Raw genomic sequence first — 46,892 nt, 5'->3', positions numbered from 1 at the left:
CTGTTTTTTTTATTTTTGTTCTATTTTTTACTTATTTGAATAATTCCATATCATAAAGTAGCGAAATTCATACTATTTACATTTTCATACATAGTCTATTTTTCACATAAGCAGAAAGAAATTGAAACGGCTTTAGTTTCCAGCCTGCTTTTTTTATGTATATTTGCGAATGTTCAATAACACAAAAAAGAAACTATATGAAATTCAAAAACATCTTAATCGGAATCTCTTTATCTTTTCTTGCCATGTCCTGCATTCAGGATGAAGCATTGAATGTAGAAGCAGCTATTGACGGATGCAATGGAGCCAATATTCAATTGATAAACATCAACGATATAAGCAGGGAAATCGATGTGTTTGTCTTCGACGGATCTGACATCACGGCGCAGGAGCTGAATTTCAAGCTGCCCGACGGTGCTACTATCAGCCCTGAGAAACCACAGGCAAAGGACAATCCGCCGTATTATGACTTCAGTACCGAAAAGGAACGTAAGTTCATCGTTACTTCCGAAGACGGAAGCAACAAGGTAACTTACACAATAAGTCTGTATACCATCGAACTGCCGCTGAAATATTCGTTCGAGAACCTGAGAGAAATCAACCCGTACCATGTGTTATACCTGACAGACGTCAACGGACTGATGCAGTGGGCAAGCGGGAACCAAGGATATGGATTATGCGGCATGGCAACCAATGCGACACAATATCCTACGGCGCAGGCCGACGGAGGAGTATCGGGCAAGTGTGTGAAGCTGGTAACCCAGTCGACGGGTACATTCGGCATGAACACCAATCCTAAAATGCCGATTGCAGCCGGTAACCTCTTTATCGGTTCGTTCAACATGTCGTACGCCATCATCGCTCCGCGACAGGCTACGCAATTCGGCTTCCCCTTCATACGGAAACCGGTAAAGATGTCGGGGTATTACAAATATAAACCCGGAGCCACACTTACCGACCAAAACGGAAACGTAATTCCGGACAAGACGGATACGGGAGATATTTATGCCGTACTTTACGAAGCACCCAACAGCGATTTTTCACTCGACGGTGACTTGTTTACTGCCGGCAACGAAAAAGCCAAGAACATTGTTTCGATGGCACGTATAGACAAAACGGAAACCACCAGCCAGTGGACAAAATTCGATCTGGACTTCAAGCTGCAAAACGACAAGACCATTGACGAGGAAAAACTGAAAGCCGGCAAGTATAAACTGGCTATCGTCTTCTCATCCAGCATTCAAGGCGCCTATTTCGAAGGAGCTACCGGCAGCGAGCTGTGTATTGATGAGGTAGAGATTACTTGTGAATAATATCAACTCTTTAGCAATTGAAACATAACATCATGAAAAAATATATAGTCATACTGGCTGCCATGCTTACAGCCGGAACAAGTTTACTGAAAGCACAGTCGGACGATCATAAGGGTTTGCTGTGGTCATCACTACATGGTCTGAACTATGAGTTTAAGGCAGGTGTCAACATCGGAGGTACTTCTCCGCTTCCACTCCCCAAGGAAATAAGAAGTCTGGACAGCTATTCACCCGGACTTGCCATCACACTCGAAGGAAATGCTACTAAATGGATTGATGCACGGCAGAAATGGGGAGTAAGCCTTGGCATACGCCTCGACAGCAAGGATATGAATACACGTGCCACGGTCAAGAATTACGGCATGGCTATCTTCAACGAAGTAGGCGGAAAGGTAGAAGGGCTCTGGACGGGAGGTGTCAGAACGAAGGTGAAAATGTCGTATCTCACCATCCCCGTGCTGGCCAATTACAAAATAGGCGACCGCTGGAAAGTGGTAGTCGGCCCTTATTTCTCATACCTGATGGACGGAGATTTCTCGGGAGAAGTCTACGAAGGACATCTGCGTACGCCCGATGCAACAGGAAGCCGTATCGATTTTGAAGGCGACAATTCCGCTACTTACGATTTTTCCGACAAGTTGCGCCGCTTCCAGTGGGGGCTTCAGGCAGGAGGTAGCTGGAAAGCATACAAGCATCTCACGGTACATGCCGACCTGACATGGGGACTGAATGATATTTTCCAGAAGGATTTCAATACAATTTCGTTTGCCATGTATCCTATTTATCTGAACTTTGGCTTCGGCTATGCGTTCTAATAAAAACAACGGGCACAAGCTTGGAAAAACGTGGGCATGAATTGAAAGAAACATGCCCACAAACTGAGAAAAACGTCTGCACGTTTTTTAGAATTTGTACAAATTCCAAAATTTTTTGTACAAAAGAAAAATACATTTCACGGGACATCAAAAAAGTTAAGGGCAGGCATCAACGGTTTTGTCGATGCCTGCCCTTAATTTTTGCAGAAATTCAATTTTTCTATTATTATTCGGCAACTAATTCAAAGTCGTCTACAATCAATTTGCTACCGGGAGCTCCCCAGAACTTATCACCATCCTTGCTTGCAGAACAGATAATTGCCATACGATATTTCTTATCGGCACTATATTCTTTCTTCCATTCAAGAGGCAATTCAAATTCTTTCCATTCATCCTGCTGACCACCTGTCAACTGAGCAATAGCAGCAATACGGCTGGATGTATAGATATTATTCTCAGTATCAGTAACTCCTGTCAAGCAATCAGACCATTTATCTGTATCATAAGCATCTGTTTCATATACGACAATGCTAATCATGAATTCATCGGTCTTTGTTTTATCCAATACAGCTTCATGGCAATGCTGAGCATACGGCTGTTCGTTTACTACATAAAATTCTGCACCCGGAGTATACTTATACCAGCCTTTCAAAGAAACAGCCTTTCCAGAATACGGAACACCGAACTTTGTACTATTTAGTGTATTAGCCACATCTGTAATAAAAGAGCCCAAGAACAAAGAACCTGTTGTTACCTTAGGAACTTTTGCAATCATCATATCTTTACCTTGCGTATCGATAGAAGTAATTGAAACAGCTTTTTCGCCGGAATGTGCGTCACTGGTAGACTCAACAACATAACTATCAGCCATACCAAATCCTTTTAAAAACTGAACCCCGGCATTGCTGGAACACCATCCTTCCGGATTATAGAAAGTCATCTCGGGCTCCTGTCCTTCTACACCTTCCACCCAAGTTTCAAAATCATAGAAAGAAACGTTACCTGAAATTGAAGCTACATATTCCACAGTTGTTCCATTTTCAGCAGTCACGGTATAAGTTACAGTCTTACCGTTTGAGAAATCTGCCGCAGTCCCACTTGCCGGAGTTACAGTTGCCTTGTCTGAAACTTCAATAGTAGGAGTCAAGCCAGACAGTTCTTCTGTGGTTGCAGCAGCATTTACGGTAAATTTAATAGTCTTAGATGCTTCATCAATTACCGGCTGTTCCAACACTACCGAATTGGCAGCCGCGGTCTTTTCATCAAAAACGAAAGAAAGGATCTTAGCCTCGCTGCTTTCAGTACCGGAAAGCTTGGTTCCGCTATAAGTAGCCTTCACCGTATAATCAACCGGATTTTCTACAAGTTTTACATTGTCAATATCCAAATCGAGCGTAAGAGTCTCGTTTGCAAAAGAACCTTTTGCATTGATATCAGCCGAAAGTAATCCGTTAACCTCCATCGAAGAAGTCGTTGTAAAGGTATAAGTACCGTTTCCGGCATCAGTCAACTGACATCCACTCAATTCGATATTTCCCAAACTCATCCCACTGAACGAGAAATCAGTAATCTTCAAGTTTACTACATTTTCGCCAGACTTGGTAACAGAAACCAACTGCGAAGGAACATTGCCTGCCGGTGCTTCTATACCACCTGCCATAACTAATTTAACATCCAATGCACCTTTATAATCACCAGTTACATCTACACCCACCGGAGTTGTAGTACCCGGCTGGTCGTCATCACTACAAGAAGTGAATACGCTCGTTGTACACAATGCGGCAAACAAGCATAAAAATAAATTCTTTTTCATTCGATTCATAAAGTTTAGTTATTCATTTTTGTTGGACACAAAGTAATGACCTTTTGATATATCTCGCAAGGTCTAATATTATGATTTTTGTCCTTTTCTTTAATTATTTATTTAGGCTCCATTCATAAATCACTAATTTACAAAACTTAACTTATCAATTAATTAGTGTTATTATAGTCTATATTCTAAAAAACAGTTAACTTTGCAAAAAGTTTAACAGAATGGAAAAAGAACTGCCCAAAATAGATTTACCGGAAGAATGGATTGTTGGAACAGGTATCAGCAAAGAACTGCTCAGCCTGTACACAAACTTCCCCTGCCGGATGAAATCGGAAATTTTTGTTCTCTGTATGGGAGGCGAAGTAGAAGCATCGGTCAACCTGAACAGAATCACAGTACGACAGAACGATTTTGTTTCGATCATGCCGGGAACAATTCTTCAGATACATAGCGTAAAGGGAGAACTGGAATTGTATTTCGGTGGATTTTCTTCAAAATATGTAGAACAGGCCTATTTAAACCGCTCTACCATGAAGACATTGTATATCCCACTGGGCAGACCGCTTATTACTCTTCGTCCGGAAGGCGCCGCACTGTTGAAAGATTATCTTTGTTTCCTGATTAAACTTTATGAATTCTTTAACGAAAACACGCGTAAGCGAATTACTCCTTATTTATATAATAACATTCATATAGGGATAGCTGCCATGTACAGCAACCGGGCGAACGACAACAAAAGTAATCTGTCGAAAAGCGAAATATTATGCAAAAACTTCACCCAGCTGGTCATGCAGAACTATAATAAGACGCGTAATGTGGCATGGTATGCAGAAAAGTTAGGCATTACGCATACGCATCTCTGTACTACCGTGAAGCAGGCAACCGGCAACACGTGTATGGAAATCATATCGCGCATGGTCATTATGGATGCAAAATCACAACTGAAATCGACAAATTTGTCTATTCAGGAAATATCCGACTCATTGAATTTCGCCAACATGTCTTTCTTCGGAAAGTATTTTAAGCGATATGTAGGCATGAGCCCGTTGGAATACAGGAATAACGGATAAGCATAAAAAGAACAGACAGGAAGACGAAAGAACCATTTACAAGATGTTTCTTTACAGCATCTTCCTGTCTGTTTTTCTTTTCATACAATGAAATCAAGCAATGCTGACGACACCGATTTTCTTTTTGCCGTCCATCTTGACACTCAAAGGCTTGTCGAAATGAACCCAGCGCAAGAATTTGGTTTCTTCTACTGCCGGCATGCTGTTCAGCAACTCCTGATTGTACAAGCCGTCGTTCATGTAAGCATTGATTGTAAAATACCCTACTCCGAAAGAAGTCAGGTTCTGGAAGAAGTGTGTACCCTGACTTGGATCGACACGGTAATTGGTCAATCCGGCTTCGACAATGACACGGGCCGCCGATATGTTCGGCCATTTTACGGGAATGCCCAACCATGTATCACTGCTTCCCCAGCGTCCCGGACCGACTAATATATAATGTTTACCCTCGTCGAGGAAACGCTTGTTCAGTTTCTCTATTTCATAAGCTATCAACTGGTTGTTCGAAGCCGAATAGCCGTCGGTCTTTACATAAATCACATCCTGCATATCGTCCATGATGCCCTGTCCCAGCGAATTTACGCTCTTGAGCAGAAGCTGGTCTTCGGGAATGGCATTCAAGTCTTCATTCAAGTCGGCTTTCATATCCACCATCGGACGTATCTGCAACAGATAGAATACTCCTTTCTTTTCTTTAGCATCGAGATTGACGGCAAACTCTATCTCTACAGGACGGCGCATTTCTCCTTGTCCGTACTTCTGGGCAAGCTGGAGAATACGTGCCAGCGGAAAGACATCGTGCTGAAGAATATTGGCAAAGGTTATCACCTTACGCCCGCCCGGGTAGATACCGTCGCGTATGACCATATCGTACGGATCGTATGTAGAGGCAATATAATTCAAGGCTCCGTCGTTTTCGGCTTCTTTTACCGGAAGTTTCAACAGGTTAAAGCCGTCGTCGAGTGAAAAGTTCTGTCCTAAGTTCTTCAGGTCGAGCGCATAGAAACGTGTCTGTGTTTCGCGTAAGGCCATTTCCATCTCGCTGGTCTGAAGCACTTTATCCGGATGATAAGGACATACGCGCAGAGTAAGTCCTCCGTCGACAATATACTTTCCAAGTCCCAGGGCCAGACTGACCGTTCCTTCTTCCGCCAGTTCGTCATTGATGGGATAGTAATTGATGGAGCGTGCCACTCCCGAAATAGACGGATAAAAGCGGTCGCCATACTGGGTACCTACCACTTCCTGAAGAATCACCGCCATCTTCTCCTGATCGATCACGTTGCTGGTGGCCTGCATGTATGCTTTACTGTCTTTATAATATACCGAAGCATAGACTCCCTTTATCGCGTCGCTCAACATACGTAGCATTTCGTACTTATCTGTCAGGTAAGGTATCATGTAGGTTGAGTAAATACCTGCGAACGGCTGGTAATGAGAATCTTCCAGCAGACTGGAAGAACGGATGGCTATAGGGGACTTCACAACATCGAAAAAGGCGAAGAAATCCTCGACCAGCCGGTCTGGCAGTTTGGCACGCAGGAAAGCACGCAGAATAGTTTCATCGTCGGCATCGCTCAGAGCTATCTGATACAACTGGTTCATATCCATAAACTCGTCGAAGATATCGGTACAAAGTACCACGGTCTTAGGAATAACCACCGAAGCGTTTTCGAACTCATCGAATTCGGCATGCCGTTTTACCATATTGTCGATAAACGCAAGTCCACGTCCTTTTCCTCCCAACGAACCGTCGCCGATACGGGCAAAATTAGAATAACGGTCGAAACGGTCGCGCTCGAATACGGCTACCACTCCCTGATTCTTCATCTTGCGGTACTTCACAATCGCTTCGAATATAATCTGACGGTGGGCATCGATATCTTGCAGACCTTCCCATGTAATCTGCTTCAAGAATTCGGCTACAGGAAATATAGCACGCGAATAGAGCCATCTGGAAATATGATTCCGACTGATATGATAGAGGAACGATTCTGCCGGTATGGAGAAAATAGCGTTTTGCAGTTCCTTCAGATTATGCACACGCACCACTTCTTCCATGGTATTCGGATTGCGGAAGATAAAATCGCCAAAACCGAAGTTCTCGGAAACAGCCTCCCGCAGGTCGATGTTCATTTTCTTCGAGTTCTTGTCGATAAACTGTGCTCCGCAGTTCAATGCAAATTCTTTGTTGGAAACTTCTGCCGACTGAAGAATCAGCGGTATGAACGGATCGCGGCTGCGCACTTCGGTAAGGAAGCGAATGCCTGCCTTCGGATCAATCTGACCTTCACGCGGAAAACGTGCGTCCGATATAATTCCCAGCATGTTATTCTGATACTTGTTATATAAATCCATCGCCTCCTCGTAAGAACGTGCCAGTACAATTTTCGGACGTCCACGCATACGCAAGGTACGCTGATGCTCATTCAGAGCTTCGGTAGCAAACTCCTGACTCTGACGAAGCACGAATTTATACAGGTTAGGCAGCACGGACGAATAGAAGCGTATGGAATCTTCCACCAGCAGAATCATCTGCACACCGACTTCCTTAATGTCGTGCTCCAGATTCATCTTGTCTTCTATCAGCTTGATGATGGATACCAGCAAATCGGTATTTCCCAGCCAGCAGAATACATACTCGAATATACTCAAGTCTTCGTGCTCCATACGTTCTTTGATACCGTGAGAAAAAGGAGTCAATACGACCAGCGGTATATGAGGATATTTCCCCTTAATCTGCCGGGCAATGTCGAAGGTATCACTGTTGTCCGACCCCGGCATACAGATAACCAGATCGAACATCGTATTTCCTAACTGCTTCCAGGCATCCTCCTCGGTAGATACTTGTGTAAAACGGGGCGGATACCGAAGGCTGAGGTTCATGTATTCAATAAATATCTTTTCATCGATACGCCCATCGTCTTCCAGCATGAAGGCGTCGTAAGGATTCGCAACAAGAAGCACATTAAAGATTCGTTTCGTCATCAGATTGACGAACTGTGTATCTTTAAAATAGAGTTGGTTTAATTTTAACTTACTGAGCATAGCTTCAAGGTTTAAGCTTTATTTATTTAACAAATTACGGGAATTCTATTGATTTGTGCAACTTACCAACATAGAAAAATTACTTTCGGACAGCAGCAAGCTTGTCCGGCTTTAACTTTTTATCACTTTTTGAGTACAAAAACAAGGCAAAATATTTTGCCGTTCTATACAAAATCCTATCTTTGCATTAACAAATAATTTCATTTTGTCAGACCTTAAACAAAAGAGATCATGGATATTAATCAAATTATGTCATCTCTGGAAGCTAAGCATCCGGGTGAATCAGAGTATTTACAAGCAGTAAAAGAAGTTCTCCTCTCCATCGAAGATATCTATAACCAGCATCCTGAATTCGAGAAAGTATCACTGATAGAACGTCTGGTAGAACCGGACCGTATCATTACTTTCCGTGTACCTTGGGTAGACGATAAAGGTAAAGTACAGGTAAACCTGGGTTACCGCGTTCAGTTTAACAACGCTATCGGCCCGTATAAAGGTGGTATCCGTTTCCATGCTTCAGTGAACCTTTCTATCCTGAAGTTCCTGGGATTCGAACAGACATTTAAGAATGCTCTTACTACGCTTCCTATGGGTGGTGGTAAAGGTGGTTCCGATTTCTCTCCGCGTGGAAAGAGCGATGCAGAAGTTATGCGTTTCTGCCAGGCTTTCATGCTGGAGTTGTGGCGTCATCTGGGTCCGGATATGGATGTTCCTGCCGGTGATATCGGTGTAGGTGGCCGCGAAGTAGGATATATGTTCGGTATGTACAAGAAACTGACTCACGAATTTACAGGTACCTTTACCGGTAAAGGTTTGGAATTCGGCGGTTCATTAATCCGTCCTGAAGCTACAGGATTCGGTGGCTTGTACTTCGTAAAGCACATGCTCGACAAGAAAGGTATCGACATAAAAGGCAAGACTGTTGCTATTTCCGGTTTCGGAAACGTAGCATGGGGAGCAGCTACCAAAGCTACTCAGCTGGGAGCTAAGGTTGTTACTATTTCCGGTCCTGACGGATATATCTATGATCCGGACGGAATCAGTGGCGAAAAGATTGACTACATGCTTGAGCTCCGTGCTTCGGGCAATGATATTGTTGCACCTTATGCAGAAAAATTCCCAAGCTCTACTTTCGTAGAAGGACGTCGTCCGTGGGAAGTTAAGGTAGATATCGCACTTCCATGTGCAACACAGAATGAATTGAACGGTGAAGATGCCAAACATCTGATTGACAACAACGTTCTCTGTGTAGGAGAAATTTCGAACATGGGTTGTACTCCTGAAGCAATCGATGCATTTATCGAACACAAACTGATGTATGCTCCGGGCAAGGCTGTCAACGCCGGTGGTGTAGCTACTTCAGGATTGGAAATGAGCCAGAATGCAATGCATTTAAGCTGGTCCGCTCAGGAAGTAGACGAAAAACTGCATCAGATTATGCATAACATCCACGAACAATGCGTGAAGTATGGAACCGAACCTGATGGTTACATCAACTATGTGAAAGGTGCAAACATCGCCGGTTTCATGAAAGTTGCACATGCCATGATGGCACAAGGCATTGTGTGATATATTCACTCTGTAAAAAAATAAGAATAGAAATCACATTTTTCTGTTTGCAAATTTTTATTTGTTATTTCTATTTCTTAATTTTACAATATATCTCGTTTAGTTGTATTTGTATTTTGTATTGTAGCTTGCGCTGCCTGCCTGAGAAGGTTCGGCAGCGTATTTTTTTTGTGCTTTCGGGTATACAAATTTCAAAAATGGCGTTAGTCTTATAAAAGTAAACCATAAAACTTAATGCCATGAAGTATTTGTCATCCGTTATCGTTTTTTTTCTGATGCTGACTAACTGTACGTCCGAATATCCATCCATCTCCCATTATACCCCGGTTTCCATTGTCGGAAATATAGCTACTCCGTTCTGCAACAAGATCTCCAGAAGCAGTGATAACAATTTCCTGAAAGACGGAAGCATAATCTCATTCTATAGCAAAGGAGGACTGTCTGCCGACAATCTCTTGCTGACGTACAACAGCGGACGATGGCATTCCTCTACCGAACTGCAATGGAATTCAGAGCCGACGGATGCATATGTTGCCGCCTATTATCCACAGATTTCGGAGCAGGAACCCTGTTTTTATGAAAACGACGGAAGCCTGAAGGATTTTTTATACAGTACCGCCAACATCAGCTACAGGAATCCCGTTGTTTTGCAATTCAGCCACCTGTTTTCACAACTTGTTTTTCAAGTAGCTCCCACACTGAATCGCCACTTGAAAAAAATCAGCTTCACTCCATCCATCTCGATTAACCGTATCGATTTCGGAAAGGCACAACCGATATATACTAACGAAAATACCCATACAACCACTTTTGCCAAGCAAGAAAACGGAATTTATACCCTGATTGTACCGCCTGCACCAGATATGTCGGTAGCTATCACATTAGAAACTTCAGACGGCAACTATACAGCACAACTCACCTCCTCCACTTTCCAACAAGGTTACCAATACAAATACAATCTGAAATCGGACAAGGAATGTGGAATAAGCACTGCCGAAGATTTCATCGCTTTTACCCATCTGATTAACGGCGAAAAATATGCAGACAGGACACTGGAAGAATTCGGTACCTCAGTAAATGGTATTATGGTATACTACCTGCTGAATGACATTCATTTTACCCCCGAAGACTGTTCACGTCTGCAAGCCATCGGTCACTATGACATGAAAGAGTATGATGACATGGGATTTAAAGACTGTCTGGACGGACAGCACTATACCCTATATGGCTTACAACTCTCTCCGAAAGAAAATATAAATTCGTATGCCCTGTTTTCCTTTGTCGATACAACCGGCATCGTCAAAGATCTGAATCTGGCAGACGCTTCATTCTCTAATAGCCACACCTGTAAATATGAAGCACTGCTTGTGGGCAGAAATAACGGAACAATAACCGGCTGCCACATCAAAGGCACAAACACATTCTCGGGAGTTTCGGCAGACCAGGCCGGCGGTATAGCCGGAATGAACAAAGGATATATAATCAACTGTTCGGCAGAAAACATCGACTTCATGCTTCCAAACGGTGGGGCCGCAGGAGTTTCCTTCAGCAATTTCGGAAAAATTCTGAACTGCTATACCAGCGGCTGCAATTTTCTCCATACCCCATCGGGAGCGGGTATCTGCTATACGATGGAGCCTAAGGGTGAAATGAAAAATTGCTACTCCTTTAAGGCCGCAGGATATTCACCAAAGAAAAAATTCGGTTCGCTTATCTATATGACCAACCACAGCATAATAGAATGTGGACTCTATTGCGACAACAATGTAAAAGCAATCTTCAGTGCCTATCAAACCAGCCCTAAAAAGATTTATAAATACGATGAAACAACCTTGCAAACAGATGATGGCACACCGGCTATAGACATACTCAACAACTGGATTGAAGACAATGCCTCGCTATACCCTCAGTGTACTTTCCAGAACTGGGTTACAGGAGATATGCCACCCATTATACTGCAACATCCATAGATTATGTTTTTTTTATACTCAACGACAATACGTATGCATAAAATGTTGTATTTTTGCCGCAAAATTTGTTCTCATGGAAAAAAATAAAAAATTAGTCATCGTTATAGCGGCACTGATTGTAGTTGTCGCTGGAGTTTCATTCTTAGCGTTTAACGAATTTCGCAAGAATAGAGAAATGACAGAAGTATTCGCCGTTGAAAAGGAAGAAATGGAAAACGAATATAGTACTTTTGCAACTCAATATGATGAGCTCCAGGTACAAATAAATAATGACTCCCTGCGCGAAAAACTGGAAAGTGAAAAGCTGAAGACACAGCGCTTGCTGGAGGAACTGCGACAAGTAAAAAGCAGTAACGCCGCAGAAATCATACGTCTGAAGAAAGAACTGAAAACAGTACGTGCCGTACTGAGAAGTTACGTCATGCAAATCGATTCACTGAACCGCCTGAACGCAGCTCTGATGGTAGAAAATCAGGAAGTCAAAAGTAAATATACAGCTGCTACCGCACAAATCAATACGCTTGCAGCAGAGAAAAAGAACTTGAATGAACAGGTATCATTAGCCGCACAGCTCGATGCAACGAATATCTATGCACTTCCGATGAACAAGCGAGGCAAGAAAGCCCGTAAGGTAAAAGACGTGAAGAAAATAGCTATTTCGTTTACTATTGTCAAAAACATTACTGCCAAAACTGGAAACAAAACCATTTATGTGCGTATTGCTAAGCCGAATAATGAAATCTTGTCAAAGGGTAATACGACCTTCCAGTACGAAGACCGCCAGATTACTTATTCAATAAAGAAATACATTGAATATACAGGTGAAGAACAGAGTGTTACTGTATACTGGGATGTGGAAGAATTCCTTCCTTCGGGAACATATACCGTTTATATCTTTGCCGACGGCAATATGATTGGTCAAAACTCATTTGAAATGGAATAATATTTTTATGAGAAAAAATCCGATTTATTTCATACTAAGCCTGATACTTACTACTGCATTCTTTTCATCATGCGGAGAAGACCGCTCGGGTGAGTATTATGCCTTGATTGGAAGCAAAACATGGATATACGAAACCATGCAACAGAACTACTTGTTCTATGAAGATCTCCCGGCAGAAGAGGATCTTGACTTTTTCGACAAGCCTGCCGATTTTCTGGAATCGGTTGCTTCGGATAAAGACAAGAAGAATGGTGTGACCTTCTCACATGTTGACTCCGTAAAAACGACACGTGTACAAAGCAACTATCCGACCTATGGGATTGAAGGAACGCTTGTCCGTGGTACTGATGGCGACTATTATTATACAATTTTATATGTACAGTCTGAATCACCAGCCAGTGAAGCCGGATTGCAACGTGGAGATCATATCTGTACGGTCAATGGTATAAAACTTAGCAGCAGTAATTATACCGAATACATTCAGGCTCCGACCAAGACCTATACATATCGGATTGCTCGAAAAGGCAGCAATGCTACTCCTGACACACTGGAAGTTGCAATGCCTCAACCACGTATCATTGAAGAACCGAGTGTCTTTCTTACCCGAAACCTTACGACTTCTAATGGCAAGAAAGTATTTTATATCATGTATAACAGCTTCGAGGTTACTGAAGAGGCTGACCTGATTGCAAAATTTGCAGAAGGACTTGCGACTTCGCCCAACGATATTGTTCTGGATTTGAGATACAATCCGGGAGGATATGTTTCGACGGCTCTCTTGCTAAGTACCATACTTGCTCCGTCCAATGCCATGGGACAGAATTGTTTTAATCTGATTTACAATGATAAATTGGACAAAGTGGAAAGTTATGCATTCGACCCTGCCCTACTGCAAGGAATCTCCAATGCATCGTATGACCATCTGTATATCCTGACAACAGGAAATACAGCCTCTGCTTCCGAAATTGTCATCAATTGCCTGCGCCCATACGTAGGTGAAAAACTGCTTCAGGTTGGAGAAAATACATTTGGAAAGAACGTGGCCCAAAGCCTGTTCACAAATGCTTCTTATCCACAACTGGAATTCTGGCTGACAACCGCATACATAAGTAATTCTCAAAATTATTATGATTATTATACAGACGGCTTAAAACCGGATTACGAACTAAGTGAGGACGTAGAAGGATATCTGGGAGAATTAGGTACTGAACAAGATACACTAATGAATGCCGTATTACAGCATATAGAGAACGGAACTTTCCCTTCTACAGAAACCCCGGATACGGAAACGCCTCAAGAACAACCGGCTGCCAGCCGCTGGTTCGGTATCAACCGTACTCCACAAGTGATATACAACTCGATAGCCGATAAACCTAAATGCTCTAAAATAACCAATTTTTAATCAAAATCAACCGGATAAGCTAAAAAAGCCAAAAAGGTATAAATACATTTTCCTTTTCAACCTTTTTACTTGGTGAATTGTTTATATTATAATACATTTGCAATGTTGCATAAGCAACTAAACACTAAAGTATAATCGGTAATGAAAAGAGTTTTAAGTTTCATTTTATTGTTCGGGCTGGCTCTAAGCGGTTATGCCCAACGTATCCTAAATCTGGACAGTTGTCGTGCATTAGCTCTCTCGAACAACAAAGAACTACGCATTGCGCAAGAAAAAATAAATGCTGCACACTATCAGCAAAAAGCGGCATTCACCAACTTCCTGCCCAAGATAGATGTATCGGGAAGTTACATGCGTACGCAAAAAGAAATATCCCTATTGAACGACGACCAGAAACAAGTCATCGGTAATATGGGTACCAGCGTAGGAAACGAATTACAGCAATTCGGACAGGAACTGCAACAGCTCGCCGTGCAACATCCGGAATTTCTGCCTCTTCTTACCCCGTTGAACAATGCCATGGGCAAAATACCCGGTGCACTCAACCAAGCCGGTCAAAGTATCCTCGATGCATTCCGTACCGATACCAGAAATCTATATGTAGGAGCAGCTACTCTTACCCAACCTATTTTCATGGGAGGAAAAATCATAGCATACAATAAAATAACCAAGTATGCGGAGCAACTGGCACAATCGCAACATGCTACAGGAATGCAGGATGTAATATTAAGTACCGATCAGGCTTATTGGCAAGTAATTTCGCTGGTGAACAAAAAGAAACTGGCTGAAAGTTTCCTGAAACTTGTACAAAAATTAGACTCAGATGTAAGCAAAATGGTTGCAGAAGGCGTAGCGACCACAGCCGACGAACTTAGTGTAAAGGTAAAGGTAAATGAGGCGGAAATGACTCTGACTCAAGTAGAAGACGGACTAAGTCTCTCGAAGATGGTACTCTGCCAACTCTGTGGCATTCCATTAAACACAGACATACGTCTGGCAGATGAAAGCATGGAAAACCTTACCTTGCCCGACATGTATACAGAAAGTAATGTCAACACAGCCTTCGCCAACCGGCAAGAGTTGAAATCGCTGGAACTTGCAGAAAAGATTTACCGCCAGAAAATAAATGTCACGCGTGCCGAATTTCTTCCCTCTATCGGACTGACAGCCAACTATCTGTTCACCAATCCGGCACTTGTCAACGGATTTGAAAATAAATTCAGAGGCATGTGGGGAATCGGTGTCGTAGTAAAAATACCAGTATTCCACTGGGGAGAAGGAATCTATAAGGTGAAAGCAGCCAGAGCAGAAGCCAACATAGCGCGTTACCAACTGGAGGATGTAAAGGAAAAAGTAGAACTGCAAGTCACACAAAGTTCATATAAAGTGAATGAAGCAGTCAAACGACTGAGTATGGCAGAAAAGAATATGGAAAAAGCCGAAGAAAACCTTCGATATGCAAATCTGGGCTTTAAAGAAGGAGTCATTCCAACCAGCAATGTACTCGAAGCACAAACAGCCTGGCTTTCGGCACAATCAGGAAAAATCGACGCACAAATCGATTTGAAAATGAGTGAAATATATTTGAACAAATCAATGGGAACATTAAAATAACAAACCAATATGACCGAAAAATCTCAACGCAGCAATATCATGCTGGCATTCTTTACACTTGCAGCAGTAGTTGTTATTGTAAGCATTATCGGGTTCTTTACCCTCGGAAAAGGTCCTGAAATTATTCAGGGACAAGCAGAAGCTACCGAATATCGTGTGTCAAGCAAGGTACCGGGGCGTATCCTTAAATTTCTGGTCGACGAAGGAGATAAGGTAAAAGCAGGAGATACGCTTGCCATACTTGAAGCTCCGGATGTTCAGGCCAAATTGTCACAAGCCCAGGCTGCCGAAGAGGCCGCACAAGCTCTGAACGAAAAAGCTATACGTGGTACTCGTTCCGAACAACTTCAGGCTGCCTTCGAAATGTGGCAAAAGGCAAAAGCCGGACTGGAGATAGCTGAGAAATCGTACAAGCGTGTCAACCGCCTATATGAAGAAGGTGTCATGTCGGCACAGAAACGTGACGAAGCCAAAGCACAATATGATGCAATGGCAGCAACCGAACGAGCTGCAAATGCACAATATACCATGGCCAAGAACGGTGCCCAGCGTGAAGACAAAGCAATGGCAGCCGCTCAGGTAGAACGTGCAAAGGGAGCTGTTGCCGAAGTCACATCTTATATCAATGAAACTTATCTTATAGCTTCTGCCGATGGAGAAGTAACAGAAATATTCCCGAAAGTGGGAGAACTGGTAGGTACAGGTGCTCCTATCATGAACGTTGCCCAGATGAATGATATGTGGGTTACCTTCAATGTACGAGAGGACTTTCTGAAAGACTTTACCGTAGGTGGCGAAATCAGTGCCTATGTTCCGGCTCTGGAAAAGAACGTAACATTCAAGGTCACTTATATGAAAGACTTAGGAACTTATGCTGCCTGGAAAGCTACCAAGACAACCGGACAGTTCGACCTGAAAACATTTGAAGTAAAAGCTAAACCTGTACAACCGGTAGAGAACTTACGCCCAGGTATGTCGGCAATCATCGAAAAATAACAAACTGTCATGTCAATAACTATCCATAAACGCCTGTTACAGATTGCAAAACGAGAAGTGATGCGCATTGCAACCAAACCAATGTATCTGTTCTGCATGGTTATAGCTCCGATATTCAGCTACATTTTCTTCACCACACTGATGAGCAACGGACTACCTACTAACCTGCCGGCAGGTGTAGTGGATTTAGACAACACATCGACAACCCGTACCATCATACGCAATCTGGATGCGTTTCAGCAAACTCAAATCGTTGCTCACTACAACAGCTTCAATGATGCCAGGGAAGCCATCCAGCGCGGAGAGATTTATTCGTTCTATTACATACCTCAAGGAACAACGGAAAAAGCGATTGCAGGCAGACAGCCTAAGGTTTCTTTTTATACCAACTATTCGTACCTGATAGCAGGTTCTCTACTGTATCGGGATCAACGAACCATGAGCGAACTGGCTTCGGCAGCTATCGGACAAAGTACTTTACTGGCAAAAGGAGCTACCGAAGATCAGGCTATGGCATTCCTGCAACCGATTGTAATAGATACCCATGCACTCAACAACCCGTGGCTGAACTATTCTGTTTATCTGTGTAATACTCTCTGCCCGGGAATATTGATGTTATTGATTTTTCTGGTCACCGTATACACGATAGGGACAGAGATAAAAGAGAATACAGCTAAAGAATTAATGCAGATGGCAGACAATTCCATTGTAACGGCACTGGCAGGAAAGCTATTGCCCCAAACCATTATTTTCTTCATCATCGCCGTATTTTATAACGTATACCTTTATGGATTTCTGCACTACCCATGCAACAGCGGTATATTCCCTATGCTTCTGGCAGGGCTTCTGCTTGTACTTGCCTCACAAGCTGTAGGAATATTCTTTTTCGGTTTATTCGGTTCTCTTCGTCTGGCACTCAGTGCAGCATCTCTTTGGGGAGTCATTTCATTTTCCATTTCCGGGTTCACCTATCCGGTTATGGCAATGCACCCGACGCTTCAGGCACTCTGTGTACTATTCCCTTTGAGGCATTACTTCCTGTTATATGCCAATCTTGCACTCAACGGTTATCCGCTCATTTATGCATGGCACTCCGTGGTAGCATTACTGATATTCATATTGCTTCCATTTTTCGTACTCAAAAAATTGCGTACGGTCATGTTACACTATACCTATATTCCTTAAAAGTTTGATTTATGGAAAGATATTCATTCCGACATACGATACAACAAGGACTGAACGGATTGTTCTACATCTTCAGGAAAGAGTTGAAAGCTACCATAAAAGATCAGGGAGTCCTGATTTTCTTTCTACTGGTTCCATTGGCTTATCCATTAGTATATGCCTTTATCTACACCAATGAAGTCGTCCGGGAAGTTCCTACCGCAGTAGTGGATGCAAGCAACAGCACCCTCAGCAGAAAATACATACGTATGGTAGACGGCAGCCCTGATGTACGCATACAATCTTACTGCGCCGATATGGAGGAAGCCAAACTTCTTGTAAAAGAACAAAAGGTATACGGCGTTATTTACATACCAGAAAGCTTTAGCCGCGACATAGCCGAAGGGAAGCAGACACATGTAAGCATTTACTGCGACATGAGCGGTATGCTATATTATAAAGCCATCCTAATGGCAAATACCGAAACGTCCCTGAAGATGAATAAAGCTATTCAAATAAAACGCTTAGGGAATACCACTAACCGGCAAGATGAAGTCAGCACCACTCCCATAGAGTACGAATCTGTATCTCTTTTTAATCCACAAGATGGATTTGCCAGTTTTCTGATTCCAGCCGTACTGATGCTTATCATACAACAAACCCTCTTACTGGGAATCGGACTTTCGGCTGGTACTGCACGTGAGAACAATCGTTTTCGCGATCTTGTACCTATCAGCCGGCAATATCAGGGAACTTTACGCATAGTAATGGGAAAATCATTGGCATATCTGATGATTTATGCAGTAATGTCAGCATATATTCTTTGCCTTGTTCCCAAGCTGTTCAGTCTGGTACAACTGGCCCAGCCTGCTACACTGTTCTGGTTTACATTGCCATATCTGCTGGCATGCATCTTCTTTGCCATGACATGTTCTATCTTTATCCATCACAGAGAGTCGTGCATGCTGATTTTCGTATTTACATCCGTACCACTGCTATTCATATCGGGAATATCATGGCCGGGAGCAGCCGTACCTAAGTTTTGGGAAGTCTTCTCCTGGATTTTCCCTTCCACTTTCGGAATAAACGGTTATGTACACATCAATACAATGGGAGCAACGCTACACGATACCTTACCTCAAATCAGAGCGCTATGGATACAAGCAGTTGTCTACTTCCTCACAACCTGTCTAGTATACCGGCATCAGATTATGCTAAGCCGCAAGCATGCCATAGACCGCCTGAAAACTTACAGAAAGAAAAAACGCCTGCAAGCAAATTAAGACTTAGAGGTAAGAAAAGAGCTTCTCATACAATCAGCCCTGCCCCAGCATGTCCCCAATTAATAGTCATGCAAGCTTTCTATATAGCTGTACAACTTTTTATAGAAGGCATGCTTGGTCAGTGTAGATGCATCTCCCAATATAATCAGTTTCATACGGGCACGAGTAATAGCAACATTCATACGGCGCAAGTCGTTCAGGAAACCAATCTGCCCTTCTTCGTTGGCACGAACTAAACTGATGAGAATGACATCCCGTTCCTGCCCCTGAAAGCCATCGACCGTATTGATGGTTATCGCCTGCCTGTAAGGTTTGAAGAAAGCATCATTCCGCACAAGCCGACGCAGATATTGCACCTGAGCTTTATAAGGAGAAATCAAACCAACGTCGATACGCTCACTGAGAAACCGCTCCCGACCAATCTTGGTAATATATTCCTTCAACTGAGCAATCGACAATTCCGCTTCCGGCTTATTAATACGTCCATAATTCTCACCAACAAACTCCTCATTGCAATCCATACCTTCAGTATTTATCCACTCAATCGGAGTATCAAAATCAAGAATACTACGATACTTCACCTCGGGAGCAGACTGCAACATTCCTCCGTAGAACCATTCGGACGAAAAACGCATGATGTCATCATTCATTCGATACTGAAGTTTCAAAAGAGAAACCGTTTCCGGCTTGTTTTTTACAATAGCCTGCATGAGCGTATGTCCCAATCCGGCACGAAGAGCTTCCGGTGCCTTCACCGTAGGAGGAAGCTGACAATGGTCACCCGCCAGAATAACACGGTCTGCCTTACGTATGGCAATCCAGCATGCCGGTTCCAAAGCCTGTGCAGCCTCATCAATAAACAATGTACCGAACTTCTGTCCCATCAACAGACGATTGGCACTGCCTACCAATGTACAGGCAATAACACGAGCCTCAGCAAACAATGATTCATTGATACGTATTTCCAGCTCTGTAGCACGATCTTTCAGCGAATTTATCTTTTGACGGACAGCCTCCCGGTCTGCCCCCTTCCGGCTTCGGGCATAAAGTTCACGTATAGCCTTGCGCATGCTCCACAACTGTGGATAATCCGGATGCGACTCAAACCGGCGTTCGTAAGTAAAGGAAAGCATCTTGTCGTTTACCCGACTCGGATTTCCGATACGCAATACGCTTACACCACGATCAACGAGCTTTTCACTGATCCAGTCGACTGCCATATTACTCTGGGCACACACCAGTACCTGATTTTCACGATGCAACGTTTCGTAAACAGCTTCTACCAGTGTCGTCGTCTTTCCTGTTCCGGGAGGCCCGTGTACGATTGCCACATCTTTGGCATGAAGTACTTTATTCACAGCTTCTTCCTGTGTACGGTTTAGCCACGGAAAACGTACCGGCTGAAACGAAAAAGTAGCAACAGGCTGCGTACCATGAAATATATCGCGCAGTTCCGCCAAACGACTGTTCTTAGCTGTAAGTACCTGTTTCAACGCTTCGAACATCAGACGATAACTGGTTTCATCGAAATATAACTGTACCCCCAGCACCTCCTTACTCTGCAAGGCAAGCAAGGCATCTACAGAAGGAAGAATCACTACCATACGGTCCTCATCCACATAGTTCACCGTCGCCACAAAGTTCAGGTAATTCAACTTTCCGGAAATATCCTGAGTGAAAAAGCATACCGGACGACCATATTCAAACTGATGTTCGATTTCTTTATCCTCACGTCGTTCCACCTCTACAACCAGCTGATTAAGGGCATTGTAATAATTCCGTCCCAAATTCAATGGATACCAGCACATGCCACGCTTAATCTTCCGTCCTATCCCCATCAGCTCAGTCTGCTGCTTGAACTGTTCCTTTTCATATTCATACTCCAGCTGCAACAACTCATACTGATGCTGCAAATAAAGCACCGGAGACTTAATGTTCGGATTTTCTTTCATAACCTAATACACTTATTCTTTCTCACCCTCGGCCAACATCTGAGCACGCGATTTACTTTGCGTTACAACGTATACACCGATAAATATCAATACAGCAGCCAGCGCCTTTTCCCAGCCGAATATTCCCATACCCAGAAAGACCGAAACGGCTGTTCCTACTATAGGCTGCACATAATTATACATGCTGACTACTGTCGGACGAAGCGTCTTCTGCCCTACCAGTATCAGTATATAAGCAAAGAATGTACCAAACAGAACGACATACCCCACTTCCATCCATACGGCAACAGGAAATGTCATAGTCATCATCATCGAAAAATCACGATACGAAAACGGAATAAAGCAAATAGCCGCATACGTAAACATCCATTTCATCAGAGTAAATACATTATACCGTGAAATAAGCTTCTTGAAAATAGTCAGATAGCACGCAAAACTTATCTGCGCCGTAATACATAAAGCATCTCCCAAAATACTTCCTCCACCTTCTACAGCAGCTCCACCCCGATTACTCAATATCAGCATCAATGCCCCGATAGAACCGAGAAAGATACCCGTCACCTTTTTCGGCGTAACCGGTTCCTTCAGAAAAAGCGCAGCCAGAATCATGGTTACAATAGGCATTGTAGTAGTCACAATGGAAGCATCAATCGGTGAGGTCAGCGACAAACCGAATGTGAAGCAGCCCTGATTACATACAATTCCCAGCAAACCAGCAAAGAAAAGCAACATCAAGTCGCGTGAAGACACCTTTTCCCTGGGAGCAAAAAATGAAGCTATCCAGAAACAAACTGCCCCTCCTATCATACGCATAGTGGCAAGAGAAAGACCGGTTATACCAGCCTCCATAGCCGCTTTGCCCATGGGTGACATCAATCCCCACATAGCAGCAGCTCCCAGTAAAGCTGCATGCGCCTTAACAATTCTAACATTCATACTTTCAATCTTGAAATTTTTATTTTGCAAAGGTAAGAGTTCTTCGAAAAAAGAGCGTTGAAAACATTGATTTATTCCAATATTATGCGTACTTTTGTTTAGAGGCTATAAAAATAATGCAACCATGAAGAAGCAAGCTGACTATATTAAACGTATTGAGATTAAAGGCCTATGGGGAAGAAAGAATATTTCATGGGACTTGCGTGCTGATGTGAACATCTTAAGTGGTATAAACGGTATCGGCAAAAGTACGATTCTAAACAATTCAGTGCGTTACCTCAACGAACTGGAAGGACATGCACTGACCAATGGCATACAGCCCGGCGTTTCTTTTATTTTTTCACCCGAAGATGCCAACTTCATCCGCTTTGACGTCATTCGCAGTTTCGACCGTCCGCTGATAAACTCCGGACTATTAGAAAAAATAGGAAATGCAAATGTAAAGACAGAATTAGACTGGCAGTTGTATCAGTTACAGCGCCGATATCTCGATTATCAGGTAAATATCGGAAACCGGATTATCGAACTGCTTACCAGTGGAGTCGCAGAGAATCAGGCCCGAGCAGCTGACGTTTCACGTCCCAAGACCAAATTTCAAGACTTGATTGATGACCTGTTCAGCGAAACAGGAAAAAAGATAAACCGCAAAAGCAATGAAATCTTATTCGAACAGGACGGCGATATACTGACTCCGTACCAACTTTCATCCGGAGAGAAACAAATGCTTGTTATCCTGCTGACCGTACTGGTACAAGACAACCAGCCGTTCGCCTTGTTTATGGATGAACCTGAAATTTCATTGCACGTAGAATGGCAGCAACGACTCATTTCACTGATTCGAAGCCTGAATCCAAACGTACAAATCATACTTACCACTCATTCACCTGCCCTCATCATGAACGGCTGGCTGGATGCTGTAACAGAAGTAAGTGATATAACAACTCGTTAAAATAATTACGGCTATGGGAAAAAGACTTACCGAAAACCTTTCTTCACTCTATATTGGAGCAGCCAATAGTCTGAAGCCAAAGCAAGCACGAAGAAAAATCGTTGCTTATGTAGAAAGTTATGACGATATATCTTTCTGGCGTTCCCTTCTGGCCGAATATGAAAACGAAAAACGTTACTTCGAAGTCATGCTTCCCTCACGCAGTTCCCTTGCGAAAGGGAAAAAGAGCGTTCTGATGAACGAACTGGGAAGCCGTCTGGGCGAAAATATGATAGCCTGCGTAGACAGTGATTACGATTACCTGCTTCAGGGACGAACACAAACCTCACGTTATATCATCAACAGCCCTTATGTGTTACAAACTTATGCATACGCCATCGAAAACTACCACTGTTATGCCGAAGGATTACACGAAGTATGCGTAACAGCAACACTGAACGACCATAAACTGATTGATTTTCCAGCTTTCATGAAGTTGTATTCAGAAATAGCCTATCCCCTTTTCGTCTGGTCGGTATGGTTCTACCGCCAGCATAATTTATCGGAGTTCTCACTGCTGGACTTCTGCTCTTTTGTAAAACTGGATCAGGTCAGTACCCACCATCCGGAAAGAAGCCTTGAAATCATGTCAAAAAAGGTCAACCGTAAACTCCACGAGCTGGAGAAACGTCATGCAGATGCCCTCGAAGAAATAGAAGATATGAAAAAAGAATTCCGCACATTAGGCGTTTATCCGGACAATACATACATGTTCATTCAGGGGCATCACATCATGGATAACGTAGTGTTACGATTGCTGGTTCCGGTATGCACGGTATTGCGTCGCGAACGCGAGCAACAAATACACGATCTGGCCCTACACGATGTACAGCTTCATAATGAACTTACAGCCTATCAGCGGAGCCAGATTGATGTAGAAGTGGTAATCCGTAAAAATCCCCATTACCAGTCATCTCCTCTTTACAAAAAGATTCAGCAAGATATAGAGAACTTCCTGAAACTTGCCAAATAGATTGTCTGTAATCTTTATATCTCATATCCGAATCTGAATAATCCTGCCCAAGCAAACATACGGCTGTTTTTTATCAGATGCAAGGCCGGCTGTATATACATGTTCTTCAAGCAACACATTTTACATGTCAGCTCACTGGCCCATTCGTGCCCTGTGGTATAATCTGCATAGTCGGCAAACATACCGGCTTCCAGCCTTCCGTAATGTGCAACCAGTCCCCCGCCTGCATAACTCCGGCAGCCTGTTTTTGCCGTAGGGTTAACAGAATACTGAACCAACAGATGCCAATGGTCAAACACCTTCTGTTCCGCATAGCCCCACACTACCGCATTCCACCCTTTCTTTTCTTCCGTTTCTTCTGTTCCTTCCGCATAACAAGCAGACAACCCGTTACGTAAAGCAAACCCCATATAATAACCGCTACCATTATTCTGATAATTAACCGTTGATATACCTAATATCCCATCACTTCCGGGACAGAAACGAAACACATTCTCACGCCCTGCAAACATTCTGTAACCGGTTCCATTGTAAACAGAAGCTTCAACTCCCCAATATTCACCCTGCCATTTATAATCTACTCCAACCGAAGCTACCGGATAGTTCGCTATCGGATAATCAGCCGACAGAGTAGGAAAAATACCGCAGGAACTATTGGTAAACAAAGAAATACAGGAAGAAGTAAAGTAATCTTCATTCAGATTACGTATTCCTACAAAGACTGCCGATTTTCCTGCCTGCCATCTTACCCCCAGTACAGCCAACGCCAAAGGAATATTTTCCGCCTCAACACTCGAAAATCCCTGCCAGTCGTCAAGCAACGGAGTTTCACTGGTTCCTGCCACACTGATTGAAGCAGCTTCCACTCCAATATTTTTATTTAGAGCTACAGATACATCTGCACGTAACAGATTCACCCATTTAACCTTCGTCCGAAAATCAGTCTGCAACTCCGACAAATAAGACAAGCCAACATCCTGTGCCATAATGCGATGGTTACACAAAGTAACCACCGCAACGATGACACATACAACCATTATCTTCTGCATCATTGTTTATAACCATTTTATAAATCGTTTGATATACCAGTTTTTTACAAGCTGAGTCAGTATACAATAAGAAAGCAAGATGCCAATAAGCCATGGGAAATAACTCAACGGCAAAGGCTCCAGACCGATGGAACTTCCAAAAGGCGTAAACGGAATGATGATGCCAATAGCCATAATCAGGAAAGTCAGACCGGTAACCTGCCAGGATGCACAGCTCTGTATGAACGGAATTTTCCGTGTACGAATCATGTGTACAATCAAGGTTTGCGAAAGCAGTCCTTCGATGAACCATCCCGACTGGAAGAGTGTCTGGTGTTCCAGTGAATGACAACCAAAGACATACCACATCACCAGATACGTCACAATATCGAAAACCGAACTGATCGGACCGATAAAGATCATGAACCGGCTCAAATCGGATGCATCCCACTTACGCGGCTTGCGCAGATACTCGGCATCCATACGGTCGAACGGAATGGTAGTCTGCGAAATATCATACAACAGATTCTGTATAAGCAAGTGAATAGGCAACATGGGCAGGAAGGGCAAGAAAGCACTGGCAGCCATAACACTGAACATATTTCCGAAATTGGAGCTTGCCGTCATCTTGATATACTTCGTGATATTTCCAAACGTCTTGCGGCCTTCCAGTACACCATCTTCCAGCACCATCAAATCCTTTTCCAGTAGAATAATGTCCGCACTCTCTTTTGCAATATCTACAGCCGAATCGACAGAGATACCAATATCCGACTGACGCAACGCCGATGCATCATTAATGCCGTCGCCTAAAAAGCCAACCGTATTCTGCTGATCCTGCAAGATGGAAATAATCTGCGTCTTCTGAATTGGAGTCAGCTTGGAGAAAACCGTCGTTCCACGGACAGCCTTATGCTGTTCTTCGTCACTCATTGCAGCCAGTTCCGGTCCGGTAAGCGCATTTCCCGTTTCAATGCCCACCTGACGGGCGATAGTACGTACCACGGCATCGTTGTCTCCCGACAAGATTTTTACCTCAATACCATGCTCGTGCAACTGCCGGATGGCACTTGCCGCCGACTGCTTAGGAGGATCGAGAAACGCCAGATACCCGATAAGCACCATTTCGTTCTCATCCTTCACACAGAAATTACATTCCTTGTCCAGATAACTCTTCTGCGCCACGGCAATGACCCGCATTCCCTGCTTGTTCATCTGCTCACTGATTTCCTTTGCCTTCTGTTTAAGTTCGGGCATAAAAGGCTGCACCTTCCCCTCAAATTCAGCATACGAACAAATTTCGAGCATTTCCTCTACCGCTCCCTTGGTGATAATCTGCCGTTTACCCTGTTTATCTTCCACCACAACCGACATACGCCGGCGAGTAAAATCGAACGGAATTTCATCGACTTTCTTGTAATTATCCTTCAAGTGTTCCAGATCAAGCTCCTTTACATGCGAAAGAATGGCCTTGTCCATCAGATTCTTCAAACCCGTCTGAAAGAAACTGTTAAAGTACGCGTGGCGTAGAATGCGCTTGTCGTTGTCGCTTGAGCCATCGGCGTTGATGTATTTTTCCAATACAATCTGATCGCATGTCAGCGTACCCGTCTTGTCGGTACACAGAATATTCATGGCACCGAAATTCTGAATCGCATTCAAATCCTTCACTATCGTTTTTTTCTTCGACATAGCCACCGCCCCTTTCGACAAATTGGCTGTCACAATCATCGGAAGCATCTCCGGAGTCAGTCCGACAGCCACCGATACCGCAAAGATAAAAGCCTCCAGCCAGTCGCCTTTTGTCAGTCCGTTTACCAGAAAAACAAAGGGAATCATGACCAGCATGAAACGGATCAGCAGGAAACTCACCTTACTGATGCCCTTGTCGAAAGCCGTTGCCGCCCGGTGTCCGATAATCCCTTTGGCAATCGTTCCCAGGTAAGTATTGTTTCCCGTAGCAAAGACAATTCCAGCAGCCGAACCGCTTACCACATTCGAACCCATAAAGCAAATGTTGTCCAGCTCTACCACACTGCCCTTACTATACTTATCACCTTTCGGCACCGGACACTTTTCTATGGGATCCGACTCTCCGGTAAGCGAAGACTGGCTGACAAACAAATCCTTTGCCTCAACGATACGGATATCCGCCGGAATCATGTCACCGGCAGCTATCATCACAATATCTCCGGGAACCAGTTCGGCAATGCTGATTTCTTCGTCGTGACTTCCGGCACGCTTCACGTAACACGTATTGGTCACCATCTTCAGCAACGCTTCACTCGACATATTTGCCTTCCACTCCTGACGAAAACGGAGAATAGCACTGCACACCACCATCACGGAAATGATGATGATAGCCGTCCAATCCTGTTCCCCCGGATCGGCAAGCAAAACATCCAGCACAAACGATATAATGACCAAAAGAGTCAGCACACCGATAAACGGATTAATAAACGTCTTGATAAAAGTAGAAACCGGATTTTTCTTCTTCTCATGTTCCACCTCATTTTTGCCATAAAGCGACTGTCTTTCTTCAACCTCCTCAACGCTTATTCCCATCGGAGTAGTTTGAAAATAACTGAATACAGAGCCAAGTGGCTGAGCTGCCGCCAAAAATACCTTCTCGGCATTAAAAGCGAACTGTGTCTTACTCTTCTTGTTCTTCCACATTGTCATACTTCGTTTACAAGTTACTACTATGTATCTTTTTCACGCTGCAAAAGTAGAGAAGACACAGCAACAAGACAGTTAGAAAACAATTAGAGTGGCATTAGAAAACTATTAGAATTTTTCTATGAGTTTTCTAATGCCACTCTATCTATAGCCGTACCCAAGGCCGAAAAGACCTATATATGCGGAAGTTCAATGACGAAAGTCGTTCCCTTGCCCTGCTCCGAATGTACACTGATATTTCCCTGATGCAGATGAATAATCTTCTGCGACAGCGTCATGCCGATACCATGTCCTTCCGCCATCTTTTCCTGCTCCCCTCTATAGAACAGGGTAAACAGATGCTGCTTGTCGGCTTCCGACATTCCGATGCCCGCATCCGACAAACGTACGATGGTCCACTTGTCCCAATAAGAAATCTGGATAAACGAAGACTTGTCGGCAGAATACTTACAGTTATTTTCAATCAGGTTCGAGAAAGCAATATTCAGCAGATACAGATTCCCTTTCACCGTAATCAGACGATCATCCTCCGCCTCCTCCTGTTCGAACAGCAAATCGATGTGATAATCCGGATGAGCACGCAAAATAAACTCCCGAGCGTCCAGCAACAATTCGTCCAGCCGGATTTCCTGCATCTTGATATGCTCCTTCTGATAGTCGGCTTTCGCCAGATTCAACAAGCCGTCTATCAGCTTCGTCATTCTGCGAGCATCGAGCAACACGTTCTGCATTGCCTGCCTGTACTGCTCCCCGCTCCGTTCCTTCTGCAACGACAAATCCAGCTCTGCTATCAAGGCTGCCAGCGGCGTACGCAGTTCGTGCGACACATTGCTGACAAACATCTTCTGCGAGTTGAACGATACCTCCAACCGTTCCAATAAAGCATTGAAAGCCGTACTCAGTTCTCCCAGTTCATCTTTTTCATTTTTCACAGGAAGCCGCCGGTTAATGTGCAATGCCGTAATCGTTTCTGCCTCTCTCACGATATCGCGAATCGGTTTCAGCGACGCACGGGCAAGGAAATAGCCTGCCGCAAACAATAACGACAATCCGACAACGAATAAGACAATTAAGGTTTTCTGCAACTCCAGCAAATTATCGTAGCCATACCCGTCGTAAGCAGCAGCCGTTACAATGTAGTCTTTTCCTCCGAACGAATAACGTATTCCCACAGCCTGATACTTGCCAATATAGAACTCCATATCTTTTTCCTTCAGAATACGGTCTATCATGGCACGGTCTTCCTTGATAATATCGTTCTGTACCGCATCGTGATAAAGCATCTGGAAGTCGGCCGAATAGACAGCCACTTCCACCTCGTTGATAAACTTCTTGTTGTTCAGATAAATAGACTGCATGGTCTGCGCATCGACCTGATTCTGAAGAAACAAATGTGCCTTTGTAATAGCCTCACTCTTCAGGTCATGGAAAAACGTCTTGCTGCGTGTATGTTCGCTTACCAGATAAATCAATACCATGCACAGCAGAAAAACGGCTGCCGTAACGCACGTATTCTGTAAAGTCAGTTTCGTCTTTATTTTCATAACTTATCCGTTAAAATGAAACCGATACCGGGTTTCGTATGAATGAGCTTGACATCAAACTCCTTGTCGATCTTCTTTCGCAGGTAATTGATATACACATCGATGAAATTCGTTCCGGTATCGAAATGTGTATTCCATACCTTTTCGGCAATCTCTACGCGACTGATTACTTTCTCTGCGTTTTCAACCATATACAGCAACAGGTTGTATTCTTTCGGCGACAGCTTTATCGCTTTCCCCTGTCGTTTCACTTCCCTGAGATTCAGATTGATTGTCAAGTCGGCATACTCAATCTGTTCAGGCGTATCGGCTACGACTTCCTTATTTCGTTTCAGCAGTACCCTTACACGTGCCGTCAGTTCCCGGAAATCGAACGGCTTCGTCATATAGTCATCTGCTCCCGCATCGAAACCATCCAGCTTATCATCGGTAGACCCCAAAGCGGTCAGCATCAGAATAGGCACCTTTTCGTTCAGGCGGCGAATCTCCTTGCAAAGCTCGAATCCGTCCATCTTCGGCAAGATAATGTCCGAAATAACCAACTGAAAAGAATAAGCCTGAAAAAGACGCAGCCCCATAGCCCCGTCGTATGCCACCATTGTCTGGTAACCATTTTCTTCCAGTCCGGCTTTCAGCAGGTCGGCCACTCGCTTTTCGTCTTCTACAATCAGTATCGTCTGCATATTTTCTGAATTTACCTAATGATATTATTTACCTGCGACTACAGATAACAACGCATATCCCCGCCAAATAGTTGACAGGTTTACAAATGTAATGAAATTATTTTATCTGCAAAGACATTTATTCTACACTATTGAGAGAGTCAGAAGAACCGTATGTAACCCATCGAACGCTGGTGACGTTTTTAAAAGACATGCCGACAAATGCGGAAAAACGTCCCGACGTTTTCTGAAAATTTGTACAAACGTTTTTGTTTTTTGTACAAAAAACAAAACGGTTTTGCAGGGGCTTGAAAAGGTATTTGCGGAAATAAGAATTAAAAGAAAAGCACGTTTCTGTTACAAGCAGGACGAAGACAAAAAAAGAGCCTGCCCCGATGATGAACATCAATCAGCGGGACAGGCTCTGCATATCTCAAGAATTACTTTTCAGGAGTATTTGCCAGTGTGGCAGTCAGGAAGTCGTAGAACTTGGCTACTGAAGGAATGTTGCAACGTTCCTCCGGAGTATGCGGACACTGCAAGGTAGGACCGAACGAAATCATATCGAGTCCCGGAACAACAGCTCCGATAATACCACACTCCAGTCCGGCATGAATGACCTTCACCTCCGGCAGTTCACCAAACTGAGCCTTGTACGATTCTTTCATGGCGTGCAGAATAGGAGAATTTACATTCGGTTCCCAGCCCGAATAACTGCCCGAACGTTCTACGTGCATACCCGCCATAGAGAAACAGCTTTCGATAGCCGTATTGCGGTAATCCTTCATCGACTCACGAGAACTACGGGTTAATACCTTAACGGCAGCTTTACCATTGGCTATTTCGACGATAGCAAGGTTTGAAGAAGTTTCTACTGTATCAGGAATAGTCGGGATGAAACGTTCTACTCCGTTAGGACATGCATAGATAGCATCTACCAGATTATCGCGGATTTCTTCAGGAACCATGTACTTCGGCAGTTCCACACGTTCAGCCTTGAAGCTCAGACCGTCTTCGATTGTTGCAAATTCATCGCGCCATACCTGTTCGCACTCACCTACGAATGCCAGCACATCGTCTACTTCTGTTTCGGGAACAGTAATTACAACTTCACATTCACGAGGAATGGCGTTGCGCATGTTACCGCCTTCCCACGATACCAGACAAGCCTCATCGTAAGCAATAACCTGATTCAGGAAGCGTGCCATGAGTTTATTTGCATTGGCATGTCCCCAGCCTATCTGTATGCCGGAATGACCACCACGCAGACCTTTCAAAGTAACTTTCAGGGCTACATCTTCCGGATCGGTTTCTTCTTCCTTATATTCCAGCGTAGCTGTCAAGTCTTCACCGCCGGCACAGCCGATATACAGTTCACCTTCTTCTTCCGAGTCGAGGTTCAGCAAAATATCGCCTTCAATAGTTCCCGGCTTCAAGCCGAAAGCTCCATACATGCCTGTTTCTTCATCGGCAGTAATCAGAGCAACCAGCGGACCGTGTTTCAGGGTTTTATCTTCCATAACAGCCATAATAGCAGCCACACCCATACCATCATCGGAACCCAGTGTAGTGCCTTTTGCTTTCACCCATTCACCGTCTACATAAGCCTGAATAGGATCTTTTTCGAAATCATGCTGTGTATCTTTGTTCTTTTGCGGCACCATGTCCATATGCGCCTGCAAGATTACGGTTTTACGATTCTCCATACCCGGAGTGGCAGGCTTGCGATAAATAATGTTTCCGGCCTCATCCTGAAAAGCTTCAACACCTACATTCTTACCAAACTCCAGTAAGAACGACTGAACTTTAGCCAGATGTCCTGACGGACGAGGCACTTGAGTCAACGAATAAAAATGCTTCCACACATTCTGTGGAGCCAGAGAAAGAATTTCACTCATAGGTTTTAGTTTTATTTTTATTTGTAAGCGGCAGAGCCACCAGTCCATATATTCCTAACAAAATTAATAAAAAGGTTTGAATACCATGTACCAAAAGTGCAAATATTCCTGCATCTTCCTTACTTACGCCATACATCATCATCATGGTGATGACGGCAAAATGCCACGGTCCGGCTCCGTTCGGAGTGGGAACTATGACGGCAATACTTCCTACCACGAACAATACCATTCCGGCAACCCAGCCCAGTCCGGCTGAAAAGTCGAAACAATAAAACGTCAAATAGAAGTGAAGAAAGTAGCATACCCAGATAGCTATGGTGTAAAGTATGTACAAAAGCGGATGCTTTACGTTACGGATGGACAAGCAGCCCAGCCAGACATTTTTCAGCATGCCCCGTACTTTTGCAAAAATGGCAAGATTGCGTACCAGCCAAGCCAGCAATATCAGCGCAGCAACCATGCAGACAAGAGTAATATAAAAGTTTGTCGACGAGAACAGATGTAGAAAAAAAGTTCCGTCGGTACCTGTTATACGAAAAAAGCGGGCAAAGACTCCCGACTGCAACAGCAGAGTTCCGGTCGTAATGAGCAATACACAAACAGAATCGACCAGCCTCTCGGAAACGACAGTTCCCAGCGATTTGGAAAAAGAAACACTATCGTATTTTGCCAGTACACCGCAGCGTGACACTTCTCCAACGCGCGGAAGAACCAGATTGGCTGCATAGGCTATGAATATGGCATATACACTGTTCGACAACTTGGGATGTTCTTCCAGTGGAGCCAGCGCCAGGTTCCACCTCCATCCGCGGAATAAATGTCCGAAAACGCCAAAAACAAGCGAAAAAAGCATCCACCCATAATTCATTCCTCCGTCCATAACCTCATACACGCGCCGAAAGTCGAATCCATGGTAAGTCCACAATAAAATAACTGCCCCCAGAACCAAAGGCAAAGCTACCTGAAAGACCTTATTTATGAGCTTTTTTATATCAGTTCGTTCCAAAACCTAATCATTTATTAAAGATTAATGCTTAAATTTGCACGATGCAAAGATAATATCTTGCCGGAATAAATCTTTATTTATATCGAGAAAATACATACGCGAATGAAATTAGTTAAACCGAAAAAGTTTTTAGGACAGCACTTTCTGAAAGACCTTCAAGTAGCAAAAGACATAGCCGATACAGTGGATACCTGCCCCGACCTGCCTATACTGGAAGTAGGACCGGGTATGGGAGTATTGACGCAGTTTCTTATTCCCAAGGGAAGGCCGGTGAAAGTGGTGGAACTGGACTTTGAATCGGTTGCCTACTTACGGGAAAATTTCGCGGAACTGGGAGATAATATCATCGAACAGGATTTCTTGAAAATGGACTTATCGGCATTGTTCGACGGACAACCTTTCGTCCTTACCGGGAATTATCCATATAACATTTCCAGCCAGATATTTTTCAAAATGCTCGATTACAAAGATTTGATACCCTGCTGTACGGGAATGATACAGAAGGAAGTGGCAGAACGTATCGCTGCCGGTCCGGGGAGCAAGACGTATGGCATTCTGAGTGTACTGATTCAGGCGTGGTATAAGGTGGAATATCTGTTTACAGTACATGAGCACGTATTCAATCCGCCTCCCAAGGTAAAAAGTGCTGTGATACGAATGACGCGAAATGAAACGACGGAACTGGGATGCAATGAGAAGTTGTTCAAGCAAATAGTGAAGACGACTTTCAACCAGCGCCGCAAGACATTGCGCAACTCCATTTCTCCGATTTTGGAAAAGGGTAATCCGCTTAGTGCTGATCCGATATTCAACAAGCGTCCGGAACAGCTGTCGGTAGCAGACTTCATAGAATTGACCAACCGGGTGGAACAGGCACTCGCAACCGAGTAAGGTATGGAAAACGAAGAAATCAAAAAAGTATCAGAACTCATCGAGGAAAAGAAATCGGATGAACTGAAAGAACTTCTGCAAGGATTGCATCCTGCCGATATTGCCGAATTGTGCAACGAGCTGGATGCAGAAGAGGCGCGTTCCATCTACTTGCTTCTCGACAATGAAAAGGCAGCCGATGTATTGATTGAAATGGACGAGGATGCCCGTAAGAAGTTCCTCGAGGTCCTGCCGTCGGAAACCATCGCCAAACGCTTTGTCGACTACATGGACTCGGATGATGCGGTAGACATTATCCGTGACATGGACGAGGACAAGCAGGAAGAAATTCTTTCGCACATCGAAGACATCGAACAGGCGGGTGATATCGTCGACTTGCTGAAATACGACGAAGATACTGCCGGTGGTTTGATGGGTACGGAAATGGTTATCGTAAACGAGAACTGGAGTATGCCGGAATGTCTTCGTGAAATGAGAATACAGGCAGAAGATATGGATGAGATTTACTACGTATATGTAGTGGACGACGACGAACGTCTGCGCGGCGTATTCCCGTTGAAGAAAATGATTACCAGCCCGTCGGTTTCGAAAGTAAAGCACGTGATGAAAAAAGATCCGATTTCGGTACACGTAGATACGCCGCTGGATGAAGTGGTGCAGGTCATCGAAAAGTACGACTTAGTGGCAGTGCCGGTAATCGACAGCATCGGACGTCTGGTAGGACGTATCACGGTAGACGACGTAATGGATGAGGTTCGTGAACAGGCTGAAAGAGATTATCAGTTGGCTTCCGGTTTGTCGCAGGACGTAGAATCGCACGATAATGTATTCCGCCAGACAACGGCACGTCTGCCCTGGCTGCTCATCGGTATGCTGGGAGGTATCGGAAATTCCATGATTCTGGGAAATTTCGATTCGACCTTCGCTGCACATCCGGAAATGGCTCTGTACATTCCGCTTATCGGTGGTACGGGGGGAAACGTGGGTACACAGTCATCGGCACTTGTCGTACAGGGACTTGCAAACAGCTCTCTCGATTCAAAAAATACTTTTCAGCAGGTAGTAAAAGAATCGGTAGTTGCCCTTATCAATGCAACTATCATTTCAATGTTGGTATATATTTATAACTTCATTCGTTTCGGAGCAACCGCCACAGTCAGCTATTCGGTATCCATCAGCCTGTTTGCCGTAGTCATGTTTGCTTCTATCTTCGGAACACTTGTTCCCATGACATTGGAAAAACTGAAAGTGGACCCCGCTATTGCCACCGGACCGTTTATATCGATTACCAACGATATTATCGGTATGATGATGTATATGGGAATTACCGTATTACTCTCCTAAAGAAACGTTTATAGATTTATATATATGGAGGCTCGCACATTTTTATTCTTTTGTAGTCTCCATGTATTCTATTCTTCTAAGAAATCCATAAAATTCTTCTCTATTGCAAAAAAAATTTAGAAAAATATAGTAAAAATCAGATTTTATTCTTTTAATTTGTAACTACGGACTAAGATAAGCCGACATAATTCTTAAAAATCTAAATACGATGGAAGTAAATGAAACAACCCGCCCATTAACTGAAATTCCGGAAGAAAATACTCCCGAGACTTCGGTTCCTACTGTTGAAAATGATGGAAAAACGCAGTATCCTCCCAAACAGACCCAGGAAGAAGTGATAGAGCGTTTGACAGAAATCAACAACAATGCCTGCGAGGCAGACAAACAAGAAATAGACTACCTGAAACAAACGTTTTACAAATTGCATAAAACCGAGCAAGATACAGCACGCAAAAACTTTATTGAGCAAGGCGGAAACCCAGATGATTTTACTCCCACCCCTAACCCGCTGGAAGCAAAGTTTAAGGAAATAATGAGTTCCATCAAAGAGAAACGTAGCGTTATGGCAGCGGAACTCGAACAGGAAAAAGAAGAAAACCTGAAAAAGAAACTGGATATACTCGATAAGATGAAATCTCTGATCGACAATACAGAAGATACAGGGAAAATCTATAATGAATTCAAACAGCTTCAACAACAATGGAATGACATCAAACAGGTTCCTGTAGGAAAAGTCAATGAGTTGTGGAAAACTTACCAGCTCTATACGGAGAAGTTTTACGATATGGTAAAGCTGAACAATGAATTCCGTGAATATGATTTTAAAAAGAATCTGGAACAGAAAACTTATTTGTGCGAAGCTGCTGAAAAGCTGGCTGAAGAACCGGATGTCGTATCTGCTTTCCATCAATTACAGAAACTGCATCAGGAGTTCCGTAGTATCGGTCCTGTTGCAAAAGAACTTCGTGAAAGTATCTGGGCACGCTTTAAAGCTGCTTCCTCGGTCGTAAACCGTCGTCATCAGCAACACTTCGAAGCACTGAAGGAAAAGGAACAAAATAACCTTGACCAAAAGACTGTCATCTGCGAAATTGTGGAATCAATGGAGTATGATACATTCAAGACTTTCGCCGACTGGGAGGATAAAACGCAAGAAATTCTTGCCTTACAGGCTAAATGGAAGACTATCGGATATGCTCCGCAGAAAATGAATGTAAAGATTTTCGAGCGTTTCCGTGCAGCATGTGATGAATTCTTTAAACGTAAAGCAGCCTTCTTCAAATCGGTAAAGGAAAGCATGGCCGAAAATCTTGAAAAGAAAAAAGCATTGTGCGAAAAGGCTGAAGCCTTGAAAGATAGTACCGACTGGAAAGGAACTGCAGAAATACTGACCAAACTGCAAAAAGAATGGAAAACCATTGGACCGGTTGCCAAAAAGCATTCCGATGCGGTATGGAAACGTTTCATCGGGGCATGCGACTATTTCTTTGCTCAAAAGAACAAAGCAACTTCTTCGCAGCGTTCTGTCGAACAGGAAAATATGGCAAAGAAAGAGGAAATCATCAAGCAACTGGCTGTACTGAATGCTTCTGGTGCTACAGATGATGCTACCTCTGAACAAGTTCGCTCCTTAATGAAGGAATGGAATAGTATAGGCCATGTCCCATTTAAAGAAAAAGATCGTTTGTATAACGAATTTCATGGCTTGATAGACAAGTTGTTCGACCGACTGAATATTTCGGTTTCCGAAAAGAAACTCAGCAATTTCAAATCGGGACTGAGCAAGGGTGATAACTTATATCGTGACCGTGAAAAGCTTGTCCGTACATACGAAGGCCTGAAAAATGATATCCAAACCTACGAAAATAATTTAGGTTTCTTGTCGTCTGCTTCTAAAAAGGGTAATACTTTGGTTACCGAAATCACTCGTAAGATAGAACGCCTGAAAGGTGAAATGGAGCTTGTCCTGAAAAAGATAGAAGCTATTGATGAAAAGATGAAAGAGGAATAAATTGTATTTCAAACTATAAGAGAGTACCCTGCTACACACTTACTGATATATATAAACAAATATATTCATGCAGTTGTAGCAGGGTATTTTCATATCTTGCCCATTCTTATCGGATGAATCATACATTCATCTTTCAACAAGCATTTAGTGATAGATAAGTTTATCAGAGCATGATGGCCCTTTGTCGTCCAAGCGTTTAATATCTCTCATGGCTCTTTTTCGACAAAATTCCGTATCTTTGCAACGTCTAATTTAATCCAACAAACTATGCTCGACAATAATGAAGAAATGTTTCCCATCGTGGACGAAGAAGGTAATATAACCGGAGCTACTACCCGGAAAGAATGTCACAGCGGCAGTAAGCTACTTCATCCGGTAGTACACCTGCATGTTTTCAATTCGAAAGGAGAATTATACTTGCAGAAACGACCGGCATGGAAAGATATTCAACCAGGAAAATGGGACACCTCGGTAGGAGGACATGTCGACTTGGGCGAAAGTGTAGAAATAGCTTTAAAACGTGAAGCAAGAGAAGAGCTTGGCATCACCGATTTTACAGCAAAGTTACTGACTCATTATGTATTCGAATCAGACAGAGAAAAAGAACTGGTATTCAGTCACCGTACAACTTATGATGGAGAAATTTTACCAAGTGAAGAATTAGATGGAGGCCGATTTTGGTCTTTGGCTGAAATCAAAAATAATTTAGGGAAAGGTATATTCACTCCTAACTTTGAAAGTGAATTTCTTCGACTGAAGTTCTAACTGAATTTTCAAACATTTCTTAAAGGTGTATATAAATCTAAATTGATTTACATCAAGAATTAAACAGAACAATTATATTTTTCTGCTTTACAACATAACAACATATCTCTAAAACGCCTAATTTTGTGTTGCAAAACATAAAAACAAGACAACTAGAGATGATTAAAAAACTAAAAAGAATATTCGTAAAGAGTTTCCTGACAATGGAAGAAAACCATTTGAAACCTTGGGAAACCATGACACGATAACAGCACTGATCAATCAGCACACCGGAAAAGCAAATGAAAATGTAATTTACAAGCAAATAAAAAATTTAATAAGCTGTGTGTCAAAAAAAGCACCACAGATTACATTGTAATCAATAATTCAATCAATGTAATCGGTGGTGCTTTCATTTTTTAAGTAGATTAATACTCTACCTTATCCGTTTTATTCTCCCACTCCTGAAAAGCTTTAATAGCCTCTTCTGGCAGCAATACTTCCGATTTCAGTCTGCGGTCCTCTGGTTTCAAGTCAAGTTCTTTATAAATAAATGCATCGTCGAACCCGATTTTTGCCGCATCTTTTTTACTATTTCCATAATACATCCTATCCAAATGAGCCCAATAAATAGCTCCCAAGCACATCGGACAAGGCTCACACGATGTATAAATCTCACAACCACTTAAATCGAAAGTACCTAATATCTTAGCCGCTGTACGAATAGCGCTTACTTCAGCATGTGCTGTCGGGTCACAATCGGGAGTCACCCGGTTCACACCCATTGCTATAATCTCCCCATTTCTGGCTATTACAGCCCCAAACGGTCCACCACCTTCGGCAACATTCTGTACCGAAAGGTCTATTGCTTTACGCATCAATTCTTCTTTTGTCATAATAAATTTCCTCGCTACTTTATTTTCACTATGGGAAAGTTATAAAAAAAATCAGATATACAAAACAGTTTATACATCTAATTCATATCAGCAAAAATTGAGGGGCTCGAAATACAGTTACCACACCAACCTGTAGATACGCCCAAACAATAAGTCACATACTTAAGTATAATAAAAAAAGAAACCTCCCACCCTGAATTAAATTCAGGATGAGAGGTTCTTACTCTATATGGAAAGGGGAAGATTACATCATACCACCCATGCCGCCCATTCCTGGAGCGCTCATAGGCATATCAGCTTTTTCTTCTTTCTTTTCTACAATAACACATTCTGTAGTCAGGAACATACCTGCGATAGAAGCTGCATTCTCAAGAGCTACACGAGTAACCTTGGCAGGATCTACAACACCCGCTGCATGCAAGTGTTCGTAAACATCAGTACGTGCATTGTATCCGAAGTCGCCTTTACCTTCACGAACTTTCTGAACAACTACTGCACCTTCCTTACCAGCGTTGGCAACAATCTGGCGAAGAGGTTCTTCGATAGCACGCTTGATGATTTCGATACCTGTAGTTTCATCTGCATTATCACCCTTCAAGCCTTCCAGAGCATCGATTGCACGGATGTAAGCAACGCCACCACCCGGAACGATACCTTCTTCGATAGCTGCACGAGTTGCGCACAATGCATCGTCTACACGGTCTTTCTTTTCCTTCATTTCTACTTCGCTGGCAGCACCTACGTAAAGAACAGCTACACCACCTGACAATTTAGCCAGACGTTCTTGCAGTTTTTCTTTATCGTAATCAGAAGTAGAATTCTTCATTTCAGCCTTAATCTGGTTGATACGTTCCTGAATCAATTCCTTCTGACCACCACCGTTTACGATAGTAGTATTTTCTTTTGTAATAGTTACTTTATCGCAAGTACCCAACATTTCCAAAGTAGCCTGTTCCAGTTTCAAGCCCTTTTCTTCGCTGATAACGACACCACCTGTCAATACGGCGATATCTTCCAGCATGGCTTTACGACGATCGCCGAAGCCCGGAGCCTTCACAGCACAGATCTTCAACTGGCTACGCAGACGGTTTACAACCAATGTTGTCAATGCTTCGCTATCTACATCTTCTGCGATAACCAGCAACGGACGTCCACTCTGAACAGCCGGTTCCAAGATAGGCAAGAAATCTTTCAAGTTAGAAATCTTCTTATCGTAAATCAAGATGTAAGGATGTTCCATTACACACTCCATCTTCTCTGTATCAGTTACGAAGTATGCTGACAAATAACCACGGTCGAACTGCATACCTTCTACTACACCGATAGTAGTATCTGTACCCTTAGCCTCTTCGATAGTGATAACACCATCTTTAGAAACCTTACGCATAGCATCAGCAATCAGCTTACCGATAACCGGATCGTTGTTTGCAGAAATGCTGGCAACCTGTTCAATCTTATCATAGTTGTCGCCTACAGTTTCAGCCTGTGACTTGATTGATTCTACAACCTTAGCAACTGCCTTGTCGATACCACGTTTCAAGTCCATCGGGTTTGCACCGGCTGTAACGTTTTTCAAGCCTACGCCTACGATAGCCTGAGCCAATACGGTAGCAGTTGTTGTACCATCGCCCGCATCGTCTCCAGTTTTCGAAGCCACCGACTTCACCAGCTGCGCACCTGTGTTCTGGAAAGGATCGCTCAGTTCTACTTCCTTAGCCACTGTTACACCATCCTTTGTAATATGAGGAGCACCGAATTTCTTTTCGATGATAACGTTACGTCCTTTCGGACCCAGTGTCACTTTCACGGCGTTAGCCAGTTCGTCTACACCTTTTTTCAACTGATCGCGAGCATCAATGTTGAAGAGAATATCTTTTGCCATAATAATCTTAAATGTTTTAAAAGTTCAACTAATGAATTATCCCAAAATTGCGAGAACGTCACTCTGACGCATCATCAGATATTTAACGCCATCGTGTTCGATTTCTGTACCAGCATATTTACCATATAATACAGTATCGCCCACTTTCAATATCATTTCTTCGTCTTTTGTGCCATTTCCTACTGCCACAATTTCACCCTGCAACGGTTTTTCTTTCGCTGTATCAGGAATAATAATACCGCCGATTGTTTTTTCTTCTGCAGGAGCCGGAAGAATCAGAACTCTGTCTGCTAATGGTTTAATGTTCATAGTCTTTATATTTTTACTTGTTATATATACATTTTATTATGCCCTTTAACGGACACCCTACTACTTACTAAAAACGTGCCACAAGATTTATTGTGACAATCTGTCACATTTTTTCTGACAATAGTCCTGATTAATCTGACACTTCTGCCAAAGGATAAGACTTATTCGCCAGTAAAAATATAAATGTAAGTCACTTTCCCGTTAAAAGTTTAGCAGTATCTTTACGCTGAAAATAATCATAGTACAACAAAAACATGGAAATACTTTACCTTATTCTTACGTTTATAATAGGAGGAGTGCTGGGGTATCTGGCAGCTTCCCGCCAATTGAATGCACTGAAAACGCAACTGCACTTGCAGGTAACTCATCAGGAAGAACTGCTACAAGCAGAAAAACGTCAGACGGCAACAACACTGGAACAGCTCAAGGAAGAGAATCTGCGCATACAACATCAGGTAGAAAACACAACCCGACAATATGTAGAGGCAAGCCGTCAGGTGGCTTCGCTGCAGGCCGAAAAGCGTGCACTCGAAGATAAACTCGAACATCAGAAAGAGGAAATGAGTGACCTCCACAAACAATTCAATCTGGAATTTGAGAACATTGCCAATAAAATATTCCAGCAGAAAACCGAAACTTTCAACAAACTTAGCTCCGAAAGTCTTTCCAGTCTGCTGAAACCCTTCGGAGAAAACCTGAACGAGTTCAAGCATCAGGTAGCGGAGGTGTACGATAAAGAATCGAAACAGCGTTTCTCGCTGGAAGACAAGATAAAAGAACTGGTACAACTGAACAAACAAATCAGCGACGAAGCCAATAACCTGACGCGTGCGTTGAAAGGAGATTCCAAGACACAAGGTAACTGGGGAGAAATGATTCTGGAGTCAATTCTCGAAAACTCCGGTCTGAGAGAAGGTGAAGAATACTTCCGTCAGGAATTTCTGAAAGATGAACACGGAAATCCTCTGCGCAACGAAAACGGACAGCGCCTACAGCCTGACGTATTAGTGAAATACCCTGACAACCGACAAGTAATCATTGACTCTAAAGTATCGCTTACCGCCTATACCAATTATATAGGAAGTACAGAACGCAGTGAACAGGAACAATATCTAAAAGCTCATCTTTCATCAGTAAAAGCACACATCGATGAGCTCAGTCAAAAAGATTACTCCAAATATAATTTGTCGTCACTGGATTTTGTCATGATGTTCATTCCCAATGAACCAGCTTACGTACTTGCGCTTCAGACAGATCCCAACCTATGGAACTATGCCTACAAGAAAAAAGTTATCCTGATGAGTCCTACCAACCTGATAGCCGCCTTGCGTCTGGCTCTCGATTTATGGAAACGGGAATATCAGGAAAAGAATACACGAGAAATCGTAAAGAGAGGAACTGCCCTTTACGAAAAGCTGGTAAGCTTCACTGAAACTTTCGAGCGGATAGGTGAAAGCCTACGAGCTACGTCCAATGCCTACGATACGGCTCTGAACCAGTTCTCTACAGGAAAAGGAAATGTTATCCGCCAAGCCGAAATGCTTAGGGAACTTGGCATCACTCCCAAGAAAAAAATTTCTTCACGCCTGTTGAGTCAAGACGAAAAAATGGAAGAAGGCGAATAAAGTCATTACGAAAGACATAACTTCACTGTCAAAGTAACCACGTCAAACTCTGCAAGACAACCAATCAGCATATATACAAAAAGAGAGGCTATCTCATTTTTTTTCAACTTGAGATAGCCTCCGTAAAAAGCAGAAGTTTGTATGCCTTATCAAAAACACTTTCACAGTGTCCATCCAGATGTCCAGTCTTCACCGCTCTTCACAGCACCTTTATAATCAGTTTTAGTAAAGAAGCTATCGGCCGACAAATCTTTTCCACCATCAAGTGTACCTACATAGTTGTTGCTCCATGTAAATGTCTGATTGTCCAAATTACCTGTTGCCTGAGCAAAATCCGCATTTGTATAAATTCCTTGTTTAGAAGAAAGCTCACCAGCGATTGCAACATACTCCAGTTTCGAAGTACCATTTTTCAAAGCATTTTCTGTTTCATCAGTTTCAACACTCAGTGCTTTCCCCTTACCTGTTATAATTGTGTTATAAAGTTCAACTTCCGTTCCGGCGCGCAAACGTACACCTTGAGCATCTCCTCCATTACCAATCAGCGTAGCATTCGCTATAACTGGATGAGCAACGGGAGTAGCCGCAAAGTTAGTTCCATTATTATCACATTCCATCAAGCAGTCACAATCATATCCCAGTGAAGTCGGCTCTTCCTGATAAGCGACCAAGAACTGTGCCTTACCATTCCAACCTTCAGTCCAGTCAAAAGAATCATCGCTGCAACTAGTAGAAACCATATATTTTACATTTACAGAACCACCAAAAAATTCAAAGCCATCGTCCGAACCTTTATAAGCCTGCAAATGTTCTACTGTTGTTCCATTACCTACGCCATAGAAAGAAACACCATTGGCCTCGTGCTCTTCATCGAAAGCATATCCTGTATACTCCAAGCGTATATATTTCAAAGTACCCGAGTTATCAGCATCATTATTGCCACCATAAGGTGCATTTCCTATTTCAGAACTACCTGAACCATTATTCGTATGAGCATATCCACAAATATGCAAACCACCCCATGCACCAGCTTCCTTCTTTTCAGAAGTCATGACTATTGGCTGAGATGCAGTACCTTGTGCATCAATCTTGGCACCTTGTTCTACAAGAATATAGTCAACTGTCTCATCATGTTTAGCAGTAATAGTCACACCCGGCTGAATAGTCAGAGTTGCTCCCGGCTTAACATGAATACCTCCGTTGAGCGTATAATTTTTACCCGTTTCCAATGTCACATTTTCTGTAATATCTTTGTCGAGCACATAAGCATCGTCAGTATCACCACCGATTCCTGTATTTTCAGCAGGATCATCATCACTACAAGATGTTGTAAAAAGAGTCATACCTGCAACCAATGCCATTGTTGCCAATTTCCAATTTTTTCTCATAATCAAATGCTTTAAATTAATTATTAAAATCTATTCTATTGATTTATTTATAGATTATATGTAATACCTATCTCAAAGTTAGTACCACGTTTGAAACGTTCCACTTCCACCTTTTCACCTGTAGATGGAACTTCCTGTTTAAAGACGACCGGCTGATTCAACAAATCATTGATTTGCAACTTTACCGCAACTTTTTCATTAAACTTAAAATTTCCGACAAAATTCATTGTATGCACGGGCTGCTGCTTCACATCGCCCAAACCGGAAATACCTACCGACTGAATGCGAGGTCCCTGTAAGTTATATACCAATGCAGCACTCAATTGCTTCACTTCTCCCAGACTCGGGCTATAAGTAACATCCGCATTCACCAAATAAGGAGATGCTCCCTGCAATGCACGTTGTGTATTGGTATAAGCCCCACCCTCAGGAAGCTTCACATCGGTATACATAAATGAAGCATTAGCTCCCAGACGAAAATCTTTCAATAACTCTTTTCGAAACTCTACTTCCACACCTGTTGCCATACCATTGCTGGCATTCTGGAACGAATGAATAGTAGCTCCTCCCGATAACTGCTGTATCTGCTCAATAGGATCTTCCAGATGCTTGTAGTAAGCTGTAGCCGAGAACATATCGCCCCCCTCACCGAAATATTCATAACGCAAGTCAAGATTATAGTTATAGCCGTTCTGCAAATCAGCATTACCTCGGATTTGCGCCGAACCATATGACTCCTGATAGAGGAAGGGAGCCATCTCAATAAACGAAGGACGAGTTACCGTACGGGAAAATGAAAGACGAAGGCTGTTTTTCTTATTGAGCAGGTAACGAAGATTCATGGCTGGGAACAAATCATTGCAGTTCAAATCCCTGCGCTGCATCTTGCCACCATCTTCGGCATAATTTACCCACTGCCTGCTGTTCTCATAGCGTAACCCCACATTTACAAGCAATGCTTCCATCGGATAAACGTCTGCCGAAATATAACCAGCATAAATTTTGTTTCCAGCCGTATAGCTGTCTTTGGGTTGCTGAGAACGCGTTATAGACACTTGCCCATTTTCAATCACTCCCTGATTCAGGAAATCAGAAGGAGTATAAACGGCATCTTCACTCCCGATTACAGGATTAAGCTTATTCAAGTTATAGTAAAATCTTGTAGACGCATAATCACGACTTTTGTCTTTATAAGTAAATCCAGCCTGTAACTTATTTTGCGTACCAAACTTATATTCACCCGACAGATTTCCAACCCATTCCTTTTCGTCAAGTGTTCCAAAGTAACGCATGGTTTCCTGACGGTTCAGTTTGAAAAGATTTATTTCATTCCCCTCACGAATAAACATAATCTGCCTACGGTCCGGCTCATTACTTGCTGTTTTACTGTACGAGCCTCCCCAGTTCAAGCTCCATTGTTCACCAAAGAAATGTTTTCCACTTAACTGATGATTCTGAAGCGTATAGATATGCGTCACATTATTACTTCCTATCAGATTATGATCCTCGTAGTCGTAACCTTCACGATGCATATAGTCGTCTATTGCATTACGAGCATAAAAGAATGTATAGTTAACCTGATCTTGCTTTCGAAAATTATATCCTAAGCTACCTAATCCGGCTATTTTCAATTCATTGGAGTAACTGTCATAATTAAAATCATTCAAAGTACTGCCAGTAGCTTCCAATGTACGGACATCAGCATCCAGCATCGTCTGCTGTTCATTGCTCACTCCCATCGAAGCGAGCAAACTAAGACTATGTCCATTGTTCATGTCGAATGTCTTTCCAAATCCGATGTTTCCGCCAAACTCTGGCAATGCCTTACTCTTCGACACGTCGAAACTGGTATTAAACAATTTATTTTTTACTGCATATTCTTCAAAATCGATAAGCTCCATATCGCGCAGCTTACTATCCAGCGAAGGAGTTTTAAACAAGGTACCGTCGTGATCCATCCGGTAGGTATCCTTTCCTAAAGTATTAAACTTTCCTCCGGTATTAAACGAAAGGCTGAAAAAGTCTTCACCTGTCTGCTCTTTCGTACCAATATCGATATGGGCTCCCGAATAATCGGCAAAAGTATTTGCTTCATATACTTTACTTACTGTAATATTCTTTACTGTAGAAGCCGGAAACAAATCAAGCGGTATCAACTTATGGTCCGGATTAGGTGACGCAATCGGAAGACCATTTAAAGTAGTCGTACTATAACGATCGCCCAGCCCGCGTACGATTATCTGTCCCGCTGAAGCTACCGAAACACCCGTTATTTTCTTGACGCCTTCTTCTACGTTGGAAATACCTTTCGCACTCATTTCCTTAGCACCGATATTTTCTATAGCGACACTTGATTTCTGCCGCTCCATCATCAGCGCACGTTCATTTTCCAAATTCTTTTTGGCTACCACTGTAACCTCATCAAGTTGCTGATTGTCGGGAGAAAGTGCAATAACCAATTCCTCCTTCTGCCCTTTCTGAACAGTCAGTTCCTGAGTCTTATACGAAACATACTGTACAATTAGTACACACGACTTACCTTTTATGTCATTAATTTCGAAACGTCCGTCGACATCGGTAATAACTCCCGTTGTAGTACCTCCTACTTGAACAGTCGCTCCAATCAGCGGTTCTTTCGTCGAATTGTCTATGACCACTCCTTTTATTGTAAAAGCATGTGCACTGACACTTAAAATTACAGCAGAAGCTGTCAGAAAAATCTTGTTCGTATCAATCATCCTTGTTATCTTATTTTTTTCTGATGCAAAAATAGGATGACAGTATTTCGCACAGATTACGCCTAATTGATGATTTACTTACAGATTGATTACGATTATATTACACCTTCAGATAAAAATAAAAGAGAAAAATAACTTCCTCAATAATATTCGAATCATAATATTTATAACTAAATACTATAATGTTTTCTTGAATCAGTTAATTTTTCTCTCTCTCATTTAATTGATAACATCGGTATTTTAGGAATATAGCACTTCTAACATTAACTTGTAAAAATTCATCTCCAATGCTATATCATTTAATTTTATCTGGTTACTTATGTTTTTTATACTTATTATTTAATCTAAATCCCGACCTAATAACTTTCTCGATTCTTTGAATTAAGCTAAAATTATAA

The 46,892-nt window shown here is 42.9% G+C and carries 33 protein-coding genes; 18 read left to right on the top strand and 15 right to left on the bottom strand.

What is annotated here, in order from left to right; translation table 11 throughout:
• Positions 1 to 197 precede the first annotated feature (197 nt).
• Both WKT12_RS13265 and WKT12_RS13260 read left to right on the top strand, forming a co-directional pair.
• Positions 198 to 1,313, top strand: coding sequence for a PCMD domain-containing protein (locus WKT12_RS13265; RefSeq protein WP_340319983.1), 1,116 nt, complete (start codon positions 198 to 200; stop codon positions 1,311 to 1,313).
• A 32-nt stretch (positions 1,314 to 1,345) separates the two neighbouring features.
• Positions 1,346 to 2,128 carry a porin family protein gene (locus WKT12_RS13260; protein ID WP_340319982.1) on the top strand — a complete coding sequence of 261 codons (783 nt, stop codon included), beginning with the start codon at positions 1,346 to 1,348 and terminating at the stop codon, positions 2,126 to 2,128.
• A 226-nt stretch (positions 2,129 to 2,354) separates the two neighbouring features.
• On the opposite strand, the gene WKT12_RS13255 is transcribed toward WKT12_RS13260, so the two are convergent.
• Entirely contained in the window at positions 2,355 to 3,950 is a 1,596-nt protein-coding gene (locus WKT12_RS13255; RefSeq protein WP_340319981.1) for a PCMD domain-containing protein, read from the bottom strand.
• Positions 3,951 to 4,162: 212 nt separating this feature from the next.
• On the opposite strand from WKT12_RS13255, the gene WKT12_RS13250 reads away from it, so the two are divergent.
• Complete coding sequence (locus WKT12_RS13250; RefSeq protein WP_340319980.1) at positions 4,163 to 5,011, top strand: helix-turn-helix domain-containing protein; 849 nt, start codon at positions 4,163 to 4,165, stop codon at positions 5,009 to 5,011.
• Between the two features lie 93 nt (positions 5,012 to 5,104).
• Here WKT12_RS13250 and WKT12_RS13245 read toward each other — a convergent pair whose 3' ends face one another.
• Positions 5,105 to 8,059, bottom strand: a complete 2,955-nt coding sequence (locus WKT12_RS13245) for a PEP/pyruvate-binding domain-containing protein (RefSeq protein ID WP_021970485.1) — start codon at positions 8,057 to 8,059, stop codon at positions 5,105 to 5,107.
• A gap of 231 nt (positions 8,060 to 8,290) precedes the next feature.
• Here WKT12_RS13245 and gdhA point away from each other — a divergent pair, with 231 nt between their 5' ends.
• The 8 genes from gdhA (at position 8,291) to WKT12_RS13205 (ending at position 19,000) form a co-directional block, all read left to right on the top strand.
• A complete protein-coding gene (gene gdhA / locus WKT12_RS13240; protein WP_021970486.1) occupies positions 8,291 to 9,628 on the top strand; it encodes an NADP-specific glutamate dehydrogenase in 1,338 nt (445 codons plus the stop codon).
• A 239-nt stretch (positions 9,629 to 9,867) separates the two neighbouring features.
• Positions 9,868 to 11,598: a fimbrillin family protein gene (locus WKT12_RS13235; protein ID WP_340319979.1), complete on the top strand. Its 1,731-nt coding sequence runs from the start codon at positions 9,868 to 9,870 to the stop codon at positions 11,596 to 11,598.
• Between the two features lie 73 nt (positions 11,599 to 11,671).
• Complete coding sequence (locus WKT12_RS13230) at positions 11,672 to 12,541, top strand: hypothetical protein (protein ID WP_021970488.1); 870 nt, start codon at positions 11,672 to 11,674, stop codon at positions 12,539 to 12,541.
• A gap of 7 nt (positions 12,542 to 12,548) precedes the next feature.
• On the top strand, positions 12,549 to 13,943 hold the full coding sequence (locus tag WKT12_RS13225; protein WP_340319978.1) for a S41 family peptidase: 1,395 nt from the start codon (positions 12,549 to 12,551) through the stop codon (positions 13,941 to 13,943).
• A gap of 141 nt (positions 13,944 to 14,084) precedes the next feature.
• Complete coding sequence (locus WKT12_RS13220) at positions 14,085 to 15,557, top strand: TolC family protein (RefSeq protein WP_021970490.1); 1,473 nt, start codon at positions 14,085 to 14,087, stop codon at positions 15,555 to 15,557.
• A gap of 9 nt (positions 15,558 to 15,566) precedes the next feature.
• Positions 15,567 to 16,553, top strand: coding sequence for an HlyD family secretion protein (locus WKT12_RS13215; protein WP_021970491.1), 987 nt, complete (start codon positions 15,567 to 15,569; stop codon positions 16,551 to 16,553).
• A 9-nt stretch (positions 16,554 to 16,562) separates the two neighbouring features.
• Entirely contained in the window at positions 16,563 to 17,738 is a 1,176-nt protein-coding gene (locus tag WKT12_RS13210; RefSeq protein ID WP_021970492.1) for an ABC transporter permease, read from the top strand.
• Between the two features lie 11 nt (positions 17,739 to 17,749).
• Entirely contained in the window at positions 17,750 to 19,000 is a 1,251-nt protein-coding gene (locus WKT12_RS13205; protein WP_021970493.1) for an ABC transporter permease, read from the top strand.
• A 59-nt stretch (positions 19,001 to 19,059) separates the two neighbouring features.
• Here the strand turns inward: WKT12_RS13205 and WKT12_RS13200 are convergent, their stop codons facing one another.
• Both WKT12_RS13200 and WKT12_RS13195 read right to left on the bottom strand, forming a co-directional pair.
• Positions 19,060 to 20,952 (bottom strand): AAA domain-containing protein, encoded by a 1,893-nt coding sequence (locus WKT12_RS13200; RefSeq protein WP_340319977.1) that lies wholly within the window; start codon positions 20,950 to 20,952, stop codon positions 19,060 to 19,062.
• A 12-nt stretch (positions 20,953 to 20,964) separates the two neighbouring features.
• Positions 20,965 to 21,888 (bottom strand): DMT family transporter, encoded by a 924-nt coding sequence (locus WKT12_RS13195; protein WP_021970495.1) that lies wholly within the window; start codon positions 21,886 to 21,888, stop codon positions 20,965 to 20,967.
• Between the two features lie 124 nt (positions 21,889 to 22,012).
• Between WKT12_RS13195 and WKT12_RS13190 the strand changes: the two genes are divergently transcribed.
• On the top strand, positions 22,013 to 22,837 hold the full coding sequence (locus tag WKT12_RS13190) for an AAA family ATPase (protein ID WP_021970496.1): 825 nt from the start codon (positions 22,013 to 22,015) through the stop codon (positions 22,835 to 22,837).
• 13 nt (positions 22,838 to 22,850) lie between these two features.
• The gene (locus WKT12_RS13185) at positions 22,851 to 23,849 is read left to right on the top strand and encodes a DUF4435 domain-containing protein (protein ID WP_340319976.1); all 999 of its coding nucleotides are present in this window, start codon (positions 22,851 to 22,853) and stop codon (positions 23,847 to 23,849) included.
• A 14-nt stretch (positions 23,850 to 23,863) separates the two neighbouring features.
• On the opposite strand, the gene WKT12_RS13180 is transcribed toward WKT12_RS13185, so the two are convergent.
• The 6 genes from WKT12_RS13180 to WKT12_RS13155 form a co-directional block, all read right to left on the bottom strand.
• The gene (locus WKT12_RS13180; RefSeq protein ID WP_340319975.1) at positions 23,864 to 24,901 is read right to left on the bottom strand and encodes a hypothetical protein; all 1,038 of its coding nucleotides are present in this window, start codon (positions 24,899 to 24,901) and stop codon (positions 23,864 to 23,866) included.
• A 3-nt stretch (positions 24,902 to 24,904) separates the two neighbouring features.
• On the bottom strand, positions 24,905 to 27,553 hold the full coding sequence (gene mgtA, locus WKT12_RS13175) for a magnesium-translocating P-type ATPase (RefSeq protein ID WP_340319974.1): 2,649 nt from the start codon (positions 27,551 to 27,553) through the stop codon (positions 24,905 to 24,907).
• Positions 27,554 to 27,729: 176 nt separating this feature from the next.
• Positions 27,730 to 29,100, bottom strand: coding sequence for a HAMP domain-containing sensor histidine kinase (locus WKT12_RS13170; RefSeq protein WP_340319973.1), 1,371 nt, complete (start codon positions 29,098 to 29,100; stop codon positions 27,730 to 27,732).
• Positions 29,097 to 29,783, bottom strand: a complete 687-nt coding sequence (locus WKT12_RS13165) for a response regulator transcription factor (RefSeq protein WP_340319972.1) — start codon at positions 29,781 to 29,783, stop codon at positions 29,097 to 29,099. Before WKT12_RS13165 ends, WKT12_RS13170 begins: the two co-directional genes overlap by 4 nt.
• 419 nt (positions 29,784 to 30,202) lie before the next feature.
• A complete protein-coding gene (locus WKT12_RS13160) occupies positions 30,203 to 31,660 on the bottom strand; it encodes an aminoacyl-histidine dipeptidase (RefSeq protein ID WP_021970501.1) in 1,458 nt (485 codons plus the stop codon).
• On the bottom strand, positions 31,653 to 32,666 hold the full coding sequence (locus WKT12_RS13155; RefSeq protein ID WP_340319971.1) for a lysylphosphatidylglycerol synthase transmembrane domain-containing protein: 1,014 nt from the start codon (positions 32,664 to 32,666) through the stop codon (positions 31,653 to 31,655). The genes WKT12_RS13160 and WKT12_RS13155 overlap by 8 nt, the downstream gene beginning before the upstream one ends.
• A gap of 102 nt (positions 32,667 to 32,768) precedes the next feature.
• On the opposite strand from WKT12_RS13155, the gene rsmA reads away from it, so the two are divergent.
• The 4 genes from rsmA to WKT12_RS13135 all read left to right on the top strand — a co-directional run bounded on the left by rsmA (position 32,769) and on the right by WKT12_RS13135 (position 37,677).
• Positions 32,769 to 33,557, top strand: a complete 789-nt coding sequence (rsmA, locus tag WKT12_RS13150; protein WP_021970503.1) for a 16S rRNA (adenine(1518)-N(6)/adenine(1519)-N(6))-dimethyltransferase RsmA — start codon at positions 32,769 to 32,771, stop codon at positions 33,555 to 33,557.
• A gap of 3 nt (positions 33,558 to 33,560) precedes the next feature.
• A complete protein-coding gene (mgtE, locus tag WKT12_RS13145) occupies positions 33,561 to 34,901 on the top strand; it encodes a magnesium transporter (protein ID WP_340319970.1) in 1,341 nt (446 codons plus the stop codon).
• A gap of 208 nt (positions 34,902 to 35,109) precedes the next feature.
• Positions 35,110 to 36,912 carry a DUF349 domain-containing protein gene (locus WKT12_RS13140; RefSeq protein WP_021970505.1) on the top strand — a complete coding sequence of 601 codons (1,803 nt, stop codon included), beginning with the start codon at positions 35,110 to 35,112 and terminating at the stop codon, positions 36,910 to 36,912.
• 267 nt (positions 36,913 to 37,179) lie between these two features.
• Positions 37,180 to 37,677 (top strand): NUDIX hydrolase, encoded by a 498-nt coding sequence (locus WKT12_RS13135; RefSeq protein WP_340319969.1) that lies wholly within the window; start codon positions 37,180 to 37,182, stop codon positions 37,675 to 37,677.
• A 407-nt stretch (positions 37,678 to 38,084) separates the two neighbouring features.
• On the opposite strand, the gene WKT12_RS13130 is transcribed toward WKT12_RS13135, so the two are convergent.
• The 3 genes from WKT12_RS13130 to WKT12_RS13120 form a co-directional block, all read right to left on the bottom strand.
• On the bottom strand, positions 38,085 to 38,552 hold the full coding sequence (locus WKT12_RS13130; RefSeq protein WP_021971077.1) for a nucleoside deaminase: 468 nt from the start codon (positions 38,550 to 38,552) through the stop codon (positions 38,085 to 38,087).
• Between the two features lie 244 nt (positions 38,553 to 38,796).
• Positions 38,797 to 40,434, bottom strand: a complete 1,638-nt coding sequence (groL, locus tag WKT12_RS13125; protein WP_021971076.1) for a chaperonin GroEL — start codon at positions 40,432 to 40,434, stop codon at positions 38,797 to 38,799.
• A 36-nt stretch (positions 40,435 to 40,470) separates the two neighbouring features.
• A complete protein-coding gene (locus tag WKT12_RS13120; RefSeq protein WP_021971075.1) occupies positions 40,471 to 40,743 on the bottom strand; it encodes a co-chaperone GroES in 273 nt (90 codons plus the stop codon).
• A 254-nt stretch (positions 40,744 to 40,997) separates the two neighbouring features.
• Between WKT12_RS13120 and rmuC the strand changes: the two genes are divergently transcribed.
• On the top strand, positions 40,998 to 42,368 hold the full coding sequence (gene rmuC / locus WKT12_RS13115; protein ID WP_340319968.1) for a DNA recombination protein RmuC: 1,371 nt from the start codon (positions 40,998 to 41,000) through the stop codon (positions 42,366 to 42,368).
• 161 nt (positions 42,369 to 42,529) lie between these two features.
• On the opposite strand, the gene WKT12_RS13110 is transcribed toward rmuC, so the two are convergent.
• The gene (locus WKT12_RS13110; protein WP_340319967.1) at positions 42,530 to 43,756 is read right to left on the bottom strand and encodes a hypothetical protein; all 1,227 of its coding nucleotides are present in this window, start codon (positions 43,754 to 43,756) and stop codon (positions 42,530 to 42,532) included.
• A 47-nt stretch (positions 43,757 to 43,803) separates the two neighbouring features.
• Positions 43,804 to 46,494, bottom strand: a complete 2,691-nt coding sequence (locus tag WKT12_RS13105) for an outer membrane beta-barrel protein (RefSeq protein ID WP_340319966.1) — start codon at positions 46,492 to 46,494, stop codon at positions 43,804 to 43,806.
• Positions 46,495 to 46,892 lie beyond the last annotated feature (398 nt).

The sequence above is a fragment of the Phocaeicola sp. HCN-6420 genome, from assembly GCF_037890145.1.
Taxonomy (GTDB): Bacteria; Bacteroidota; Bacteroidia; order Bacteroidales; family Bacteroidaceae; genus Phocaeicola.
Note: the sequence above shows the minus strand (reverse complement) of the source record. Positions and strands in the feature narration are given on the sequence as shown.

Excerpts from the sequence above, each read along its gene's own strand:
- WKT12_RS13140 (WP_021970505.1), top strand. The coding sequence starts at position 35,110 with ATGGAAGTAAATGAAACAACCCGCCCATTAACTGAAATTCCGGAAGAA.
- WKT12_RS13205 (WP_021970493.1), top strand. The coding sequence starts at position 17,750 with ATGGAAAGATATTCATTCCGACATACGATACAACAAGGACTGAACGGA.
- WKT12_RS13235 (WP_340319979.1), top strand. The coding sequence starts at position 9,868 with ATGAAGTATTTGTCATCCGTTATCGTTTTTTTTCTGATGCTGACTAAC.
- WKT12_RS13225 (WP_340319978.1), top strand. The coding sequence starts at position 12,549 with ATGAGAAAAAATCCGATTTATTTCATACTAAGCCTGATACTTACTACT.
- mgtE (WP_340319970.1), top strand. The coding sequence starts at position 33,561 with ATGGAAAACGAAGAAATCAAAAAAGTATCAGAACTCATCGAGGAAAAG.
- WKT12_RS13265 (WP_340319983.1), top strand. The coding sequence starts at position 198 with ATGAAATTCAAAAACATCTTAATCGGAATCTCTTTATCTTTTCTTGCC.
- WKT12_RS13250 (WP_340319980.1), top strand. The coding sequence starts at position 4,163 with ATGGAAAAAGAACTGCCCAAAATAGATTTACCGGAAGAATGGATTGTT.
- WKT12_RS13130 (WP_021971077.1), bottom strand. The coding sequence starts at position 38,552 with ATGACAAAAGAAGAATTGATGCGTAAAGCAATAGACCTTTCGGTACAG.
- WKT12_RS13230 (WP_021970488.1), top strand. The coding sequence starts at position 11,672 with ATGGAAAAAAATAAAAAATTAGTCATCGTTATAGCGGCACTGATTGTA.
- mgtA (WP_340319974.1), bottom strand. The coding sequence starts at position 27,553 with ATGTGGAAGAACAAGAAGAGTAAGACACAGTTCGCTTTTAATGCCGAG.
- WKT12_RS13165 (WP_340319972.1), bottom strand. The coding sequence starts at position 29,783 with ATGCAGACGATACTGATTGTAGAAGACGAAAAGCGAGTGGCCGACCTG.
- WKT12_RS13195 (WP_021970495.1), bottom strand. The coding sequence starts at position 21,888 with ATGAATGTTAGAATTGTTAAGGCGCATGCAGCTTTACTGGGAGCTGCT.
- WKT12_RS13210 (WP_021970492.1), top strand. The coding sequence starts at position 16,563 with ATGTCAATAACTATCCATAAACGCCTGTTACAGATTGCAAAACGAGAA.
- WKT12_RS13190 (WP_021970496.1), top strand. The coding sequence starts at position 22,013 with ATGAAGAAGCAAGCTGACTATATTAAACGTATTGAGATTAAAGGCCTA.
- WKT12_RS13170 (WP_340319973.1), bottom strand. The coding sequence starts at position 29,100 with ATGAAAATAAAGACGAAACTGACTTTACAGAATACGTGCGTTACGGCA.
- WKT12_RS13105 (WP_340319966.1), bottom strand. The coding sequence starts at position 46,494 with ATGATTGATACGAACAAGATTTTTCTGACAGCTTCTGCTGTAATTTTA.
- WKT12_RS13135 (WP_340319969.1), top strand. The coding sequence starts at position 37,180 with ATGCTCGACAATAATGAAGAAATGTTTCCCATCGTGGACGAAGAAGGT.
- WKT12_RS13260 (WP_340319982.1), top strand. The coding sequence starts at position 1,346 with ATGAAAAAATATATAGTCATACTGGCTGCCATGCTTACAGCCGGAACA.
- rsmA (WP_021970503.1), top strand. The coding sequence starts at position 32,769 with ATGAAATTAGTTAAACCGAAAAAGTTTTTAGGACAGCACTTTCTGAAA.
- groL (WP_021971076.1), bottom strand. The coding sequence starts at position 40,434 with ATGGCAAAAGATATTCTCTTCAACATTGATGCTCGCGATCAGTTGAAA.
- WKT12_RS13200 (WP_340319977.1), bottom strand. The coding sequence starts at position 20,952 with ATGAAAGAAAATCCGAACATTAAGTCTCCGGTGCTTTATTTGCAGCAT.
- WKT12_RS13120 (WP_021971075.1), bottom strand. The coding sequence starts at position 40,743 with ATGAACATTAAACCATTAGCAGACAGAGTTCTGATTCTTCCGGCTCCT.
- WKT12_RS13160 (WP_021970501.1), bottom strand. The coding sequence starts at position 31,660 with ATGAGTGAAATTCTTTCTCTGGCTCCACAGAATGTGTGGAAGCATTTT.
- rmuC (WP_340319968.1), top strand. The coding sequence starts at position 40,998 with ATGGAAATACTTTACCTTATTCTTACGTTTATAATAGGAGGAGTGCTG.
- WKT12_RS13110 (WP_340319967.1), bottom strand. The coding sequence starts at position 43,756 with ATGAGAAAAAATTGGAAATTGGCAACAATGGCATTGGTTGCAGGTATG.
- WKT12_RS13180 (WP_340319975.1), bottom strand. The coding sequence starts at position 24,901 with ATGATGCAGAAGATAATGGTTGTATGTGTCATCGTTGCGGTGGTTACT.
- WKT12_RS13255 (WP_340319981.1), bottom strand. The coding sequence starts at position 3,950 with ATGAATCGAATGAAAAAGAATTTATTTTTATGCTTGTTTGCCGCATTG.
- gdhA (WP_021970486.1), top strand. The coding sequence starts at position 8,291 with ATGGATATTAATCAAATTATGTCATCTCTGGAAGCTAAGCATCCGGGT.
- WKT12_RS13185 (WP_340319976.1), top strand. The coding sequence starts at position 22,851 with ATGGGAAAAAGACTTACCGAAAACCTTTCTTCACTCTATATTGGAGCA.
- WKT12_RS13215 (WP_021970491.1), top strand. The coding sequence starts at position 15,567 with ATGACCGAAAAATCTCAACGCAGCAATATCATGCTGGCATTCTTTACA.
- WKT12_RS13220 (WP_021970490.1), top strand. The coding sequence starts at position 14,085 with ATGAAAAGAGTTTTAAGTTTCATTTTATTGTTCGGGCTGGCTCTAAGC.
- WKT12_RS13245 (WP_021970485.1), bottom strand. The coding sequence starts at position 8,059 with ATGCTCAGTAAGTTAAAATTAAACCAACTCTATTTTAAAGATACACAG.